Raw genomic sequence first — 53,601 nt, 5'->3', positions numbered from 1 at the left:
CCGCGAAACACTGACGACCCGAAAGATATCGAGTACAGAGTCGAAGACCGCATCGACGAACACAGCGAGGACGTTCAGCTCAAGCAGTCAGTCTTAGACGAGACGTACAACCACCGGACAGGGGTCGAACGGACCAACGATGCGGTCAAGGACTGCGGCCTCGGGCACGTCCGCGCCCGAGGCCGCGTCTACGCACGAACAGAAGTTTTCCTCGCGCTGTGTCTCCGGCTGGTCATTGCCATCACCAACTACGAGCGAGGAAACGAACCGGGCTGTGAGAAACTATGAGTACGACGTCCACACCTCGCTCACTACTTAAACGAATTTCTGGTCTACTTCTACGACCCTGAGGCCGCCGAGTACACGCTGCCCGTCACCGAGCTCATCCCGAACCTGCTGGAGTGGGTCCCAGTCCGTCCTGAAGCGGATGAAGAGGCGCTCCTCACCGCAACTGCGTTCATCGACGAATACGGGCTGACACCGACCGACGCGATCCACGCAGGGCTCGCCCACAGCCGTGACGAGCCCATCCTCTCCACCGATACCGCCTACGACGCCGCCGGCGTAGAGCGAGTCCCACTCGAGGGCATCGACGGCGCGGCAAGCAGCGAGTAGCACCAACGGCGCACTCGCCCACGCGCCTTGGAGCGGCTGCTTGCGACTACTCGCGACTGCAGCAACGGCGCGCACCCGCCCCCGGGGGGTTGTCCCACTCGTATTCGTGACGCGCGCGTACGACTGGCGACAGCATCCAGACATGTTGACCCACGACAGCGGCGATCGGCCTCGGTTGGGAGAGCCTCATGAAGGGTCACGGTGGGTGCGCTGCTCGCGAGTTCGACGTTGACGTCCATGATGTGCACCCCTCCCTGTGAACTCGACGAGCGCGCTCGACAGGCGCTGTGAGTCCACCCGAGTGGGGCACGACCCGTGCCCCAACGTCGGTCGTGAAAAACAACGCCCCAGTCCGGTGAAAAGCCGCGCAGTGACCAGCTGCAATCCGCGCCAGTCCGATTCGATCCAGCCCGATACCCCCTGTCTCGCAGTCGCCAGCCAGCCCTCCAGTCTGGCCGACATCCGAACCTCATGAACTCCTGTAGTGAACCTCTGGGAGATGGCCAGCGCGGGCCCATCGCGTCGGTGTGGTCCGGCGTCTTAAGAGCGACCGACAGGTCACAGCAGGTGTGCAGACGTTACAAGAACGCAGCGGCAGCGGCCTCGCAACGATTCCGCATGACTTCCTCGAGCGAGACGATGTGATCGACGACGGCGAGTTCCCGGACGAGCAGAACCTCGTCGTCGATCGCCTGGACCGACGTGTGTACCTCGTTCGGCTCACCGACGACGGGTCGATCCCGGACGTCGAGGAAGCCGAAGCGATCCAGCGAATCGCCGCCCAGCACCTGCTGCAGGGCGGCGCGCTCGGGCACGAGTCGACGGCGGAATCTGAGGAAGAGCCGGCAGCGCGCCGGTTGATGTAGCGCACGGTTCTCAGCTTCTTTTTCTCGCAGTGGCGCGCTCGGCACCGCACTCGTAACGAGAATCAGGCAGGGACGAAGGCGCCCTGGAACCGCGGCAAAAGCGCGGCCGCGACCGCAGTCCAAGAGCTCCGACTCTCCGACCGAGTCGGCAACGCGGCAAGTGACCAGCTCGTCGTCGCAAACGAGCACGATCTACTCCGTGGCCGTGGTGTTCGGCCCTTCGCTGCCGCCGCCCTCCGGATCGAGAGCATCGCGGCTGGACTCCCGCGGCCGTTGTGCCGGATTGCCGCCGCGCTGGATGTCGAGGAACTCGCTGCTCGAGAAGCGGTCAAGCAACTACAGGGCACAGGTGAGGTCCCGCTCGTACTCACAGATGTCGAGACGGTACTCCTGCAGCTTTGCTTCGAAGCAAATCCACCGGACGCTGTGGCGACAGAGGCGTTCGCCTGTCTCGAAGCACTCGACGATGCGGGCAAGACGATCAATCGCTCGCAAGCGGGAATCGCCGCCGCGTGTCTCGTCTACGCGTACGATCTCGTTGATCTCGCGTCATCGCCAACGCACGAGGCGATCGCCTCGATCGCGGGGACAACACTCATGACGACGTACACACGCCGCGACGAGCTGGAAGCTGTCCTCGAGGCGATGTGAGGTTGATCCGAGACAGCGTGTACTGCAGCAGTGCCTACGACTCGTCGAGAGATCCGATCGCCTGATTCATATCGGGCGCGTCGACGTCGGGCTCGGAGCGCCATTGCCAATAGGCGTACTCGTAGCCGTCTTGAGGCTCTTTGATCGAGATGTACGCTCGGTCGGGAACGCCCTCGTAGTCCGTCGGGTCAGTCGAGTACCCTGCTGCCTCGACGAGTCGCCGGAACTGTTCCTGGTGGGCACGGTCGGGGCCAGTGGTCGCTTTGTAGTCCGCGAGGTCGGCCGCCCACGCCGCGATCTCGCGGAGGCGGTTCGCCGGTTGCCGTTCGAGTGGATCAACGACGTACGCAGGGGCACCCTCGGGCGGCGCAGGTGGGGATGCATCAGTCATTGTTATCCCACAATTTGAACTGTGGGGTATAGTGAGTATCGGTCGGTCTGGTGAATCCAAACGAGGTTGTCGAATTTGCAGAAACTTGCCTCTCAGCAAATCGACAGACGTGAAGAGGATTCCAATAGAGACAACGCATAGTAATTTGACTCGACCAAGAGGCTAATCAAACCCTGCAGCATCCACATGCTGGATGAATTGGTTCACAGGAAAGTTTCCGTTGTAGTCAAAAGTGGCGAAAATAGCTTCGTAGCGTTCAGAGGGGATGATAAATGCGATAATATCCTCATAGATCAGTGTTTGGACGCCCAACTGTTGCCCTCCGACGATTGACCTAAAATTATCACCCCCAACCATCTGTCCGATAATGATTTTATACGCATTTTCAAACTCGGCTTCTGTATAGCAGTCTATCACGTCATCTCGAACATGACGTATTTCGTAGTCCAGGTTGTACAAATCAGCGACAACTCTTGGAGTAGCTTCTTCAAAATCGATGATCTTGTCAGCTGCCGTCGACACAGGTTTCTTGTATGACATTTTTCCGGGTGTAGAGTGTTATGAGGGTTCTTTCCAGTTGCTCCCATAGTCTATCAAGTACCTCAGTATGGCGTATTGAAATATGTGATGTCGCGAAAATCAATTGTTAGAAATGTACTGTTGAGACACGTATAGTTGCGTTTCAGCAGATAGATGAGAAGGTCAAAGGCGCTTTGAGAGACGCTCGATTCAGCAAGTCATTTTGATTATTCACTATGTGGTGTGTCACGAAGCGCATCTTCAGCAGCTTCTCGAAGACGCTCGATATCGTCGTCGCGATAGCTCGCGTGGGTTGTCTCGACTGACTGGTGCCGCAGCACCTCTTGGGCGAGCTCGGCGCTCGTGTCGTACAGTTCGTCACCGAGTCCACGCCGGGCACCGTGTGGTAGCAACGCCTCGCCATCTTGCGTGATCCCACTCTCGGCTGAGAGCCGCTTCAGGAGCGAGCGAGCGCCCGCTGTCGACAGCGCTGGCGGGGCCAATTCATACGCTCGCAACAGCGACCAGACAGTCTCTTTGGTCGGTTCCTCGTCGACGATGTCGGCGTCGCGAACGACATCGTACAGACTCGGTAGGTGCGCCGTCGGGAACACGGGCCACTCCTCAGTCGGTGGATCCTGTCGTCGACGATGCGCGCGGAGCCGTTCGACGCCGGGCTCGAGCAAGGGCGACTGCTGCCACTCCTGGGTCTTCCCGTAGACGCGCAGGATGCCGTCCTCGAGGTCGACGTCGCGCCACCGGAGACCGTTGCGACGGTCGTTCTGGGGATCCCGGAACAGTTCGGCACCGCGAGCGCCGGAGTACGCGAGAACGGCGACGAGCGCACGGTCCCGAGTCGCCCGATCTGCTTCGAGCCAATCGTGATCGAGCGCGTCCTCGGTGCGCCAGTCCAGCCACCGGACGATATCGTCGCGCGTCGACGGACTCCAGAACTGCCGGCGATCATCGTCGCGAACGCCGACCGAGCGGTCGGGGAGCGCGTCGCTCGCGACCGCCGACTTCGCTGGGTTCGACTCCAGGGCGTCGCGTTCGACGAGGAACGTGCAAAACGAGCGGACCAGCGCGTAGTACTGGTGGGCCGTGCGGCCGGTGATCCCGGCGGTGGGGTCGTCCTCGCGTGCCCACGCCCGCCGAGCGAGGTGGTCGCCGAACTGTTCGAGCTGGCGGACAGTGAGATCGGCGACGCTCTCGGCGCCGCGTTCCTGGACTCTGTCGACGAAGTCGCCGACCACACGCTCGACCTCCCCCCGGTGGCGTCCGGAATCACCCTTGCTTACGTTGGCGGTGAACGCCGCCAAGGCGTCAGGCAGCGATGTAGAGGGGCGAACGCGGCCCGTGAACCCCTGTTGTTCGTCTCCGGTATCCATGTGACTCACCCGAGGGCGCGAGGGTACTAGAAACCACTTGGGCTTACCAGCCTAAGCCATAGTGGGATGTATAGAATCTTTTCTTGGCGTATTGAGCCCTCTAAACCCACAAATCAGCCCATACAGCGGACATAGCCACTCTATAAACCACATATTGCGATACCTATGCTGAGTCACGCCGGAATCTGTGTGCGGTCGAATCTGGATTCAGTGGCGGCTAGAAGGACGACTCCCCCCAGTTATCCCAGATAGTTACTCCAAGTAGTTAGGCTATTTAGTTAGGCTAGTTAGTTATGTTAGTCAGACAGACTTCCTCACAACCCATCTCACCTCGCCCAATTGCCGATTCGTATTGTGGTTATGCTAGTTAGCCTAACTAGCTATCCTAACTAGACGAGATAACAATTAAGACTCATGGAATAGATCACCAAGCTGTGCTAACCTATGCGACCTACTCCGAGTCGGGAGGGATCGGGAAGACCTCCCTGTCTGCGGCGCTCGCGAGAGCGCACTCCGACAACGGGTTTGATGTCCTTATCGTGGACATGGACCCGCAGAATGGTGACGTGAGCCGGTTGCTCGGCGTCGACGAGGATCGTGAGCGAGATCGTGTCGACACGCTCTCGCACCACCTCGTAGACCGACCGCAGGGTGCGCTCGAGGACCTCGTCCGAGGAAGCGGAGAGGGGTTCGACATCCTGCCAGCCCACAATACGCTCTCACGACTTGCTGATTGGCTCGATAAGGCCGAAGCCCTGGCCGACGACATGGGAGAAGAGTTCCACCGTCACGAGCGTCTGTTCGAGGTCCTGCGGGACAGTGGCCTCGTGAGCGAGTACGACGTGTTGATCGTCGACCCGCCAGCGACAGAAGGGCCACACCTGTACAACGCGCTCGCGGCGACGCGGAATCTCGTTGTCCCGACAGAGCTGTCCGGGAAGGGCATGGCCGCCATCGAGGGACTGTCGAGTCTTGTGACCGGATTTGAGCAGGAGATTGACACCGAGATCGGTGTCATCGCGGTCGTTCCGAACGGCATCAAACACACGACCGACCAACAGCACTATCGCGAGGAGATCGAGGCGCTCGGGTACGACGTGCCGGTCATCATCGGCGAACGGTCCTCGCTGTTCGAAGGCTGTTGGCGGCAACAGTGTACGCCGTTCCACCTCGTCGAGGAGCACCGATCGCGAAAGCGCGACTACGAACAAGAGACGCTCGAGCAACTGCGTGAGCTCGCGACTTTCATCGAGAACGCATGAGTGAGGGACCTACTATGAAAGCCGGATCATCCAACGACCCATTCAGCGACGACGACCAGGACGAACAGCACGAGGACGAGCCCACCGAGGCGATCGACGACGACGTCGCGGAGGTTGCCGAACCCGTGAGTGAATCGCCCGAGACCCAAGACGACGTCGTCGACGAGCGCGACACCAGCAGCGGGTCGAGACTCGACCAGTATCCGTACAAACTGCGCCGGGACTCCGTGAAAGACGAGCGCGATATGGTCCAGCTGTATGTCCAGGACTCGACAGAGCGGCGGTCTGCAGCTCGGAAGGCCGAGTTTGAGGAGGAACACGAGGTCGATATCTATCTGACTGACTGGCGTGAGGCGGCGTTCCTCGCTGGGGTCGAGGATCGCGAGATCGTCGGTGTGCTCCGGGAGTGGGGCTACGATATCTGAGAGAGCAGAAAAGCTGGGAAACCCTATGATGACAGCTTGGAGAACATCACTGCATCCTGGATTCTACTCTTATTATGTGTTCATCGGTTCAATCGACACATCGACATTGAATCGATAGAGCGAGACCCTATCCAACGCAGTAACGGCACGCTCGATACGAGACGTGAAATCTTCCGCTACCAGAATTCCGGTGATTTGGCGATTGACTTCATCAGTTCGTGCTCCCATATACCCAAGGAGTTGTCCAAGAGCACGGTCCCCCGCTCGCCCGCGTTTGACTTCGATCACCGTCTCGGAATTGTCGTCCTCTGCGAGGATATCGATACGACCTACGTCGGTCCTGAACTCTCTACGAGCATTCTGGAGTCCCAGGGTCTGAATGTTTGCTGCAAGCCATTCCTGCATCTCAGCTTCTTGATCCGGCCCGAATCCGGGGCCAGATGGCGTTACAGTCTCTGCATTGCGAACTTCCTCGACGAGAGACACGATTCGGTCTCGATCACTGGAAAGAGTACCGAACTGGCTGAGCGTCCCTGGAGTCGGGATCTGATCTGCACCGTTCACTCGGAAGCGCTCTGAAAGATCAGGAACACGAACAGGGGTGCCAAGATCAAACCACGTGACTGGCCGCCAATAGTAATGGTCCTGAACCATCGCGTCAGCTGCTTCGGATTCCGACAGATGACGCCAAACCCTATCCTCATTATATTGAATCTCCCCAACTGTTCCAATACCGGAGATGTGACCCTTTCCTGGAGCATACGCCACAACAACATCGCCAGCGCGCATTCCATCGTCGTGATGCCCGACAAATTTCGACGCTTGGAGATCGCTGGGATCGCCGTTACGGAATTCTTCGGGAGACTGCTCTCGGTAGTCTCCTGCTGCACCACCCCAACCAGTCGTGACGATCTTTTGCTCGAGCCAATCGTCTTCAAGAACACCGCCGCGACCAGCCTTCAGCCGCCACCACATTTGCTCCTCAGCAACATCCAAATCCATAGATATAGCTACACAAGCTGACGGGTCAAATAGATATTTAATTAGCTATCAAATTAAGTTATCTTGTGATGGAATATCTCGGTGAGACTCACAATGTACACACGACAACCGCTAAGTGCGGTGGCTCACAACGTACACATCATGAGCACCGAGAAGAAGCGCGTCCAATTCCGGGCCCCCGACCGGCTCATCGACCGGACAGACGCGCTCGCGACGGTCTTAGGTGAAGATCGAACGGATATCTTGGTGACCGCGCTTCGTGAGTACCTCCAAGACGCGACCCACGATGATGCGCTTCTCCAAGAGATCGCCGATGCGTACTACGACGACGAGATCTCGTTCGAACAGCTCAAGTCTCTCGTCGGTGCCGAAAAGGCGGCGAATCTCCGCGTGTTGAAACAGCAGCTCAGCGAGGACTTCATCGACGAGGTCGCGGACGCATAGATGGCGCAAGTGGTCGCGGACACGTCTGCACTCGTGAGTCTCGGCATCGCCGCCGATCTCGACGTTGACCCACTGGCAATTGCACTCGACAAATACACGGTTCTCGTCCCAACCGTTGTCGTCGACGAACTAGAAGAAGTCGCTTCCTACGACGACGATCACGGGCGTGCTGCAGGCCGAGTGCTTGACCGAATGGAAGCGTTCTCGACGCGGTCAGTCGAGCTTGATGCTGAGTTCCCGCTCGACGACGGTGAGAATGCAGCGGTGACGCTTGCGAACGAGGAAGATGCTGACCTACTACTGTGTGACGAGTTCAACCGGCTCGGACTGATCCATGCGTCGCTCGTCGATACGCGACTAGTGACGAGCCCAACGTTGCTCTCGGTGTTCGTTCGGAACGGATGGACGTCGTCTACGGAGGCACAGACAGTGTTGGATGCAATCAGTTCTGCTCGCAGTTGGGACGCGAACAGCTACGTGCAGCGGGCGCGGTCACTGCTCGAGTGATACCTCAAAAGTAGGATTCTGGAGCTTACAGTTCCTCCTCGATCATCATCGCCTCCGGGAGTTCCAAGTACGCCCACCCGGCGAAGTGGAGAATCTCCGCAACGATCAGAGGGGTCGCTTCCCCGTGGGCGACGATTTCACTGTAGATGAGTATCCCCATCAACAGGATAGCCGAGACAGCGAGGATCGCGTGGACGTTGGGGACCAGGATGATCCGGTGGCTCCCGATCACGATATCGACCTCGAACAGCGGGGTTCGTTCCTCTTGGGTTGCTCCACACATTCTCCACTCAATGGCACACACCAATGACACATAAAGGTGTCTGCTAGCTACGTTTAATGAGTCATAACGTATATCGATAGCTGTCTCTTAACTGATCCAAGGCTATTATAGCCACAGATCACGCAAAGATGGCTAAATCGGAGAAATCAGTCGGATTTCCAGCTGCTACGGCACTACTCAGCACACATAGCGCGAAGAAGGTAGCGGGGTGTTACAACAGCTCGTCGCGCAGCCGATCGTCAAGGAACGATTTTGCATGGTCAGCGGCCCGCTCAACACGTCTATTAGCCCAACCTCCTTGTCCAGCTACATTCCGGTCGACGGGTCCGAGGTATGCTCCCCAAATGAAAAATCTCTGTAGAGTGCTTTCAACTCTGTCTGCGGAGGCCTCGATTTGCCGCTTAGCGACACCCCACAGGTGGTCAACCAACTCCACTTCGTGATCGACAGCCGAGTTCAGCATGATCTGTCGGGGCTGAGTCATTGACTCATCCCAAATGCATGTGAACTCATCTTCAAAGCTGGGTCCAGGGCGGGCGTAAATGTGCTCACAGACACTGTCTCTCCAAGAGAGATCTCGTTCTCTCGAAGTGTGGACATGTGCTTCACACTCCTCGATGTATTGTGCGATTCCGTCGTGGCCAGCCCAGAGTCGTGCGGTATTCGTGCTGAGCTTGTCTTTATCTTCGGACTTTGCTGAATCGACAAGGCACATCACTCTACTGAGGTGCTCCCCCAGAGCATTCACGACTGACGTAGGGTGAATCGACTCGAGATCATGGCCCCGTTCCTCGTGTGCGATCTTCACCGCCGCATCCCGCGTGCACGCCAATACGAGTACATCTCTCACGACGGGGGCGGGGTATTCGCTCGCATCCTGCATCCGCTGGAGCTGGTGCCCGGGAGCCATACGGTGTTAACTAATACCACGCAGCAACATTAAGCTGTCGCTAGCCTGTTATCCTGAGACAAATGTGTGTGATAAGAGAGTCTGACGCCTGTTGAAGTGACACCTTTATGTGTCTGCAAAGAACAGTGGGTGATGTGCGGGTGAGCTACTAGCCATGATCCAATTCAGCCTATTCACAGACTCTAGCCAGCGTCACTCCAGTAGTATCCAACCAGCTGCCATCCGCTGGATGTTCCCCTGCTTAACCGCTGCTAAACCAACATCGCCTATGCTTGGAGAGACGCAACTAGCTATCGAGCCACGTTTCACGACTTGGGCGAGTAGTAACTCCGTTCCTGCAGGCCTGTAGATCATGTCGGAGCAGAATTCAACGAAACAGCTCGGTCCTCGGGTCGATGCAAAGGTTGCAGACGATTTTAAGCAAATTGTCCGTTTTGAGTACGGGAAGACCAGAGGAACGCTCGGGAGTGCGATCGAGGAGGCGCTAGAGATGTACATCGCGAAAGAGGTGTACGCGGAGATCGACCGACATGGTCACCTTGACGGTTTAGTCGGGGAGATTGACGGTGACGTGGATTTCCAAAGTCGGCTGCAAGAGTACGCTGATGAGGCCGGTCCCGAGTATCTGGAGGTCTGTAACTTCCTCCGTGGAGATGCCTCACCTCAGGACGCGCGTCACAACACCCCTGTTCTCGGGAACCAGACAGACGCCGCACAGGAGTGGGAGACACTCTCTCCAACAGCCCTCGGGGAAGATACAGCTCATTCAGACTCGGATGCTAACGATGGCTACTCTGAAGAGATGATCCGGAAGGTCGTGCAAGAAGAGATCGCGCGGCTTCGTGATGAGTAGACGACAGCGGTGACACCACTGCAGTAGACTTCTCTCGTTCGTGCCAATTTGACGTAGCAGCGGGTGGAGCACCCCGCTCAAATTTACATCGGACGCACCCCCCTCCAATGGACACCGCCCTAGTTTACATTGGACGCACCCCCGTCAGACGCAGTGCAGTCTGTTACTTGTGGCGAGGACGAAGCGTTTCTTCGACGAACTCGCCAAGTCGTGAATCTGGTTCGAGGTTATCGAGGACCGTCTGGATTTTCACGTCGAGTTCGTAGCGATTCGTCTTCCCAAGCCCCTGTCCGCGGCCCCGGGTCTCTTTCGTGAGGATCCCGCTGTCGGCGAGGTCGTTGAGCTTGTCGCGGAACCGGCGCTCGGAGATCGCGTCGGCGTCGACGTCGTTGCAGAACACTTCATAGATGTCGTGGAGGTCCTTCGTCTCTGCCGCCTTCGTGCCGGTGATCGTCGCCTGTGTCACGGTGAGCAGCGCAAGTGCGCGCTGCATCGGGAGCGACCGAATCCCGCGCTCGACGGCGGCGCGCTCCAAGTACTCGTGTGCCTCTTGTACGTGCTCGGCCGTGACCGCGGCCTCGCCGGCATCGTCAGCAAACCGGCATGCCCGGAACATGAGCTTGATCGCCTCGCGAGCGTCGCCGGAGTCTTGCGCGGCGTATGCCGATGCCAGTGGGATCGCATCTTCAGCGAGGACATCGCTTTCGAGGGTTTCAAACGGATTGTCAGGGTCGGAGAACGACGTATCGCGAAGGCCGCCAGCGGCACGCCGGGCGAGGATGTTCCGGAGCTGATTCGCGTCGTAGGGAGCGAACTCGATTTCGTCCTCGCCGAGTGAGGAGCGGACGTCGGCGTTGAGATTGTCGCGGAATCGGTAGTCGTTCGTGATACCGATCAACGAGAGGCGCACGTCCTCAGGGTTCGCTCGAGAGAGTTCATACAGAACGTAGTCGTCGTTACCAATCGCGTCGATCTCGTCGAGTATGACGATCACGGTGCCGCCGATCGCCTCGAGCTCCGAGATGATCATCTCGAAGAGCGTCTTTTTCGGATGGCCGCTCGGGAGTTCTTCACCTGGTCCGTACTGCTTCTCGCGAAGCGCCTTGATCAGGTGCGTCATCACGTGGTACGACTTTTCCATCCCCTTACACCGGACGTGGACCACGCAGACATCCTTGTCGTGCTTGTCAGCGTACTGCTGGAGTTGGGTCGTCTTCAGGCCGATCCCGACGGTTTTGCCTTGCCCAGTGGGACCGTAGACGAACGCGTTGATCGGGTCGTATCCCTGAGCAGCGGGTTCGAGCGTTGAGTGGAGGTCGTTGAGTTCAGCCTCACGCTCGGGGAGCGTCTCGGGTTGGTAGGTCTGTGTGTTCGGATTTAACCGATCCATGTCGGCGAAGATGGTGTCGTCGCCGCCGAACGAGCGCATGCCTCGTGGCTCTAACGGGGACGAGTTAACCCTTCCGTCCGCGTGGTGGGTGGCCGTCCGGTAGCGGGGGGTATGTCCGATGTAAACCTCGTAGTTGAGCTTTTGGTGTGTCGAAGGGGGAGAGGGGGGTTCGTCCAATGTAAACTCACGAGAGAGGGGCCGGAGAAGCGCTGAGGCGGTTGTGTCGGTGCTGACTGTGGCCTAGTTTTATAATCCATTGGTTAGTATACGGACCGTACCAGACTAGTGCTGTGCAGTGAAGTGGTAACGTGGGAGGTTGATCTGCAGCCCCGCCCTCCTTCTTGAGGCTTACATTGGTCGCACCCCCCTCCCCGTGGGGAGTCAGTCTGTGAAAACCCTACTTGAACAACAATATCGAGTACTTACGTCGTCCGGAGATAGTCCGACTGCGGTTCGTAGATCTCTCCACGAGTACGAAGTTTGTCGAGTTCACGCTCTGCCTCATCGGAGGTAAGTCCCACCGCTGCTGCGTTTCGCACGATGACATCTCTTGGAGCACCCGGCTGGTCACTGTGGAGCTCACCAATCTCGTCGATTAGTTCTCTGATGTTGCGGACAGTCTCGGGATCGACCTCAATAGCACCGATAGCAAGCGTCGCAGCCCGTACGGACACGTTCAAATCATCGTCATCCAATTCGACCGTGGAGAGTGCGTCAGGCTTGACCTCGACAACGAAGCCATCGCCGCTGTGTTCGGCAGTGACCGTCGCCTCAAAATCGAGTTGATCCCTGATTGCCGTCTCGACATTGCGACGAGCTTCACGGCGAAGTGACTCAGCACGCTCGTCGTGATCGTCAGCAGCGTCGAGTAACTCGGAGGGAGTCTCGCTTGTATCGGACACACGATTCCTCACAATAGACTAGATAGTAGACCTGTCGGTGATACAGGCTGTTGGACCACTCCCGTCTAACGACACTTGTTAGACCTCTACTCGTTGGCCGCCTACTCTAACGTCGTCGTTAGCAGTCAACCACCCCTCTCGTTAGGACGTAGCGCTTCGTTTCTCCCGCTTCCTAACGGGAAGAAAGCGGGAAGAAAGCGGCCTCACCTCTAACGACGCGAAAAGAGAACTAAATTGCGGTGGCGGTGGTGGTGGGATTAGGGCGGTGGCGGCACCGTGCGGACCGCGTGGCCGCCTGGTCTAACCACACCCCCGTGGAAGCTGCTAACGACGACGGTAGCAGATCGGACGGCCATCATCACGTCCCCACCAACACGTCACCAGTGTCTGACTCAGCCGACTGGTACAGCGGCTTCTGTGCGTCCTTCAGTTCCTCGAGGTCGAACCGCAGTCTGAGTGACCCGTCGCGCTTCACCGTCTCGACGACGCCAGCTGCGTGGTCGTTCGCCAGCGCTTTCATCGTCCGATTCGTCGCGGTGTTCTTCGAGTCGGGCGTCATCCCAGCCAGTGGGCCGGCGCCACCGTCGACGAGCGCCGCTTTCGCCTTCGCAGACGTGACGAAGTGGTACGTGCCGCCATCGACCGCGAGTTTCGCGAGGTCGTCCCACAGCCGCATCGCGCGGTACTCACTGTTGGTCAGGTCGTCTTGCGTGATGAACGACCGGCGGTACATCTGTCGCCACTGTTCGGCCTGACACAACTCATCGGAGTCGGGCATCTCCGCACCACGATTCTTCCCGTCGCCCACGGCCTCCGGGTCGTCCAGCCGGACGTACTGTTCGTCTTCTCCGACAAACTCGACATCGAGGCCGAGATCGTCGCGAAGCGCGTCCACGTCCACTTGATCGGCCGGCAGCGTCGCCCCGGACTGTAGTTCCCGCACTTGGAGTTGGAAGACGGCGTGGTTGTTCCGTTTGGCGCGGCGGCCGACCGCCTCGTTGAGCGCGGTCATCGCTTCGACTTCCGATTCTAGCGCGGCGATCTGCTCGTCTTTCTGCTCGAGTTCGCGCGCCTGCTGTTCGATCACTGAGGCACACTCCCCGAGAAGCCCGAGAACTGTCTCACCGTCCAAGTCGCTCGAGTCCATTGATTCGATACTGCTAACGAGTTCGGTAGCAGGTTCACTCACCGCCGGCGTCCCCGGCTGAGCGTCTGGTGGATCAACTGCCTCGGTGTCAGTGTCGTACTCCGGCGACTCCGGCTTGCTTGAGACGTCCGACTGGTCGCTGGAAGCCGAAGTTGGCTCTGTCGGCGCCGCCCCTGCAGGGTAGTACCCCGTGTTGTTGGCGACAAGCTCGCCGTTGGAGACGGCGTCGGTGACGAGCGTCTCGGCGTGCGCCTCCGAACTCGCCTTCCCGAGGCCATCGAGCCACATTACCACCTGGCCGATCCCGCTGCCGTGAAGATCATGCTCGGCGAAGAACGTCGGCCAGTCAACGGCGGGGCTGACTGGATCGGGTGCCGAGCCATCGATGTCAGCGCTCATCGACCCACCTCACGTGGCCACGTGGCAGTTGCGTCGCTGGTGGGTTCCTCGAGCGCGCCGAGGACATCAGTGGCCACCGCGACTGTTGCACAAAACGTGTGGATTTGACGCGGGTACTTATAGGGCCCGTACGCCCGTGTTAATTCTACAACAGCGCCGAGAGGGCCGTCGCAGTCACACACCGTCAGTCACCTCCGTAGTGGTCCGTGCATCGGGATGGATCGGCCCGAGCGCTGTCCAGCTATCGTCCGTACGGACGAACTCGATGTCGGCCCAGTACTCGTACTCGCTGTCTCGATACGGCTGCATGGCGTCGTAGTGCTCGGCACAGCCCCACGCCGATTCGAGAACAGCGACGATCTCATCGCCGAGCTCGTCGACGAGGACGAACCCAATCTGGGGCGGCTCGTGGTCGGCGGCGATCTCGGTGACGACCGCCCACTGCCAGCCGTCGTACTCGAGGACGGTCCCGCGGGTGATGCCGTCGACGTGCGGGTGTTCGCCGATGCGACGGCGTTCCTCGCGACGACGGGCGGCCGTAGGGCTAGAGTCGTCCTCAGGCATGGAACGTCACCTCAACGCCGTTGTACGCGAGGACACGGTCGCCACAACACGGACACTCGGTTGGAACGTGCTCCGGGAAGGACACGCGGCCGTACCCGTTGACGGTCACCGTCGCGGGGTCGATCGCGACGGTCTCGATGTAGCCGTCACACAGATTCGGTTCGTATTCGGCGATCACACAGCGAATCGCCAGCGTCTCCGAGACCAGTTCGTCGGGGACGCGGTCGAACTCGTCAGTCATCAGCTGGCACCTCCTCGGGACCGTAGCTGGTGAGACTCGGGACCGTCGACGTGAGCGCCTCGTTCACGAGGGCCCGCGCGAGGTTCACGGGGACCGCGTTCCCAATCTGTGCCGTTCGCGACGCCTTCGTCTCGCCGGTGAACTCGTAGTCGTCTGGGAACCCTTGCGCCGCTGCGAGTTCACGCGGTTGGAGCATCCGGTAACGGAGTCCGAGCCCAAGCGGCGAGCAGTCCGGCACGCACAGGGCGTGCCGGTCGTTCGTTGTGACCGTCGGCAGGGGGTCGTCGACTGCCGCCGTGTCGGAGTTCCCGTAGTACTCAACGAGGAACGGCGAGACGAGGTGCCCGTCGTGGTTGCGCGCCGTCACCGTATGCAGCGGCCGGTCGGTGGCCTCGTACGTCGCGTTCGTGTACAGATCGCCACGTGGCAGGTTCCGCGGCTTGATGAACGGTTGCGCCTCGATGAAGTGCACGGCACCACGGGTCGCGACCGTCGGCACGGGCTCGCTGTCGGCGTCCAGCGCGCGGGCGTTGGACTGCTGGCCCATGATCATCCGCGTACCGGTGTCGGCCGCCGTGCTCACAGTCGTGGAGACGAGGAACGGCTCGGCACGCTCGTCGAGGGCGTCCTCGAGCTCGGCGGCGGGGACGACATCCTCCTGTAGCCGTTCGATGTCGGCGGGTTCGAGGCCGGCGACCACGTCCGCGTAAGCATCGAGTTCCTCGCCACAGTGGTCACGGAGACCCTGTGCGATCCGCTGCATCGTGTTGTTCGAGAGCGGCCGTGAGCGCGTCCAGATCGAGGAGCCGCGGTCGCTCCAGTCGATGACTTCGGCGGCCGACCGCCACGGCTCGCGGTCCTCGTCGGGCACCTCGGCGTGGGTCGGCGCGGGATGAGTCGCCCGACCATCACGACGCGCGACGACGAACAGCCGCCGCCGGGAGGTCGCATCACCGTAGTCGGCGGCGTTCAACACCTCGTGATCGACGGAGTAGCCGAGCGAGTGGATCACGTCGATCCATGCGTCGAACGTCTCGCCGTTGCGCGTCGGCTGACCATCGTCGTCGATCGGGCCCCAGCTGCGGAGTTCGGGGACGTTCTCGATGAGGACGGTATCGGGCCGCGTCTTCTGCACCCAGTCGACGACGTGCCACGGGCTCGCTCGACGCTGGTCGGACACGGGTTTCGTGCCGCGAGCGCGCGAGAAGTGGGTGCATTCGGGGCCGGCGACGAGCAGGTCGACGTCGTCGTCGCCGACGACCGCCGGGATATGCAGGTCCTCGACGTTCGCGTTGTGATGTTCGGCCCACGGGTGGTTCAGCCGGTGGGTCGCGATCGCGTCGTCGTCGTGGTTGACGGCGATCAGGCGGATGTCGTACCCGAGGTGCTCGCATTCGAGTGCGAGGCCGTGGCTGAAGCCACCCGCGCCACAGAACAGGTCGATGGCGGTGAGATGCTCGTCGGCGCTCACGAGACCATCACCTCCGGGGCGGGCGTGGGGCTGTGAGCAAGCGCCCGCGGCAGCACGGCCGTCTGGTCGATGCCGACGTCGGCGACGTCCTCGACGATGACCCGCGCGAGTTCCTCATGCGGAAGTTCACTTCGGAGGTGTGACCGCAGCGACCGCGTCACATCGCCGTCGCGATGCCGGTAGAAGCAGCGCACACCGCCGTCGTGTGCCGGGTGCTCGACGTGAATCGCGACGCGGTCGTTCGGGGCGGTCGTCTCGGTCACGTGGATGATGACGACGTGCTCGTGGAGCCGGCGGCCCGTCTTTGTCGGCGTCGCATCCGGTCGGTGGGACCGCTGCTGTGGGACGTCTGGACCGCCGTCGGTGCGGATCTCATCGGTGGTGACCCGCTGAGTCGGTGGCCGCTCGCGACAGCCGACACAGACGCCACCGTCGAGATACCGCACCTGGACGGTGTCGCCACACTTCCGACACTCGTCGCGAGCGAAGCGATCGAACGTCGCTGGTAGCTCGTCGCTCGCCCCGTCGGAACCGCGGACACGGTGGGGAAGCGACTCACCCATCGTAACTCACCAACAGTTGGCGGATGGCCGCTCGGTACAGCGCCGAGCGCGATTCGAACGCGTCCTCTTTGACGAGCTGCTCGATGCCGGCGTCCAGTTCCGGCGGGATACGGACGGTGTCGCGCCTCGCGGTGCCGCTCGCGTCGAACTGCGCTGCGAGTGCCGCCTGATCCGCCGGAACAGCATCTGGGGATGAGCGGCTCACTGCCCGGCACCTCCGGCGACTTTACCCCACGTTTGGAATTGTGGGGTACAGTTGCAGCCGGTCGCGATGGGTGCCGCTCGCCGGTTACGCATCCTTCACCTCCAGGAGGCGGTCTGTAGCGCGGTACCGTTCGGGCCGTTCGATACGCCACAGGATGCCACGTGAGCCCTCGCTATGGACGGCAAAGTCGAAACAGGGACTTACCTCGTAGCTCGCGCCGGCCTGTTCCCACCGGCCCGCAAGTCGTGAGAGCCACTCGCCAGCGAGCCAGCCGTTGATCCCGGTGTCGCGAGCGACGTGGCTCGCGCGGATGTACCGGTGTTCACCCGGCGGGATCTCGCTGGCGAGGTACTCGACGATCCGGCGGCGGGGGTCAGTGTCTTCGGGCGAGGTCGGCTGTGCCTGGGCGCTCATCGCTCACCCTCATCGAGGACGCTCGTGAGCTGGTCGCGCCGGCGCCGCAGGAGCGTGGTGCCGGCGTCGGTGAGCGCGTACTCGTTGGTTCGGTCGTCGTGGCTCGTCTTCTCGATGAGCTGTTGTTCGGCGAGCGCGTCGAGCGCGGGGTACAGCCGGCCGTGGTTGATCGTGGCGTCGTAGACGTCTTCGAGCACGTCCCGGATGGCGAGCCCGTACACGAGGCCGGGCTCATCGTCGAGTTTCGCGATGGCGTACAGGACGTTCCCCTCGAACGCGTTGAGATCGGTCCACCGTGCGTGGGTGAGCGTGCCGCCGTCGGTGGCGACGAGATCGACCTCGTACCGTTGTTCGGTGCCGCCGTAGGGGGTGAGGCTCACCTCGAAGGCGTCGAGATGGTCGTTTTCGACGTGCTCGGTGGCGTCGAGGTGCTCTCTGGAGAGTGGGTAGTCCGCGCGGTCGCCCGTACTGCCGGGCTTGTGGTCGATCGTGACGCCGCGCGCACGGATGACCAGGCCTTCGCTGAGGTCGATGTCGGCGGGGAGTTTGAGGAACGTGCCGCCATGGAGGAGGGTGTTCTGGTGGGTGCTCACGAGTCGTCACCTCCAGTGGCGGGGTTCGCGCGCGTTCTGGCACCGCGTTGGCGGCCCGGTTCGTCTTCGGGGTCGATGCGGTCCGGGATGGGCTTGCCGGCGGCGCTGCCTCTCGTGATGCGGGGCATCGAGTCGCAGGCCTGACAGCGGTGGACGCGATCGTCGTCATCGCCGAAGACGCGCGCGAACCGCTCGGAGACGTGGCCGCCGCAGTGGAGGCACTCGGGGCGGTGGGTGGTGAGGCGGTTCATCGGGTCGCCTCCGTGTTCAGTGCGTCAGGGGTGGCGTGGCGCACCTGTGTGTTGATGCTGTCGTACGCGTGGGGGTCGGGGTCGGGCGCGCACCACTGACAAATGGGGCCGTCGTGGTCGTCGGCCTCGACGGGCGTCCAGTCGGTGTCGGTGTGCTGGAGCCCGACGCGGCAGTGTGGGGTGTCCGGGTCGTTCGGATCGGGGTGGTGGGCTCGGGCGTCGCGGCGCGCGCCGACGAGGTAGTGTGCTGGTTGTTCGTCGTCGTGTCCGGCACGTTGAAGCCGGGTGGGGCGTGTTGTGCTCATGTCGCTTGCTGGAGCGGAATTGACCGCTCCGAGTAGGTTGCGACCCCACGCGGCGGTTCGGTGCTGGTACACCGGCCGCCGTTATGCGTGGGCGGGTTCGCCGCGTAGCGTCGCTTGTCTCTCGTCTATCACCGGGGTGACTTAGTAGTTTCCACGCGGAAGTTAGTTGTCGCATAGAGCATTTTTAGAGAGGTACAGTTTTCCTATACCAGAAGGATTCGGGAACATGGCCGGTCGAAAACGGCAGGTGAGCGATACTGAGATTCTCCGTCAGTTTGCTCTTTCTGCCGAGCCTGTGCTCGTTGCATCCGAGCTGGCTGAAGAATTCGATATGAGCCGGCAGGGTATTTTTGACCGACTGCAGCAGCTTGAGGAGGAAGGATACGTGGAGAGCGCGATGAAAGCGTCTGCGCGAGTGTGGTGGATCACTTCCGCAGGCAAGCGTCACCTCGTGGATTCGTCCGATTAGTCGCAAACCCACCAAACGTAACCGTTCCCGACGTCCTTCTTGTTGACACGACCTTGGCGGCAGAGGTCCTGTAGCCGCTCGTTGACGCCTGTCCTTGTCATCGAGAACTGCGTTGCGATATCGCTCGCTGAGGCTACAGGCCCGTCAGCTGCTCTAATAGCGGCGATGATCTCGGTGTCGCTGACCTTCTGGTTTCCATGCGCCGAACTCATGCTCTCAGTATTCGAATTAGTTTCCGCGTGGCAAAAGTATTATGTGGCGAGGTGTACAAGTGTGAATCAGACACAGACGGCTCTCTGAAGGGAATTCTGTCGATGAATTGCCCCGGTGTTGGAGCACCGGAGCCGGGCTGTGTCAGAACGACCTATGTCCAAGACAAGCCCGTCGCCTGCTAACGGCGACTCGACGAATAAGGATATCGACGACAACCACATCCCAGCGCCAACGAGGTGGATCGAGTGAGCGCTCGTGTCTACGGCGTCACCTGCGTGGGCTGCGGCTCCTCGATGCTCCGTGGTGAGGGCGACGCTCGCATCTGCTCGCGGTGTGAAGCCAACCTCGCGGTTCCTATAGACGGATGAGCAACTGCCGCGTTGAGCAGCGCCGCCAAGCTGACCGGCTCGCTGACACGCTCGCGATGAATCAGTCGGTCGTCGCCGTCGACGTGCTCGCTCCGGGTGTCGGCGGTCGCGACGGCTGGGTCGTCGAGGCGACGTTGGATCGGGCGTCGATCCCGACCGCTGTGTTGCGGACGTTGGCAGCTGGCGGCGCGATCGTGGTGGATGCGAGTCCGCAGGGGCCGGCGAATATGATCGTGACCGCGACGATCTGAGTCGGTCGCGTTTTTCGAGTGGGGGTTGGGGCACCAGTGGTGGCACAACTGTGGGTGCGAGTGTGACTAGGATGTATCCGGCGCGGAGGGTTCCGACAAGTTCCGGAGCCTGTGAGGCGCCTGTTCGTGTGGTGGATTGGATGGAAGGGTGTCGGAACTAAGTATGCAATTTACCTCGTGTTTGAATTGTGGGATAATCTGGGATTGGTAGAATAACTCGCCGCTGGTTCGATTCTGCTAATTTCGGCTACGAATGTGTGATCTAGGAATTAGGTAGACGTTCAAGAAATTACTGATGAGCGGGTGCTTAACGCCTCATGGGTGCGTCTTGAACTGGTCGCCGCCGTCGCCATTGCTCAGATGCTCGGTGCTTCAATCACTCAGATGTGCATCTGGAACTCTTCGATCACGGCGAGCCCGTCGTCCGTCGCGACGCTTCAACCCCTCATAGGTACGTCTGGAACCGCGGCCGCGTCCCTCGGGCAGCCGAGACCATGGACGCTTCAACCCCTCATAGGTACGTCTGGAACGAGGTAGCGTCGGGCGTTCATGAGAAGAACACCACGCTTCAACCCCTCATAGGTACGTCTGGAACCGCGGCCGCGTCCCTCGGGCAGCCGAGACCATGGACGCTTCAACCCCTCATAGGTACGTCTGGAACGCAGCGACGAGCCGAGCGGCTCGAGTTCGGCGGGCAGCTTCAACCCCTCATAGGTACGTCTGGAACGTTGGCTTTGAGCACACGCTTTGCACTCTCGGAGCGCTTCAACCCCTCATAGGTACGTCTGGAACCGTCACGCCGATGAAACCCCCCACATCTCCCGTGCTTCAACCTCTCATAGGTACGTCTGGAACCGACACCCCCGACACTGACGCGTGGGAGGTCGCGCTGCTTCAACCCCTCATAGGTACGTCTGGAACCTCCGAGAACTCCTGGAGCGCCCGGTGACTGACGTTGCTTCAACCCCTCATAGGTACGTCTGGAACTCTGGTCTGTCTCAATATTCGTCCCCGATCCGCTTGCTTCAACCCCTCATAGGTACGTCTGGAACACGGCACGCTTTCGGTCGCGTGGGTCACTCATTGAGCTTCAACCCCTCATAGGTACGTCTGGAACACTTTTCTCTTGGGGCCAGGGCGTGTCACAGTCCTGCTTCAACCCCTCATAGGTACGTCTGGAACGTTGATCGGAACGCTTTGCGAGAGGCTATTCACACCGCTTCAACCCCTCATAGGTACGTCTGGAACCCCTTCTTCGTCCACCGCGATGTTCTCGGACTCGCTTCAACCCCTCATAGGTACGTCTGGAACTTCGTCTTCAATGCGAACGTCGCCGTCGTCTGTCACGCTTCAACCCCTCATAGGTACGTCTGGAACGAATCTGCTATCACTCACGTAGTGATCGCACAGTGCTTCAACCCCTCATAGGTACGTCTGGAACGCGCGACGCGGATGTGCTCGGCTGGCGTCAGTCGAGTGCTTCAACCCCTCATAGGTACGTCTGGAACGAAAGCGAGAGTGCAGGCGTCTGTGTTGCAGTATCTGCTTCAACCCCTCATAGGTACGTCTGGAACAACGTCGGCTGGACATTCTGGCGTGCATAGGCAACGCTTCAACCCCTCATAGGTACGTCTGGAACAACTCCGGGCTCTCGCCGGAGGCCGCCCGCAAGGACTGCTTCAACCCCTCATAGGTACGTCTGGAACCATGCGGTATTACACCGACACAGGCCCGCTACTGGTGCGATTCAGACAAGTGTTTTGGTCGACCCCCAATTCCCGGCTATCCCCCGGGGGGTCGACGAACTCTCACGTAAATCGGTTCACGACATCGGTTTTGGTGACAAAGAACCCGCCGCCAGCCAGATCATATGACCCGTTGCCGTGGCCGACGGGATGACCGAAGACATCGACACCAGACGACGACTGTCGCCCAGAGCCATCGACTCGCGAGTGCATTTGAAGCTCCTCAATCGTCCGTACAGAGACTGAAACACGCATCCAACTGAGTTCACGGAGCCGCTCGTACCCGCGTCCCTCGTACTCCGCGAACAGCTCCCGGAGCTGGTTGATCCGGGCAGTGTCCGCATCCGTTGCCGCGATAAGCACATCGACCGTCTCGTACTCGTCGCCGAGGAGTGACTCGTGACCGAGCTGGTCCGCTTCGCACTCGTCGATCCACAGCTTCAGATCGTCGTTGAGGAAGCTACGGTCCTCAACGAACTCGAAATACGCCGGCACGACGTCCCGTTCGAATGTGGACGCGGGAATTAACTCCTCATCGGCTTCCATGGCAGCATCCCAGAGGAGTGTCGCAATCTGATTTAGATGCTCGCTCTCGGGGTAGATATATTCTGCCGGCAGCGTTGAGTCCTCGCCGTCGGCTGCATCAAGACACCACACAGTCGCCGTCCCGCCGTCAACGCCCCACTCGAACGACCGGTTACAGCGGCCTGCTGTTTGGACGACGCTGTCGAGCGGAGCAATATCCCGGAACACGTTTGTGAAACTGATATCCACACCGGCTTCGATCGCTTGGGTCGAAACGAACACAAACGGAATCCCTGTCGTTGAGATGATGTCGGCGATTCGAATGAGTGCCCGACGATCGAGTGGACGATAGCGAGCATTGAATGTCCCGACGAGCAGTCGATCTCCCCAATCGTCTGTGCACTCCCACTCTCCGTCTTTGTTCTCGGTGAACCCGAGTCGAGACAGTGTTGCGTGAGCTACCGCCTCTGCGTCCGGTGGAGACTCTGGCGTAGAGTTGTTCCCGGCAGTATCGAGTTCCGAGAGCGCCGCCTCGTACTCAGAACCGATATGGGTCGTGTCAACGCCAAAGAGCGGAGCCTGCTCAGTAACGCGGTCAGTGAGCGTCCGTGAACTCGCGACTGTTGAACAGACCGATAATACTGATGCTGGGTCATCCATCTGCTCCGACGGGAGTGCGGCTTCGATCAGACGGCCGGCCGCCTCTGTATGGCTTACTGGGTTATCCGTATTGGAGTCAGTCAGCGTCGCGATCGAATCATCTACTCGATACTGGACGCGAGAAACAGAGTCGTAGGCCCGGCGTTCGAACGCATCGTCCTCGGATGAGGAGAGCAGCGACATGGTGTCAATGTCACTGGCGGTGAACAGCGTCGGCTGTGTCGCGGTCATCGACACGATCCGCGCGTCGAATTCATCGATGAGTGTCCGTGACAGACGCCGCACAGCGTCCCACCACGGCTTCGGAAGTGCCTGAGGTTCGTCGAGAATAATGACTGCGTCATGCAACGCTGGCAATTTGAGCCCTGCCGCGTTTGACGGGCCCGCCAGGCTCTCGATTAGCTGGACGAACGTCGTCAATACGACACCTGAACGCCAACTTTCGCCGAGCAGCTTCGCCCGCGATTCGTCTTGATCCTTGTTGGCGCTTCCCTCATCACCCCGTTCGTCGTCAGTGTACGTGACGGTCTCGGTCAAGTAGTGATGCGTCGTGAATGCCCGTCCGGTCGGGTCGGTGTCAAATACCTCCGTTTCAAACACTTCTCTGGTCTGCTCGATGATTGACGTATACGGAAGCGCGTACACGACGAGTGGCGGCGTCTCAAGATCACGTTGAAATTGAACTTCGTCCCGAAGGGTGAACGCCCCGGTCAATCCGCTAAATGTCTTTCCCAGGCCAGTCGGGAGGGTGAGGAGACCGACCTCATGATCGAGCAATTCTGGAGCCGCATCCTTGACCCTTCTGCGAGCGGATTCACGTAGCGCGTTGAGCGACGTTTCATCGTCCGGCTGAGCAATGCCTGATGACGCCTGTTGGATTTGCTCTTCACCGACGTCCGAGTCGGATAGCGCGTCATCGATGTACGACTCTAGCGGGCTCAGCGACAGCGATTCCGGTGTGAGGTGTTCTCGTTCGACGCTTCCGGACGCGACGGTCTTGTCGGCGAGAGTGAGCGAACTCCACAGACGGAGCGCGCGGTCATAGGTTTGGGCAGGAATCTCTGCCTCTGTCGCCCACTCTTTTCGAGGACAGCGGGCCGGGAGTCCGAGTGCCGAGAGAAGCGCTTTATGAACGGACTCACTGGCAATTGCCTCCCGGAAGGCATCCCATCCGGTTGTTCCGTCGGATGCATCTCGAAGGAAGCTATCAAACACGGATCGGGACCGATCGACCTCATCGATCGCTTCTATTTGGGTGGTGACCCATGCGTTGTTCTGTTCGCGCCATTCAGCCCTGATGACCCTGATCGTCTCCTCGACAAGATCTGGTAGTGCCCCATGGTGCCGGAGAACAGCTGCCCACCCGGCGAGGATGTCTTTGTCTGCAGCGCCTGTCTGAGCAAGGGTGTGTGCGACTGCGAAGGCTCCGAGTCGAGCGTGGTAAGTATGCTTCTGTTGGCCCGCGTACGGCTCACCTCTGATATACGCCTGAAATGCCGGAACCGCTTTCCCAACGTCATGAAGCCTCGCGACGGTATCGAAGACTACCGATTCCTGTGTATTGACTGAGTCATCGAGGCCGGCGAGCCAGCATGCTCGGGTTGCAACATGCTGTCCATGGGCAGTCAGCGTCTCAGTCGGGATGCTGTTTTCGTCGACTCGGGCGACGATCGCATCCGGGTCGATCTCAGCGCTCATCAGTAGAACGCGATCGTTCGCCCATCGAGGCGTCCGAGAGCGACGTCCTTGAGTCCAGCAGCCCTGACTTCGAGTTCCTCGCCCGTCGTGAACGCATAATCGGCGAATCCGGTCGTTCGTCGATACCCGCCGTCAGCTTCCATGAACGCTGGCAGTCGTTCTACGTGATGTGACGTACCCGGCTTAGGGACGACACTGTCGACCGCGACTGGCAATGCTGAATCGATCACAGCTGTTGAACCGAGTTCGGCTGGGTTGACCGGCTCGACAGTAGTCTCACCTCCAGTGGTCCACTCGGGAACCGAGACAGTCGCGAGTAACTCGGAGAGGCCGAGTGTCGGCGTGTAGTGGCTGGTGCCTCGTTCGAGGTGTGTTCGGAGGTCCCGATAAAATTCTTCGTCCTCTGTAGCGATGTAGACCCGGTACGTCGGATCCACGACGTACTCGTAGCTGTGGATCTGACGATTATCGGTGCTGTCCGGAAATTCAACTTGGACCGTTGTCTGGCCAGTCCCCCCTGCCCGGTCGTACGTCTCGCTTGGGTTGGTCCCTAGCCCTAGGGTCGGCTGAGTCGTCGTTCGCAGATCCCCGATCGGTTCGATCCCGATCGCTGACTGGTCTGAATTAAACGTCTCGTAGTACTCGTCGCGACCGACGCCAACGATCGCTGCGAGTAAACCGGCGATAGTCGTTCGCGGGGGAAGTCGATAGGTCTGTTTCGTCACCGTGCGGTCGACCCGCCTGAAATGACCCCAGTCGCCGCTAATCGTACAGACGAGGCAGCGATCAGGGAGCCCGTCCGTGATCGTCGGCACGGATTCGCCTGCCGTATACCCGCTCTCGGCTGTCTGTTCAGCGGCCATGAGTCAGTGCTGGGCGTCCGTCTCCGGCGGAAGCGTCGTTTTGAATTCGTCGTAGACGTCGATTTCGTGGACCGGAACATTATGTTCCTCAAGCAACTCGCCGAACGCTGCAGCTGAGTGTGTGTCTCCGTCGTATGTGATATCCAGGAACTCATCACCGATGACGTGGACCGTCTCAATGTGGTCGGCGACAGAGGCGAGCCGATCAACGAGTGCGGTTACGTCTACGGCGACATCCGTGACATTGCGGAGTTCCCGGTCGGGCTTTGAATTGTCCGTATCCAGCTGGATACCGTTGTGGAGATCACCTACGTGGTAGCCGTCCGTCTGGAACTCTGCACGAAGGTACAGGCGAGGTTCCTGTCCGACCTTACTTCTCGAAATGGTCTGATTCTTCATGGCACGCCAGCATAGCGTGTCCAGTCGCTTCACGTCGGCCGCGGACAGGTGCGTATCGTGTGCACCGTGTTCGTTGACGACACCGTGGAACGGGAACAGGCCGTACTTGATTCGGTGATCATCGAGCCCGAAGCCACCGACTTCCTGCTCCGTACCGGTCGCGATGACGCTCGTGAGTGTATTCGATTCCTCGTTCAGTTGGACGGCGTTTAACGACCGAGCGGGTGAGAACTGGACAGGACCGGTGTAGTTCCCTTCTCCGAACGCCGATCGTACCGCTTCCTCGAGCCCTTCCTCATCTGCATTGAAACTCAGGGTTGCGCCGAAATAGCGCACGTCGACAGCGCTGTCAAGGAACTCATCACGGACATTTTCGATCGCCTCCACTTCTTCTGGATCGTCGATATCGCCGAGTGCGTTCAGTGCTAGCTGCGCGCGGGAGGTACTCTTACCTTCCTCTGTCTTGCGCACGAACACCGAGTGGCCATCGTCGACCAGTTGGTCACGGAGGTAACGCTTCAGCCGGACGTCGGTTACGATCCCTTGGCCTGTTTCTTGATCGACGCGGGGGCGATTTTCTCCCAGCGGGTTGCCGTTCGGGTTGCAGTCCTGAGCGTCGGTCAGGAACACGATTTCGGAGCGATTCTCGACTGTGGTGGTGGATTCAGACATGGTGTGGTGGTGTTGTGGATGGTAATTATGCGGGCTCTTCCTCAGGCGCGTCGTTGGTTTCGATATCGAGCTGTTGGGCAAGCTCATACGCCTGGTATCCGGCGCTCTCCCCGAACTCGACGCCGAGTGCGTAGAAGAACCGGAGGTCATGGACAGGAAGCTCCCAGTCGTCTGGCTTCGCGTCCGCTAGCGTATCCCGAAGCAGGTTTCTCGTCTCCGGGAACAGTGGTCCGGTTCCTCTGTCGCGGCCGTACACCCGTGGAAGTCGTTCGAGATCTCCGGTATACAATCTCTCAATCCGATCAGCGGTCAACTGTTCGGGTGGGTGGCGATCACGGATGGTTCGATTCATACCCCGCCCCCCGTTCGACTCTGCCGTTGACTGATGGTCACTCAGCTGTCCGACGAGCACGCCGATTAGGAACGCCCCACGCCGCTCGGGGTTATTTTGGAGTGTTGCCCGATCGCGGAGGAAGTTCTTGAGGCGGAATTTTCGGATCTGTGTTGCTGACGGGTCACCGTCGGGAGCGATATCGGTTGGTTCGACCGACTCTGGCGTCAACACGCCACCGTCGGCTGCTGTTTCCTCGGTCGTCGTCTCGTGATTTGTCATAGGTACTGTTGCATGGTCGAACTCTGGTCGGTCAGCCGGTGCCTCGAGGAGACCCGCACGGGAGAGCGCCTCGAACTGTGCATACTGTGTTTTAACATGACGGCCGATCGGCTGCTCATCCCGACGTTCCTGCACAAGCCGGTCGACGAACGCAGCAAGGAGCCGATCAACATCTACCGGTGTCCCGGTGAGAAGCGACTGCGTCAGCCACTCGCGTGGATCATCTGTCGTAGGGGAATCGGTCCCCGGATCGGGCATGGTCCCGAAGGCGTACAGGCCGTCAGTGATCGATTCAACGTACTGGTTCTGGTCTGCACTCGGCGAGAGCCCGTACCAGTTCTCGTCCGGAGCGAGCCCAGCAACCAGAGAGAACGTTGTTGAACGCTTGACGTCAAGGACTGCCCCGTGAGCCTTTGCAACGACTGTCGGCCAGTAGATATCGGCGTTCGGAACCTCGAATAAGACGTTGATATCGCCGCTGTCATCACGAACGCCAATGACGTAAAATCGGAGTTCTTCAGAGACGAACTCACCTACGTCTCCCTCGGTGATATCCTCATACACCTGGCTCATTGAAACCGAGTCTCCCCTGACTGCCTCATAGAGGAGCTCGGCCCGTTGGGTGTTCATCTCCCGAAAGTATGGGATTGTGTACACGCGAAGCCCGTTTCGCGTGTCACTACACCCCTCAAGCAGGGAAGCTCCAGACTGCATCAGGAGCGCCGCCTCCGAGGAGACTGGATGTGTGCGCCAGGAATTGGACTTAGATAGTCTGGGAAATTTCTCCGCGTGTTGGACGGTGAAGAACGCGAGCGGATCCTCCGTTGTTCCGAACACGCGAGTTTTCTCTCCAGTAACCATACAGGCGGCATCTCCCCGAGAGGGATCTGCGCTATCTGGGAGGTTCTTCCGTGCGAGCTTCTCCTCTTTACGCGCGCGCATCCCAGCGTTGAGCACGTGCAGCTGCCCGGGGTAGTAGTAGCCCTCTGCATCCGGGTCACCATCGGGTGGGTGGTCTAGACGTTCCTCTGGGAGACGAACTGCGACCGTCGCGACGACACGCGGCGAGTCAGTAGGGAATTTCGGGTCGATGAGCTCGCCGAGTCGCTCATCGGTGTCTTCCTGGAGCCCGAGTTCTCGGAGTCCATCGATCACCCAGCCATCGGGGTGCTCATCGGCGAGGGCACCCACAGCCGGCTCCTTCTCTGTCCCATTGGTCCAGCGTTGGAGACATTCGAGACAGTATCGTTGCGCAGTCCCGGCATCGGAGCCACCTTTGGCACCGCGGCGGGTGATGCTGTTATCGATTCCTCGACCCCATGGGTATCGCGAGAACCCGAGTTTGGGGACGTAGTCCTCACGAAGCGGCTCGATGTCCACGTTCTCAAGGACGGGCGAGTCTTCTGTGAGGTCGACCCGGACAGTCACGAGTACGCGATCTTCCTCTCCCGAGGAGACGAACTCGTCGAGTTCACTTGGGGTGAGATACAGTCCGAACTTACCTGGCTCGCCACCGCGGTCCGAGGCCTCCCGGGCTTCGGCGAGCGCTCCATAGAGCGCCTCGATCCGCCGTAGTGACGAGATCGCTCCGTCAGGGAGGTATGACTGAAGGGTCGATTCGTCGAGGAACATTATCGCCCCTCCACAGATCCAGCGGTCACGCCGGGCCGTTCTTTCGACCCATTCACGATGTTCACGAACCCGAGTCCAAGCGCGTTCCGTTCACCGAGGCCAGCGTCGAGTGCGAGATTGAGGTGACGCCGATGGTGCTCATCGCGCACGCGATAGCCGAAGCGCCACTTCGACAGGACCATCGTTCGCTCAACCCCCTGTGTCACCTCAACTGGGATGGAAAACGTCTTGATCAACTCAAGATCCTCAAAGAGATCGCCCTCCCGTTCGCTTGGACTAGGGAGGTGGTCTGGACAGAGCAGACCATGTTTCTTATCGAGGTTGTTCTCTAATTGGGTCTTAAGCGGCTTCATCGAGTGCTCCGGGCGCCAGAAAACGGACTCATTCCCATCGTGGTCGATGCCGTACTCGTCAGTCTTCCACGGAGGGATTCGCACGAGTAGCCCTGTGCCGGATTCGATCGTTCCCCGAGTGCCAGGCTCGCCAACGTCAGGTGTGACTGTGGTGACCTCTGTCACCCAGAACGGCATCTCACCGACATTAAATTCCCGATCGTTGACTATCCCCTCAGCAACGGCCCCTAAGAGGTCACGGTCAGTTGCCGACACGAGGACTGTGCGCTCGTCGCCTTCCTCGATCGGACCCCACGGAAAGACGTTCGAGAAACACAAGCCGATCGGATGGTCTGCGTCGTGTAAGCCATCGAACTCTGTTCCATCGAGTCCTCGCCAAATCCGCCCACGAAGCTTGTGGTGGTACGCTGACTGATAGGCGGCGTCCGCCTGTGCCTCCAGTCGGATTAACAGGCGCATGATGTGACCCGAGTTGGTGGTTTTTTGAGGATCACTTCAATATCGAACCAGTTCTGGCCACTACATGAATGTTTGCTGTAGAGTGAAATTAGAAATCTGCTAAGATATCGGGTTGCGTTTTGAACTCGATTGTACGGTGCGTAATTATTTCTAGCCGGGAACAAATGGTTACCCGAATCATGTCATCTATACCAGAATATATCGCGGACGAACGCGATCCACATCGAGAACCGGAGAATCGGATTACTGGGCTGATGGTTCAGTATTATCACGTCTGCCGACGCGAGCTCTGGTTCATGTCTCGCGGCGTCGATATCGACCGAGAGGCGACGAATATCCAGCGAGGAACACACGTTGATGAGACGAGCTACGAGGGGCGCCGCCGCTCCTACCAAATTAACGATCGGCTCCAACTCGATTTACTTGACTCGGGTGACGTGATGGAGGTCAAGGTCTCATCTGCACTCGAGAAACCGGCGCGAATGCAACTGCTCTACTACCTGTGGTATCTTGAGGAAGTACTCGATATCGAACGTGACGGAGTCCTCGCGTACCCACGAGAGCGAAAGCGCGAACAAGTCGAGCTCGACGCAGAGGGCCGTGAGGAAGTTGAGGCCACAATTCTGGGAATCATCGAGACCGTCGAGCAGGATTCCCCGCCGGCACTAGAAAAGAAACCGTACTGCGACGCCTGTCTGTACCAGGATCTCTGCTGGGTGTGAGACGATGACGAAACCGAACCACCACATCTTCGCGGACGGCCGATTAGAGCGGCACGAGGATACGCTCCGAATTGATTTGCTGGATGGAGGCAAGAAGCACCTCCCAGTTGAGAGCATCGATACGCTATATCTGCACGGCCAAATCGAATTCAATACGCGTGCATTAGGATTGCTCAACGACCACGGTGTTCCTATCCATGTATTCGGATGGAACGACTATTATAACGGGTCCTACCTTCCCAAGCGCTCGCAAACCTCGGGTAACACTGTCGTCGAACAAGTATTGGCATACGATGATCATGCCCGACGGATGCCGATTGCTCGAGATATCATCTCGGCGAGTATCCACAATATGCGGGTCAACGTTCGGTACTACGACGGTCGACAAGGATCGTTCGGGGGAGCTGTCGATCGACTCGCAGATCTGAAAGAGCAGGTCGCTGAAATCGACGACATTCAGGAACTCCGTGGGACGGAAGCCACAGCCCGGAAAGTATACTACCGGTGTTTCGATGAAATCCTTCGCGATCCGTTCGAACTGACGCGACGGGAGTACAACCCGCCGACAAACGAGGCGAACGCGCTTATTTCGTTCTTGAACGGGATGGTGTATGCCACATGCGTGTCTGCGATCAGAAAGACTGCGCTCGATCCGACTATTGGCTACGTTCACGAACCCGGTGAGCGCCGCTACACACTTTCCCTCGATATCGCGGACATTTTCAAACCGATCCTCGCCGACCGCGTTGCATTCCGTGTAATCAACCGACAGCAGCTGGGCGTTGATGAGTTCGAATCCGAGCTTGATGGGTGTCTCCTCACGGAATCTGGACGCAAGACAGTGCTTGAGGAGTTTGAGCAAACGCTCGATGAAACGGTCGAGCATCCACGGTTGAAACGGAAAGTGAGCTACAAGACGTTAGTCCAGACGGACGTGTACAGTCTCAAAAAGCACGTGTTAACTGGGGAGCCGTACCGGCCGACCGAGCGGTGGTGGTGATGTTCGTCATCGTTATTTACGACGTCCCAGCTGAGCGGACTCGGATCTACCGGAAGTTGCTCCGACGGCAGCTTGAGCATCTCCAGTATTCTGTGTTCGTCGGTGAACTGACCAAGGGACAGTTGACTGGCTTGAAAAATGAGATCGAGACGGAGCTGGAACCCGACGACTCTGTTGTTGTATTTGAAGCGGAGCAGGCGGCAGCTGTCGAGTACACTACGTTCGGTAATGCAGACGAACCAGGGAGTCGGTTCACGTGAAGTTCCGTCGACCCCCCGGGGGATAGCGGGGAATTACGGGTCGACGGAAACACTTGTGTGAGATGGGGCTATAGGAGGGCTGTGTCCGTGAGATACCGGATGGTTCCAGATGTACCTATGAGGGGTTGAAGCAGCGCACTCGTCGACGCCACGGGTGAGAACGCGAAGTTCCAGATGTACCTATGAGGGGTTGAAGCCCCATCGAGATGCCCTACCGTTTCGTGGATAACGAGTTCCAGATGTACCTATGAGGGGTTGAAGCTCATTTCATGTTTGTATGCCGGGGAAAACTGGGCGCGTTCCAGATGTACCTATGAGGGGTTGAAGCACCCCGTCCGTGTTGCCCCGCTTGGCCTGCACGACCGTTCCAGATGTACCTATGAGGGGTTGAAGCGTAGTCAAACGCCGGGATCGACGCCTCCATGATGGGTTCCAGATGTACCTATGAGGGGTTGAAGCATTCGTAGGAGTGTCTCCAGACCTCCGGTCCAGTGGTGTTCCAGATGTACCTATGAGGGGTTGAAGCACGGTCTTGTCGGCTGCGGCTCCGCCGGGCTTGTACGTTCCAGATGTACCTATGAGGGGTTGAAGCTAATAACCCATCCACACCATGCGCGCGCTACACGCGTTCCAGATGTACCTATGAGGGGTTGAAGCCGTCCTGATGAAGAAGCGAGCGCGCTATCCCCACGAGTTCCAGATGTACCTATGAGGGGTTGAAGCACGGTCTTGTCGGCTGCGGCTCCGCCGGGCTTGTACGTTCCAGATGTACCTATGAGGGGTTGAAGCTAATAACCCATCCACACCATGCGCGCGCTACACGCGTTCCAGATGTACCTATGAGGGGTTGAAGCCGTCCTGATGAAGAAGCGAGCGCGCTATCCCCACGAGTTCCAGATGTACCTATGAGGGGTTGAAGCAGATTGCCGGCGATGTGATAGCTGTCGTCGACGCTGTTCCAGATGTACCTATGAGGGGTTGAAGCTCTCCTGCGTGCGCTCTTCGAGCAGCGCACGCACGGTTCCAGATGTACCTATGAGGGGTTGAAGCGAACGGGCGACGGTAGAGGCACAGAATAACGGCGGGGTTCCAGATGTACCTATGAGGGGTTGAAGCACCCCGTCCGTGTTGCCCCGCTTGGCCTGCACGACGTTCCAGATGTACCTATGAGGGGTTGAAGCAACCGGCTGACGATCCAGGAGCAGCAGAACGAGGAGTGTTCCAAATGTACCTATGAGGGGTTGAAGCCCGTCCACCGTCGTCGTGGTCCCCTCGCCGTCGGTGTTCCAGATGTACCTATGAGGGGTTGAAGCGACCGGATCGTGATCGTGCTCGGGGGCGAAGGCGAGTTCCAGATGTACCTATGAGGGGTTGAAGCGAGCCATCGCCAGTCGCCCAAGGCGAATTTGGGTTGGTTCCAGATGTACCTATGAGGGGTTGAAGCGGGACTCGACATCGGCGTGCGACCGCGAACGCGGTTCCAGATGTACCTATGAGGGGTTGAAGCGCCGGGTGCGGCGGTTCGTTCGGTCCACGACGCTGTTCCAGATGTACCTATGAGGGGTTGAAGCACGGGATCGGCGGCGATACGGTAACTGTTGAGGAAAGTTCCAGATGTACCTATGAGGGGTTGAAGCGTCTCCGCGTGCTGCAACGCCTCTTGCAACAGCGCGTTCCAGATGTACCTATGAGGGGTTGAAGCTGGACCTATGAGGACATCCAGATAACGCAAGACGTGTTCCAGATGTACCTATGAGGGGTTGAAGCGACTCACTATTACGCGAGGACCGCATCCCGCCGGTGTTCCAGATGTACCTATGAGGGGTTGAAGCACACCGTTTTACCCAGAACAGTCAATTGAGTGCCTAGTTCCAGATGTACCTATGAGGGGTTGAAGCAACTCCTCGGAGGCACTCCAGAACGGGATCAACTCGGTTCCAGATGTACCTATGAGGGGTTGAAGCTGTTGGTCGTGGCGTTGGCCTCGGCGCTCTCAAGCGAGTTCCAGATGTACCTATGAGGGGTTGAAGCATCACCACCATCAACAGCAATTCCGATGTGCGAGTTGTTCCAGATGTACCTATGAGGGGTTGAAGCTCCTCGTCGGTAGCCATGTCGTCGGGGTCGGTGTCGTTCCAGATGTACCTATGAGGGGTTGAAGCCCATCGAGGTCGACCGTCACCCGGCCGGCGTAGTGCGTGTTCCAGATGTACCTATGAGGGGTTGAAGCCTCACGAACTCGTTATCCGACACGCCTGATTCGGTTCCAGATGTACCTATGAGGGGTTGAAGCGACTCGCCGTGCCTGCATATCTCAGGCGGGAAGGAGTTCCAGATGTACCTATGAGGGGTTGAAGCTTATAGGAGACGAACGTGACCTACTGTACCTCGTCAGGTTCGAACAACAGCCGGCCGTTCTACCCCTCGCTGTCCGGGAGGGTGGTCTACGAGAGGGATCCGAACCCGAGGACGTCCAGCACTTCGTCGATCCACGAGTCGAGCAGCTCGTCCTCTTTGTAGGAGGCGACGAGTTCGCCTTCCAGTTCCCACAGATGTTGGAGTTCCTCGAGGGCGGCTTGGGCTTCCTGGTCGCAGTCCCAGGCGTCGAGATCGTCGACGCGCTCGTCGAGATAGTATCCCGAGAAGAGGTCCGAATTGCGGTAGGGCGTGGCCCCGAGCGTGGCCTGGCTCATTCGATACCGCCTAGCCGCAACCGAATCGTCAAGAAGGCAGGGGGTCTGCGAAACGAAATTGTCACAGGACTGCTGAGTAGGAGAACACCTCTAACAGCCCCCTCCTGAACTACACTCCTACGTCCCCCGATATAAGACGTTTAAATACTAACTAAAATTAGATAATTGTATGTCCTTTGAGTTTGGTAGACATGTTATGCCCGAACCCTTACCCGAAAAAGTCTCTCTTGAATCACTTGAGCAGATTGTCTTCGCATGGTATTCAGCCGGAGCTGCCGACGAAGCATGCTCAAACGGTGATGCTGCTAGAAAACTGGGTATCGACTCCTCTATCGTTTCCCGGAATAACAAGTTCCTCTTGGCAGTCGATGTGCTGACCGAAGATGGGCAGTCAAAACAATTGACAGACCAAGGCATCGCTTACGCGGAAGCGATTAGAAGCGACCAATCGAACCCTGCGAAAGCGATCGTCAACGGATTATTCGACTTCTCTGTCACGCAGGACATAGTAGATTTTGCAGCGATCAAGAACCCTTCTGAGGAAGAACTTATTGAGCAAGTAGAAACGCTGACAGAGACTGAAAATAAGAGTGCCTCGTCTACCCACGCATTTGTTGATCTCCTAATTGACGCACAGATCCTGTACAAAAACGGCGAAGCATTCTCTGCTAGAAGTGAGGACGAAATCGAGGACCACACAGACACCTCTCATCAGAATTCTAGCATAGACCAAGGTACAAATGGGAAATCAGATCAACCTGATGAGACTGAACAACCCAGTCCAGAAGTAGATCAGCTCAATAAGCCTCAAGCCAGTCCATCTCGGGGTATTGAGCGTTCTATCGACTATTCAGTAAACATCAACGTGGAGATCGCTACAGGCGATTCTGAAGAAGCTATTGAACAGACAATGAGGGCAGTCTCTGATAGCCTAAGTGAAACAGATCCAAAACGCGATTCGGAATCTGAGGAAGACGAAGGGCAGATCGGGCTTGACGACTTCGATTAGAGAATCTGCTTGAGCTCCGTAGTGTAGCGATACTGGCTCCGGATGTAGTGAGTTGCCGCCAGAACATACTCGAGTGCGACTTCTGAAGAGACATCCCAGCGCTCCAATGTCTCTGTGTCCTTACCGTGTCCACCGCTGGGATTGCGCATCCCGCCGAGGTAGTTACCACCATGGAGGTGACGTTTCATCATTAGATCATCACCGTTCAGGTGCATCGTCAGTTGTCCAATCCCAGAGGCAGACTGGTAATCTCGGTCCTCACTTCCGTAGTCCGCAGCCAAGTCACGTTGAAAATCCTCAACGGCCCGTCCAGCAGCTGCGATTGCACTCCGTGGTTCATCCTCGAAGAGGCGTAGTGCGGCGATAAGTTCCTCGAACGATCCATGGTCGAGGTACCTCACAAGGTCCTCACCAAGCCGGTCTTCTAAGAATAGACGCGCGCTCATTTCTGACTGAAGCGCTGTCAGTAGGTCCTCAACGTATTTCTCGCTCAGCGGGTCTTCGCCAATGCCCGTAACGCGCGGCTCATCGCCAACTGAGATGATCTCGGCATACTCCCCAAGGTTGAGTAACTGTGATTTCAGCTTGGAGTCTGCAATGTTCATCTGATAGAGCGAATTTACCTTCCGCGCAGCTGCCTCGGCAGAGTAGCCCTTGTTGATAAATGATGAGAAGGTGGTGAACGGCTCGTACCGCTGGACATAGCGATTGAGAATGACAAAGCGTTGATCCGGAGACGCTCTTTTGATCTCGTCCTCAATCTCAGGATCGACAACAAGCCCAGCAGGGGCTTCACGAGCCATGTTGAGTTCCTTCGCGAGGTGGATGACTGCATCTGTATATCGCTCTTCGCGGTCGATGAACTCCTGGAGGCTATCAGGATCCATCGGTGCCGGTGACTCAGCAATCCCGAAAACAGCCTCTAAAACTAAATCTGGTTTTACAACTCGCGCGTAGAGCGAGTATTCATCCTCATCAGTCATCACTCAAATCCAACTCAATCGCGCGGCGAGCTGCCGTGATAGTCTCCTCGATGTCCTGAGGATCATCATCGGCAGAGAACTCAAAGCTGATGTTAAACTGGTCAGATCCGTTCGATTGGAATTGAGATTGCTCTTGTGCACTACTATCCTTCTTGGTGTCTTGATCACCCTGTCGAGGATTACTAGGTGTCTGACCTGACTCGTGATCTGGATCTGATGCAGTCACTGGGTCATTTGCAGTAATGTAATCCCCAGAGTCGTTTTTCTCAAGGATATCTGACCAAACGAGTAGATCGACAAGTGCGCTTATTCCTCTAGCGTCGTCAGAAGACGCGTTCGATTTGATGTACTGGGTGAGTGCCTCATCAGTGGGTTCGTCACCCATCTCCACAAATCCGGTTATCTTCTCGGTGAACTCCCAATCGTTGAGGAGGGTTCGGAACTTCTCTCGGGCTAAATCCTCATTGTTGCCCATAAGGGCCTCGCCGATATCGCTCCCAGAATCGGTTAGCATTCGCTGTCGTCCATCCTTTCCAACGATTCCTATCTCCTCGAGGAACGAAGTCTGCCTCCCAGTAACATCGGACGTACCAATAATGTCGTCGACCTCCGTGCTTGAAACCGGATTGTTGTGTCCCCCGGTACTATAGTATCCTTGAACAACCTTGAGAAGTTGCTCATCGGTAGTCCGCTTCGGAATCGGGTAATCTGGCATATATTTGGATAGTTATTGGAATGCACATAAGCTCTTCTCAGACTGTCGTCAGTCCTGTACTATGGAACAGAATCGCTATTCCCTGTCTTCTGCACACTAACACCCTTCTCAGCGAGATACTGCGTCGACTCGCGGCCCCACTCTTCTTCTCCAGTTCCTTTCGTCAACAAGAGGTACACAGCCGCATCGCCGAATGGGCGCATCGTTCGACCAGCTCGCTGACCAGTCTGTGACCGTGACGATCCCATCGTCGACGCAAGTATCGCTACCTCTGCATCTGGTAGATCGATTCCCTCGTCGCCGACCCGAGAGACGATGAGTGCCTCTATGTCTCCATCTCGGAATTGCTGGTATATCGACTCCCGTCTCTCGTGGCTCGTTTCCCCGTAGATGAACGGCAAGTTCAGCGCGTTGGAGAGGTCTTTCCCTTGTTCAATCCAGTCTGCGAAAATAAGGGCCTTCTCGCCACTGTGGCGCTCCAGCAGGTCAGAGATCGCGCTCTGCTTCGCTGGGTTACGGGCTGCCTCGATGAGTTTCTGGGTCCCATCGGCCTGTTTGTACTGGTCTCGAGCGCTTTCGGATTCCCAGCCTACCAACCGCATCTCGACTTCTGGCTGCGATACCCAGCCCGCCTCGAACAGTTCCCGCCAGTCTGAACCGATTGGTGGTCCAATTAGAGTGTAGATCTCTTTCGCGTCGCCACTCTCCCGAACGGGTGTCGCACTCAGCCCGAGTCGAGCTGTCGATTGAATCTCACGGAAACGCTTCCATGTGCTGGCGACAGCATGGTGGCATTCATCCGCGATCACGAGCCCCCAGTCTCGCTCGTTGAATAACTCTCGGTGACGCTTCATCGCGGCAATATCGTATGTCGCGATCGTCACCGGGCGAACTTCCTTCTGGCCCCCGTGGTACTGCCCGATCTGCGACTGATCAAGGTTCGTCTTCTCAGTTAGCTCTGTAACCCACTGCTGGGCGAGCTCTCGCGATGGGACGATAATGAGTGTCTCCCCACCAATTGCCTCCATCGCTCCGATCGCTGCGACGGTTTTGCCCGAGCCAGATGGGCCAACGAACACACCCGCACGTCGCTCGGCGAACTGATCGACCCATCGTTGCTGATACTCACGGAGATCAAATTCGTCGCCCAGCTGGACCTCAAGTGAAGCACCGTCCTTGAGTCGGCGCTCATCAAGGACCGGATATCCCTCCTCGTAAAGGACTTCTTTGACGCTCGCCTCTGCACCGTTCTTGATCCGCATCGCCGTCTCAGAGAGAAATTCCGTGTAATGTGTGTTGTAGTCGAGATTTGCCTTCGCAACGCTCTCGAAGAGGTCCTGATCATCGGCTTCCAGTACGCTGTACTGGTTGGAGTCTGCAACTCGCGTCCGCAAACGGAACTGATGTGCACGGTCCCAATCGTCTCGAATTCGACTCTCAAAACTCGCTGTCCACTCATCGCCGACGACAGCTTGGAGATCAGAACGGAGAGTGTCGAAAGTGTCGTATGCCGCTGTCCAGATGTCTTCTTGGTCAATTTTGTAGAGGAAGCCACTACCAGTTGAGTCAACTAGATGTGCGACTCGTGACAGTATGTCGCGTGTCTCGTCTTGAGGTGAGTCAACCACAATCTCTCGGCGACTGGGGAAAAAGAGTGTACGCTCAGACATTTGCTCCGGAGCAGATCCTTCTGCGGCTGTCTTCTGAAGTATTTGCTCCGGAGCAATATTAGCGTCAGAAAACCAGACACGGGCACTAGCACCAATCTGACGTGTTTTCAAAGTATCTTGCTCAACCAACTTGTTGAGCTTGAGTCGAGCGGTTTCTGAGTCCATTCCATGGGCTTTAGCGACACCACCCGTCGTCACGAACGGCTGTTCAGAGAGAAGTTCAAAGACAGATTCTCGGACATCTTCTAATGGATACTGTGTGTTCTTTGGCATCGTGATATCGGGGCTCCGTTTGTTGAATTTGCTACGGAGCAAAAGCATATACATCTTGTGTAGCTGAAGAGAAACTCACGAGAGTACTGCGACCGTGCGATGGTTCACGACTTGGAATTCGGTCCTAATGGTGGAGCCTGTCCCACTACCCAAACTCCCCCAGCGACGGCTCCACAACACCCGACACTGTCCGCTGAATCCGCTCGCGATCCCATCCCAACGGCGACACCACACTCTCGGCAGCCCGGATCGCCTCACGCCGGTACCACTCGACATCGTACCGCCCTAACGACTCATGCCCCAGTCGTACCCGCCCCAACCCCGTCGCATCATCATCTACCACCAAGTACTCGACGCGCTGGCCGGGCTCGAGCGCACAGTCCTTCCACTTCGAGCGCTTCAACGCCGCCACGGTCACCGTCTCATACCGGTACTGCTCAGCGCGCTTCGACACCCGCTGCGTCACCAGCAACTCCACCGGGTCAACCTCACCCTCTTCTAACCGAGTGAGCCACCGTCGCAGCTCCCCGACGACAGCCTCCACATCATGCGTCCGGTCCAGCGTCCGGATCAACGCCGCCTGCAACCGCGAAATCCACGCCGGCGTATCATCTTGCCGGCACTCTATCCCTCGCGTCTTCACCGCCTCACCCACACCCTCCTCCGGGTACGACTCGCCACGACGCCGCCCGAAGTATCGCGTGAGCGCCCCGCCATCGCCACCGCGACGTGGGCAGAAGGCGACCCACTCGAAGGCTCCCTCATATTCCAACTCGATGCCCACCTCCGCGCTCACTTCCCGAGCAATCACATCCAACTCCTGCCGCTCTTCTTCGTCCACATCAGACGCGGGCGTCACCCAGATCGAATCGACGATCCCGTGCAACACGCGCCACCCGCCGGCCTCGAGCGCTTCCTTCGCATCCAGTAGAATCTCCCGGGCAAACGCGTTGATTGCTTCGTGGCACTCGATGCGGCCGTACTTCGCGTTCGAGAACCCCTGATAGCCGAAACACGACACCAGAATCCACTTGATCGCGGCCGAGCGCGACTCCAACGCCGCGATCTCCGCCGAATCTTCGGACTCACGAATCCGCTGTTTGATCGCATCCCGCCCGTCGATCAACGGGCCAAGCACAGCGGGAAGGTACCCGTCGCGCTCACAGATACTATACCCCACATTTGGAACCTGTGGGGTATCACAGCAGCCACACCGCACCGTCTCGGGTGAGATGTTGTACTCGCGGATGATGTTCGGATACAACGACGAAAAATCGAGCTCGTGGACGTCCTCGTGGACGCCGACCTCCGGCGCGAGCGTCGTCCCGCCGCGGTCGGCGGTATCGAGCGTCGCCGCCGAGCGGAAGAACTCCGGGCGCCACGCCTGCCACGGCACCAACACGCCCCGCGAACGCGCCTCGCGAATCTGCATCGCCGTCAGCACCCGCCCGATCGACGCCCACCCGAGCTCCTGCAACGGCAGTCCAGCGCGCTCAACGAGATCGAGACAGCCCTCGAGGCCTGCCTCGTGGACAAAGAACGAGTTCGAGCGGTCGAGCAGCACTCTCCCCGGCACCGAGTACCGCGCCGGCGAGTGGCCGATGTTCCCGTAGCTCGTGTACGTCGAGGCCGACGCCAGCTGTGTATACCCCGGTTCACGCCCAAGCTCGAACGGTCGAAGCCCGTACTCCCCCGCCGCCTCGAACAGCAGGGGGACGACTTCGGCGGTATCGACGATCAGCACGTCCGGGTCGACGCTCGCGACGCGCTCGCCAACCGCCTCTACCACCTCCCTCGGCGTCGATCCCACTGACTCACCGTCGACGGTGAGCTTCGGCAGCGCCTCCACCCCGGACTCGTGGGCCGGAAACCCCAGTTCAAGCGTGCGAAGCTCGCGAACATCCGTGTCGGGCGCCGGATCGGTCTCGGTTTCGAGCGTGTACCGTAGCTGGCGCGTCACATCGACGTTGTAGCAGGTGTAGGCGTCCGCCGCGCCGAACTGCTGGACACGCCGCGCGACCGAGCGGACGTCGTCGATCTCGCGACACTCGATCTTGAGGACGGGCCGGGCGTCAGCGCGGAACGTCTGGCGCCACACGCCCACTGAGAGCGACTCGACGGCCGCCTGCCCCGCAAGGAACGTCCGGAGGTCTTGAAGCGCCTCAGTGAGCGCTCCTCGCGCCGGTAGCTGCACTCGCGGTGACTGCCCGCCGTGTTCGCCGTACAACTCCGAGACAGGTGCTCCCACGTACATCGTGGGTCGGTAGTCGTCGACGCGGGTGCGTTCGACACCGTCGGCCATGAGCCGCCACTCGACGACCGTGGTGCCGTCGTAGTCGATCGCGAGCACCATCGCTATCGCTCATACTCGACTGGCATCTCGGCGGTCGTAGCGGTCCTCCCGAGCCAGCCGCCCCGTGGTTCGGACCTCGGCGACGATTCACCCCGCGGTCCCGTATCGGTGATCACAGATAGTGAAAGACTGCACGAGGGGATATGCCTCAGCCATCCAGAGTGAAAGTGATCCACGGCCGAAGCGCAGGCAGCAAGTCAGAGAAGGCGGTGTCTATGCGCTTTATCTGAGTCTGCACGCTATCCACTGGGTAGGTCTCTCATCCCTGAAGCAGCTGAGAAGACGCTTACTCGTTCTCGAGGGCTGCGTAGATCTCCGCGTGGCGGCGTCCATCCAGTTCCCCCATTTCAAGAGCGATTTCACGTCGTTCGGCCTCGGTTTCGGCTGCTTGGTACCGCTCGTACAACTGCCGAACCTCCTCATCGCTGGTCGTCGAAGAATCGGTACTGGACGCCATTGCGTAGTCAGAGATTCTCGGTGTATCCATTTATCAATTCCGGCGGGCACACGCCCGGAAATAGATGACTGCAGTATCGATGTCGACGGCGGCTTCATCGGTAGCGAACCGGCGTAACAACGCTCGAACCTCATTTCCATAGTCGAACACGTACCCGTTCAGCATGTAGAAGACAACGACCGTTCGCAGTGCCGTCCGCTTGTTCCCGTCAACAAACGCGTGTTCGGCAACAAGCAACCGCATCAGATGGACCGCTTTCTCGTGAATCGTTGCAGGAACCTCGCCGAAGAACCCTTCAGAGATGTACTGTAGTGCAGATGCGATCGCGTCCTCGGATCGAATTCCTGGCTCTGTGTTGTCGCCTTCTGCTACAATCTGCTCGTGGAGATCAACAATGAGGTCGACAGAAGGATATGCGATATCGTCAGCCACACGCTTGAGTTGCCCACGTTCTTCTTATCGGTTTCTCACTCACACTGTCTCTTCCATGTCGTCAGTCTGGAGCTCCGCAAGTTGCTCCTCACCGTACTGCTCGGCTGCAGCCTCATGGTGCTGGTGCAACCGATAGGCGGCTTGGAGTCGCTCCTCATCGTCTGTGATCGCCCAGTACGGACGCTTGTGTCGGACGAGCCCGCGCTCTTTGAGTCGTGAGAGTATCGCACTGACGGCGTCGGTATCCAGTTCAAGTTCCGCTGCGATCGTCGCCGCCTTCCACGCCCGGTCGTCGTGCTCGTCGAGGAACTGAACGATCCGTTCCGTGTCGGTCCGCTCCTCGAACTTGTCGGGGTCGGCGTTCTCGAACCCGTCGATATCGATCGTGCCGCTCGACATAGGCCTGTGTTGGTGCTGTTTGAAAATAGCTGTTTGAGATATTGATGTTGGATAATAACGTCACAGAGCGGTTCGCTCCACATCGGAGCCGTCTTCATTGCGGTCGGACGTGTCTTCGAGGCGGTCCTCCAACTCCGCAACGCGCTCCTCGAGTTCGTCGATTCGATCCTCTTGCTCGAGGTCGATACTCACCAGGACGGGCGCGAGCCGGTCGGGATGGTTCAGATGACTCGCGGCGTCGGCGTGCTCGCGAGCGTAGGTGAACAGCCGGTCGAGCAGCGGCTGGTGGCGCCGCCGCAGCGCTCGCCGGAAGTCACTCCACTCGTCTTCCATCCGCCCGAGTACATCGCGGAACGTCGGGTTGGTCCGCCCCACGTTCACCACCCCTCGGGGGTGACCGGCGACGTCGTCGACGTCGACGAAGCCGTGGGTGACTCACCAGCGGTGTCGACCGGCGCGTCGACGGCGCGAGCGCGGTGCTGGAGGATCTCCCGCCAGAACGCGAGCGTCGTCTGGAGCCACCCGTCGCCGGTGTGATAGACGAGCGTCTCTGCGTCAGATTCGGTGTCGTCGCTGGTGAACCGTGGTCCAAAGGGCGTCGCCTGACAGGTGAGCGTCTCCCCAGCGGCGGCCTCGATCGGCGCCGACAGCTCGTCGTCGCGAGCGCGGGTGACGATGACCGGAAGGTCTCGCTCGCGAGCGATCCCGGCGAGCGTCGCGAGCCGCTGGACGAGCAACTCCTGTGCCTGCTCACGGGGGATATCGTCCTCACGGTAGAGCAGATCCATCGCGGGAACGACCACGAGCGCCGGGTCGGTGTGCTCGAGGGCTGCGTTCGAAACCACCCGCGGGAGGCGATCGAGCAGCGAGGCGTGTTGGTAGGCCGTAAAGCCGCGAGCGACGGAGATCCGTTCGAGGTACTGGGGGTGCGGGGCAAGCGTCGCGAGCGTCGATGTCTGGACATTCCCACCGGCGTCGACCCAGAACGCATGGTCACCCGAAGACAGGAGCTGGTCGAGGACGAGCGCGCACAACGGCTCGGCGCCGAGCTCGGCGTCGATCTCCAAGAGCGTCACGCCCGCCTCGAGCGTGGGCAGTTCGACACCATCGTGCGGCTGGTCGCGATGCATACCAGAACGCACGGAGTGCGTCCATAAGGGGCTCAGCCATGCGTGTGGAGTGGAAGTGAACGTGAACGGACCAGCGCGTCCGAACGGTGCCCGTAAGGCCTGTTCGCGACCGTATACACCGGTTGGGCATGTGAGGGCGTTTATCCCTGGTGCCGTCGGTAGCGACCGGAAGTGAACGGCATCGAGGCGACTGTACCCAACCGGACGCGAGGAACAGGCCAACAGCGATGCGGTGAGTCCGCCAGTCCACGACCCTCCTGAGAGGCGTCCGGCAACCGACTCATTCGCGACGGCCCCGGCCTACTTGCTCCCGCCCCTCACTTGCCGGTGATCTAGTCAGAACTCCCTCCCCCCTACCATACCCTCGTCTCCTGAAACGCGCGTGTACCTGATACCGGCTCACTGTCACCTCAGCCACGCACTGGCCACTATATGGACATCACCCGGCCGGCGGCGCGACGGCGGGACCTCAAGGCCCGTCGACGAGAAGACCGTATCCAACTGGACCACGATTAGAACACATATCAGAAACCAGACTACGCGCTCCAGCCGATTTCTTGTTGGTTGGTCATTGCGCTACGGAGGCTCACGAACAGCAGCCGTTCCCCTCAGCGGCCATCTTAGCAGACCCACTCATCGACGGCTCCATGCGTTCGACACTGGCGGCTTACGGCCGCTCCTCACGTGGGGGGTGGTAGGATCCGACTCTGAATGCGCGCGCGTAACTGGTGTCGGGATTCCAATCAGTGTGGAGCTGACGGTGACCCCGATCGCCCCCGCCCTGCCGCACGTAATCAAGCCACCGCGAGCACGAATATCGAGTAGAACCTCACCTGAGCATCCGGTATGACACACAGAACGACAAATACACGCTACGCCTGCCCACGAGACACTGGCTCTGCCGACGGCTCCTCGAGGTCGCGGAACTCGTAGAGCGCTCGGAGCGCGCCAAGCAGGACGCCGAGTGAGATGAACGGCGGCGGAGCGTCGACTGGTCCAGCAAGCGGGTTGAGGTTGATCCCACGCATGGCCAGAACGAGCCCGAACCCAAGCCCTGCGAAGGACATGAGTCCCATCATGAGTACGGTTTTTCGTGGCGTCAGCTGTTCTGTTCGGGAATCGTATTCGAGAGCAGCCTGCTCACGGCACGCGCGCCCATACACGAGGAGAGAGGCCATCACCGTCACGGCCACGCCAGGGAGCAGCCCGTTGATGTACTCGTCAAGCGCGGACTGTTGCCCCCTCACTAACGAGTACTGCGTGTCCCCGTTTCCTGCATCTGTCTCATTTTCCTCGGCGCCAGCACTTGTGACGGCGAGATCGCCATTGAATGCGCGGCCGAAACGCTCTCCTGAATGCTGGAGGAAGTGTTTTCGACTTTTCTTCGCGGTCAAGTAGTGTTTGGAGACGATACTGGCTACTGAGCTACCCTGTGCATTGGCTGCGAGGTCTGTGATATTGAGGAACTCAGAGGCCGCACTTGCGAACTCGTTGTACCAGAAGTTTCGGAAATCTCCAAGAACGGCTCTGTTGAAATCCTTCAGAGTTGACATTGAGAAGAGCTACTCTCCCCACCGGTTTTCGTCGGTACGGTTGGAAACTAGTCTCTCAACAAATCGCAAGACGTGAAGAGGATTTCAACAGAGCCCCAAGAACCGGACTGTCCCCACTTGGCGGGGTGACATCAGCGGCTTCGCAGAGCTCGACTATGCGTTTTTTGAACCACCCTGGAGATCGAGACCCACTGTCTGCCTCATCGTTCGGGAAGAGTTTCCCGTTCCAATCTGGGTCTCGTTTAAGTTTCTTGATATGGTACTTGAGCAGATCTGTACCGACGAGTGCGCTTACTGTTCCGGGGCCGTTTTTGCGCTCCTCGAATTCAATGACTGGGTCGTCGCGATCCAGATGGACCCCATTGCGTGCATCGAATTTTTCGACGTCACTGTACCGGAGGCCGTACCCAGCAAACATCAAGACGATCATCCGTCGGGTGTGAGCCTCGTCGCCGCTCCACTTGCGATCGGTTGCGATCCAACAGTCACAGATCTGATCGACAGAAAACACAACCTCTGGTCCCTGTCGGTTGTAGCTCCAGTCTTTCCGCTCCAGAACCTTCTTTGCAGGATTATGGTCTGCATGCCCGAGATCGTCGAGGTGATTATACAACTGTACGAGGGCGAGTGCATAATTGATACGTGACCCCTCAGATTCCAGTTCTTCATCTAGGCCACCATACAAATCCATGATCTGATGGAATCCCTCAGCCTTCGAGACTCGTACCGGGCGGAGGAGATTGCTCGTACCCAGATACTGCATAGAGATTTCTATGAGCCGTCGGAACCGGGAGCGAAGACTGGCGATTGTTGAGTCAGCCAACCTGTTGAAATCCTCAGCTTCCATCTTGAGATACGCACGAATGAGTCGCTTTGTCTCAGGGTGGCTGCCTGGAAGTGGCTTCGGTGGCTTCGGGTCGAATTCACAGACGTCGAGCAGCACGTCGTCGACAGTGTAGTCTTCGCCGTCGACGTATCCCTGGATTCCCGAGAAACCGTTGTCAACCAACCACTGGTGTGTTGGCTTCAGATTCTCAGGCTGTCCTTGCTCGCGACGGAGGGCGCGGACTTCGTCAGGGAACCGCTCCGTGACGTATTCATTGGTCCAACGTGTTCGCACGATACTCGGGGTAACCGAAGTCGGTACTAAATCGATACTGGTGGCGCAATTTGTTATGAGAATTTGAATCCGGAATTCGCCTCCCACTTACCCCGGCTATTGAGATGTTGGTGGCGTGAGTTGTGGACGATAATTGAATTTGATCCCCACGCCGTCTTGCGGTTGGTGGTGGCGTGATAGAGAGCGGAATATCCTACCCCTAGCAAAACCGCATGACTGCAACGAGGTATGGACCGACGATAGACGTACGTCTATCGTCAGCACGCCCTCATCTGGGATTTCGCCGGTTGCGTCCCAGATGCGGTCGGCTGTCCATCGTGCGATGTTCCAGATTTTGGAGGCTGAGTCTCCGAGCGAGTCAAGGCCATCACGCACCTGTTGGTGGTTCTGGATGGAACCAACGTAGGTACGCGTGACCTCAATCGCCATACATAGCCTATGTAGACAAACCTACTTAATGGTACGGATTAACGGTGAATATCCGGGCTTGCTATCGACGGTGGTCGGTGTAGGAGTTGTCGGATTCACTCCCGCCGTAAACGGCGGGATTCTCTCCTCGAAGAAAGATAGTCTGCGGCCATCCCACCGACCCGCGCTCCCAACAGTAGGTCGAGGTTCCCCTTCTGGGGCGCTTCCCCACACCCCGGCGCGGCACACTCTCCGTCGATCGCGAGTTCGAACCCAGCCGGTCTCCCCGTCGTAGTTGTTTGCGAGACGGTCACGACTCGTTCGGTTCTCCGCTGACTCTCTGAGGTCTTCGAAGCCATCTCGCCCGTCGACTGAAGACAAATGGTCGGGCTGGTTCCCCGTCGAAATCTCCCCCCGCTTGCCCCGGTGTTCTGACTCGTCTCAGACTGGGTCTGGTGGCTGTCGTCGATTGGTGTCTTGGGGTGGTTCATATCAGGTTTTCCGAATTGTTTGTCGATATCTGCACTACGGTTCTGATCCGTTGGCATGGTCCCCTGCAAGCAAAGGCGGGCCAAACGAGTGCGGTGGCGGTCGCGGAGCTGGTGCGGCGCCGTCGCGGTCGCGGTTCGAAGCCGGGAGAGGTGCGGTCGATCCCGCCCCGCCGACGCAAGCACAGAAGGCGAACTTCGTGAGCCGAGGCGCGCAGCGAGGCGCGGCGGGTCGACCATGCCGACTCCCGGCTCAGGCTGGGGCACCACGATCGAGTCGGCGGTCGCTGTCGCGGTCGTGGTCCTGTATCAAGTATGTGGTAGGTCGGTGTTCGATGTAGGTGCTGTTCCACCGGTGCGATCTCTGTCTGTCCCCATGGGGCTCCTGCCGACTGGACCCCCACTGGTCACTCCCCACTGTCCGTCCGTCCCCATGGGCCTCCCACGGACACTCGTCGATCACACGGGCGGACTGCTCCCGTGTAGTCCCCCGTCTACTGGGATGGTCGATAGCCGCGCGGATCGCCTCGGCTTGCGCTGGGGTGACGACCTCGTCGACGGGGCGTGTCGCGGCGCCGCCAGTGCGGAACGATCGCCACGGGTAGTCCCCCCGGCTCGAGTCGTCGCGGTCGACGTCGTCGATGGTGACTCCTGGGCCGACTGCCCACGGGATGTCTGCCTGCCCCTCGGCTTGAGAGTCGGGGATGTATCGAGATTCTGATAAAGCTTCCAGCGCCTGCGGACCTCCCTGACCGGCGGTCGGTCAAGAGCCGGATGGCTCGTCTGTCCATCTCCTTCCACCCAGCGCCGACTGCCTCGAGGTCACCGCTCGGTTCGGGCCAACCCCCCACCACTTCCAGTATCCTCCACCCTCCATCTTCAGTCGCAATCGGCGACTGCCGATCCGCTGTGGCGGGGCCACTCCTCTGCTGGTCGATCGGCCAGTCGTCCATCCTCGGCTGTCGTCATGGCCAACCCCCCACCCTCTCACTCCTATATCAGCTCCCAGAGAGATCCAAGGCCCCACTGGCCGCTTGGCGGTGTCTTCGATTTTGCTTGGCCTGTCGGCCTTGGAGACAGGAGCTGTGCTCCGTAACGTCATATAGGGGGTTTTTCAATACGGGCTTTATGTACCCCGCCCTTCGACGCAAACCCTGAAATAAACACCCCCTGCAAGTTGATCCTCTGAGCCGAGATATTGCGAACCACAGCAGTTCTCACGGTAGTATATCGGGTATATTAATGGAAATCACTCTACGGCGGCATCTGGCACTGTTTCACCCCCTGCAACCCCCTGCAACCACCCCCTGCAACACCCCCATGCAAGATAGTGCCCGTATGGCGATTTTGCACGAAATAGCACCCCTCGAGTGCTTCAGTTAATAATTACTCTCCAATATGAGTCGCTTGCAGGGGGGCAAATTCAATGGGATCCCGACGCCGTCTGGTTATTTTCAGGATATCGGCGATATCCGACCCCTGCAACCACCCCTGCAACCACCCCTGCAACCCCGGTAATCCCCACCCCCTGCAAGACATACGAAGTATGATAGTAGCATCCTTCTCCCGGGACGGCCATTCTCTCGCTTGGTCGACGAAGTTGCTGCACAGCGAATTTAGAAACGTGGGTTAACCCGCTATCTCCGAACGAGAATTCACAGAGTGTTCTCTGGAACTGGTTGTTGAGATCGCGCTCAGTACCTACGGGTCAAGGAGATTCATTTGGGACTGGTCTTGACCATTCCTGACCCATCACGGCCCCTGATAACGAACTGAGTTGGGACCGATGTGTTGGCCCAGAATAGTTCTATCGTAATGTGAGTGTTACAATATATCAGTTCCAATAGATTCATCTGATAGTCCGCTTCCGAGACTGAATGTCAACTGGCATCGCTACAACTACATCCTAATGTGGTTCACTTGGGCTGTTAGATACAGGGCCAATATATTCTGATGAACCATACTATGACGCTGAAATCAATAGCCTATTTACAGGCGATGACAGGTGGAACGTAATCTGGGATGGCCCACTATAGTGGCCAAGGATCGAGCTGGCCCCAACGGAACCTTCCGGGGAGATCATACTCACTTCCACCCGGACAGGCGAGATAAGAAAGCGTGTGAATTGGCCATGGCTCTACCGATAGGGCACGAGCAGATCAGCGATAGCAGAAACAAGATCCATCCGGGGGAGGATGGTAATGGGGCCGTGTCTTGACCGTTCGGACTCTATATCAGAAACGAGATAATTAGGACGACCAAGTTGCTTGTTCAGACCTTTGGTTGCTCCTCTGAGTCCGGGTGCATGTCTGCTAACTCCTCTCCGGTCTGGGTCAGTGTTACTCCAAGTAGTCGGGTAGCCTGAACACCGTCGACCTGGGAACGTTTCTTCTCACAGCCGAGGTAACCGACCATGTCTTTCATCGCCTGCATATGCTTCGGCTCTACCCCGTTCTTCTCACAGAACATTTCGTAGGCATGGTACGCAGTCCTCGATGGGACTTGCAGGTAGTCGATCTCCAGTTCGGGATCAACCTCCGCACTATCAGTAATGTGATAGTCCGCGAACCGCTCCATCGACTCCTCCTGAGTGAGGCCATCGACGACGAAATCCTCCTTGCTGATCTTCTTACTTCTGCCGGGGTCGACACCGTACTCCTCGCGGAAGGCGTCGATGGTCGCGTTGAACTTCTGCTCGTCGACGATCATGTCGACGGTGACAGTCTTGTCTCCTGTAGGCACTTCTCTCTCTTGGATGTCCTCCGGTTCGAGCGTTCCCAGTTCGAGGCCAGCCTCGTTCAGCAACTTCCAGGGGATCTTGGCATCGTCGCTGAGGATGGATGTCCGATCCTTGATCCGGACCCACGTGTGGAGCTCTTCTTCGTCGGTGAACTCTCCTCCGGGGTTGTCGACCCGGCGGACCTTGACCATGCAGGCCATGTACGATAACGGGGTGTAGGTGACCTGCCGCTTGTGGTCGTATGCGATATCTCGATTGAGCGGGAGGAAGTAGTTCTCCGAGTCCCCGATGTGGGCCAGTGGGTTCGGACCACGCTCACCCACGTCGTGTCCGGTGAGTGCGGTGATCGTCTGCTCGTAGAACTCGTTCCGGTTGCTGTTGGATCCGCTCTTCAGGTCGGGCCGTTCGGAGTCGGACTGGTTGTCGTCCAGTTGCTCCACCGCACGGTGCTTTGAGAACTCGTCGTAGGCGTCGTGGTCCGTCGGATGGGTAATCGTGTGGCCCTCGAACAGCGGCTCCACGAGCAGGCTGTCAGGCCCGTTCTCGTCGTCGCTGTCGGACTCCACCGTCCCGAAGGACGTGAAGTCGCGGTGGATGCTCGTCTCTGTACGCGCCGTCACGTGCCGGCCGAGCGTGAGGTACGCGCCAAGCCCGCTCTTCGCGAGCGACGACGGCCGGAACTCCTCGCCGGCGTCTTCGCTGAAGATGTCCTCCGGCCCGCCGCCCGCGGCGGTGACAACGACATCTTCCCAGCCGGCACCGTCGGCAGTGACGATCGCCGTCTTTGCCTCCGCGAAGTCGATGTACTCGTCGATGGGCACCCGCGGGATGCCGTACTCGGTGTCCCACTCGAGAATCTCCATGAGCTCGGCTTCATCCAGCCCAGCGCCCGCGTAGTCCATGTGGGGGAACTCCTCGAACCGCTGTGGGATCTGGTCGGCTGTGGGATCGTCGTCCTCGGCGGCCGAGAGCCCGCGGACGGTGATGTCCTCGTCTTCTTCGTCCAGACCGACCCCGTGGTGTTCCTCGAGATACGCGTTGATCTGTTGGCCCACCTCGTTCGTGAACGCCCGCCGAAGCGTGATGGTATCCAGTAGGTCGATTTCTGTGGACGACAACCCGTCCGTGTACGTGCTTGCTCGCGGCGAGACGCGTGGGACCTCCGCGGACCCAACTGTCTCTCGCAGCGTCGCCTCGACGTCCTCGCGGCGCCACATCTCCAACAGCGCCGACAGGTGCGGCAGTGGCGGGGCGACCTCGTAGAGTTCGTCGGTGAGGTAGTCGTCGAGGTCGACCTTCCGACCGGCAATCCGGGGGATCTCGATGAGGATCGCGCCGATGCCGTTGTCGTCCAGCATCTTCGCGGTCTTGAGTGCCCCGCGCTCGCCGGGACCGATCCCGTCGAACTCAATCCACTGGTTTAGCAAGCACAATTGATACCACCAATTACACACGACAAGCGGCGGTAGGCGGGGCAGTTCCTAATGCCGAGCGCAAACAGAGAGAACGACGATAGCGTCAGCCGGCGTTACGCGTCACCGAGCAGGTCTACACAGGGGGTTGTGGGCGATATCCACCTCGACGGTATCGGCAGAGGTCAGATTAGTGAAACATAGCCAGCCGAACGCTTTTGCGGATGTGGATGGGAGAGCTACGTATGAGCACCGACACCGCCGGGAATGGCGACCCGCCGTTGCCGAAGCGAATTTCGCTCACGCCGGCCGAAGACGGTGACGGCTGGGTCGCCCGCGACGAGGATACGGGTGTTGCCTCACAAGGGCCGACCCGAGCAGTTGCGCTTGAGAACCTCGATGAGGCAGTCGCTGGGTTCTACGGCGAAGGGAGTGAGCCAACGCCGGAAGATCTCGCTGAACTTGGCATCGACCCCGACGCGAATACGAGCGGTTCGCTCAGCGACTCAGATATCTTCGAGTGACACGCCGGCTGTTCTCCGGGCGCGAGGTCGTGAAGGTGATGGTCAATAGCGGCATCTACGAGTGGGTTCGAACAAACGGCGACCACGCGATACTCCGCTGGGAGCCGCCAGCCGACCACGATGCCGACGCCCGGACTGTCCCCGTCCCACTACACGATGAACTCGACACTGGGACACTCCGCGCGATCGCTGAGCAAGCAGGCGCGCGGGATTTCGCCGAGTTTTGTGACTGGATCGACCGGAACTCGTAATCCTACAGAGTCGGGAACCCAGACGACGATCGGCGACCACACGCGGTGGTGCCCGGCTGGTTAACAGTAGTTGAAAACACGCCTATTCTATTCAGTAGTGCTTCCAAGCTCTAGTCGGTATCAGAAGGGCTCAGAGCAAGAGAAATGCCGCCACCCAAACACATAATAATACAATCAATTTGGTCTTCAGACACAGCTATTGGGCTCTGTTGAAGCTCTCTGGAACTGATAGAACCGGTGTGCGAAATACAGAGGATCGGCTTTGTTTAGACGCGGTGCAAATCGTCCTCTATGGCCTTTGGCCAAACAACGAACTCGGAGCGGGAGTCACTCCCAGACCGATTCTGCTCATTCGATATGCCACTAACCGACGGCTTCAGGAGCGGCTAAACAAGGCTCAGAGGATCTATTCAGCAGCGAACTCAATTCCCGTTATTTCGAAGCGTGCGCCGCCTTCGGACCCATCGGTTACCTGAATCTCCCAACCGTGAGCTTCAGCCACATGTTTGACGATACTCAAACCGAATCCAGCCCCATCCTCAGCGGTAGAGTAACCGGCGTCGAACACATCTTCTCGTTTGTTCTCGGGAATACCAGGGCCATCATCTTCAATGTAAAAGCCATCATCTAATACCCCCACGAGCGTGTCATAGAAAGCCTCCCAAGGGAGGCCGCAGGATATGGAAACTGTGTCCAGCAGTACCAACGCCCTGCAAGACGTAGCTTCGGTAGACGACTTCTTGAATGCGGCGGCTACCGAGACAGTACCGCTGTTCGACCATCTTGAGTTCGAGTTTCTGCTGGAGTACGACGTGTTCGCCCCCTCGAAGCGGGGGCGAACACGAGTTCATCAGCCACCAGACCTCTTTCGCGGCTTTCTGCACTGTTACTACGAGGATGTCTACGGGACGCGTCCGGTGACACGAGAACTTCAGAACGGCCTTGTCTGGTACTACTGCGGACTCGACAAACCGCCATCCAGAGACACGGTTGATCGCTTTCTCACCGACCTTGAACACGTTATTGACGATGTCTTCGACAGACTCGTCGAGCAGGCCGCCGTCCGCGGCCTGCTCGACTCCACATACTCCATCGATTCGACGCACATCGAGGCGATTCAGTACAACGACGCGGCGTCATGGAACTACGACCCAACGGCCGAAGAGTACTACTACGGTTTCGGCTGTACGATCGTCTCGACCGGCGCAAAGATCCCGATCGCAGCGGAGTTCACACAAGCCAAACAAGCGAATCAGGAGACGGCGATGCGCGTCACGCGTGACGCGCTCGCCGTCGACACACCCATCTGGATGCTTGGAGACAGCGCCTACGACATCCTCGATTGGCACGACCACCTGCTGGCCGCAGGGGTCGTGCCAATCGCTCCATACAATCCGCGAAACACTGACGACCCGAAAGATATCGAGTACAGAGTCGAAGACCGCATCGACGAACACAGCGAGGACGTTCAGCTCAAGCAGTCAGTCTTAGACGAGACGTACAACCACCGGACAGGGGTCGAACGGAC

Annotated in this window: 52 protein-coding genes, 3 pseudogenes and 2 CRISPR repeat arrays; of the genes and pseudogenes, 17 read left to right on the top strand and 38 right to left on the bottom strand. The window is 58.8% G+C overall.

From position 1 onward, the window contains the following. Positions 1–288 (top strand): transposase (locus BUE16_RS15290; RefSeq protein WP_143165471.1); only part of this gene is annotated, 288 nt, incomplete at its 5' end. Positions 289–315: 27 nt separating this feature from the next. Here BUE16_RS15290 and BUE16_RS17285 read toward each other — a convergent pair. Then, complete coding sequence (locus BUE16_RS17285; RefSeq protein ID WP_234972422.1) at positions 316–621, bottom strand: hypothetical protein; 306 nt, start codon at positions 619–621, stop codon at positions 316–318. A gap of 563 nt (positions 622–1,184) precedes the next feature. Between BUE16_RS17285 and BUE16_RS15280 the strand changes: the two genes are divergently transcribed. Both BUE16_RS15280 and BUE16_RS16505 read left to right on the top strand, forming a co-directional pair. After that, on the top strand, positions 1,185–1,481 hold the full coding sequence (locus BUE16_RS15280) for a hypothetical protein (protein WP_073311289.1): 297 nt from the start codon (positions 1,185–1,187) through the stop codon (positions 1,479–1,481). A 273-nt stretch (positions 1,482–1,754) separates the two neighbouring features. Continuing rightward, positions 1,755–2,132, top strand: coding sequence for a transcription initiation factor IIB family protein (locus BUE16_RS16505; RefSeq protein ID WP_143165470.1), 378 nt, complete (start codon positions 1,755–1,757; stop codon positions 2,130–2,132). A 34-nt stretch (positions 2,133–2,166) separates the two neighbouring features. On the opposite strand, the gene BUE16_RS15270 is transcribed toward BUE16_RS16505, so the two are convergent. The 3 genes from BUE16_RS15270 to BUE16_RS15260 form a co-directional block, all read right to left on the bottom strand. Further along, positions 2,167–2,523 carry a hypothetical protein gene (locus BUE16_RS15270; RefSeq protein ID WP_073311285.1) on the bottom strand — a complete coding sequence of 119 codons (357 nt, stop codon included), beginning with the start codon at positions 2,521–2,523 and terminating at the stop codon, positions 2,167–2,169. Between the two features lie 162 nt (positions 2,524–2,685). Beyond that, a complete protein-coding gene (locus BUE16_RS16500; RefSeq protein ID WP_143165469.1) occupies positions 2,686–3,063 on the bottom strand; it encodes a hypothetical protein in 378 nt (125 codons plus the stop codon). Positions 3,064–3,269: 206 nt separating this feature from the next. Then, entirely contained in the window at positions 3,270–4,430 is a 1,161-nt protein-coding gene (locus BUE16_RS15260) for a tyrosine-type recombinase/integrase (RefSeq protein ID WP_079991689.1), read from the bottom strand. A gap of 434 nt (positions 4,431–4,864) precedes the next feature. On the opposite strand from BUE16_RS15260, the gene BUE16_RS15255 reads away from it, so the two are divergent. Beyond that, entirely contained in the window at positions 4,865–5,692 is an 828-nt protein-coding gene (locus BUE16_RS15255; RefSeq protein WP_073311281.1) for a ParA family protein, read from the top strand. A 14-nt stretch (positions 5,693–5,706) separates the two neighbouring features. Further along, entirely contained in the window at positions 5,707–6,117 is a 411-nt protein-coding gene (locus BUE16_RS15250; RefSeq protein WP_073311279.1) for a hypothetical protein, read from the top strand. 72 nt (positions 6,118–6,189) lie between these two features. Here BUE16_RS15250 and BUE16_RS16105 read toward each other — a convergent pair whose 3' ends face one another. Beyond that, a complete protein-coding gene (locus BUE16_RS16105; protein WP_079991688.1) occupies positions 6,190–7,119 on the bottom strand; it encodes an endonuclease NucS domain-containing protein in 930 nt (309 codons plus the stop codon). A 141-nt stretch (positions 7,120–7,260) separates the two neighbouring features. On the opposite strand from BUE16_RS16105, the gene BUE16_RS15235 reads away from it, so the two are divergent. Then, a complete protein-coding gene (locus BUE16_RS15235) occupies positions 7,261–7,563 on the top strand; it encodes a hypothetical protein (protein ID WP_073311273.1) in 303 nt (100 codons plus the stop codon). Then, positions 7,564–8,070 (top strand): PIN domain-containing protein, encoded by a 507-nt coding sequence (locus BUE16_RS15230; RefSeq protein ID WP_073311271.1) that lies wholly within the window; start codon positions 7,564–7,566, stop codon positions 8,068–8,070. It abuts the gene before it with no gap. Positions 8,071–8,095: 25 nt separating this feature from the next. Here BUE16_RS15230 and BUE16_RS15225 read toward each other — a convergent pair whose 3' ends face one another. Further along, positions 8,096–8,353 (bottom strand): hypothetical protein, encoded by a 258-nt coding sequence (locus BUE16_RS15225; protein WP_073311269.1) that lies wholly within the window; start codon positions 8,351–8,353, stop codon positions 8,096–8,098. A gap of 1,262 nt (positions 8,354–9,615) precedes the next feature. Here BUE16_RS15225 and BUE16_RS15220 point away from each other — a divergent pair. Beyond that, positions 9,616–10,116, top strand: coding sequence for a hypothetical protein (locus BUE16_RS15220; protein WP_073311266.1), 501 nt, complete (start codon positions 9,616–9,618; stop codon positions 10,114–10,116). A gap of 163 nt (positions 10,117–10,279) precedes the next feature. Here the strand turns inward: BUE16_RS15220 and BUE16_RS15215 are convergent, their stop codons facing one another. The 12 genes from BUE16_RS15215 to BUE16_RS15160 all read right to left on the bottom strand — a co-directional run bounded on the left by BUE16_RS15215 (position 10,280) and on the right by BUE16_RS15160 (position 18,561). Next, entirely contained in the window at positions 10,280–11,545 is a 1,266-nt protein-coding gene (locus BUE16_RS15215) for a Cdc6/Cdc18 family protein (RefSeq protein ID WP_073311264.1), read from the bottom strand. 383 nt (positions 11,546–11,928) lie between these two features. After that, the gene (locus BUE16_RS15210; RefSeq protein WP_073311261.1) at positions 11,929–12,408 is read right to left on the bottom strand and encodes a hypothetical protein; all 480 of its coding nucleotides are present in this window, start codon (positions 12,406–12,408) and stop codon (positions 11,929–11,931) included. Between the two features lie 358 nt (positions 12,409–12,766). Then, positions 12,767–13,954, bottom strand: coding sequence for a hypothetical protein (locus BUE16_RS15205; RefSeq protein WP_143165468.1), 1,188 nt, complete (start codon positions 13,952–13,954; stop codon positions 12,767–12,769). A gap of 174 nt (positions 13,955–14,128) precedes the next feature. Further along, positions 14,129–14,518 (bottom strand): hypothetical protein, encoded by a 390-nt coding sequence (locus BUE16_RS15200; protein ID WP_073311257.1) that lies wholly within the window; start codon positions 14,516–14,518, stop codon positions 14,129–14,131. Then, positions 14,511–14,759, bottom strand: coding sequence for a hypothetical protein (locus BUE16_RS15195; RefSeq protein ID WP_073311255.1), 249 nt, complete (start codon positions 14,757–14,759; stop codon positions 14,511–14,513). The genes BUE16_RS15200 and BUE16_RS15195 overlap by 8 nt, the downstream gene beginning before the upstream one ends. After that, positions 14,752–16,230 (bottom strand): DNA cytosine methyltransferase, encoded by a 1,479-nt coding sequence (locus tag BUE16_RS15190; RefSeq protein WP_073311253.1) that lies wholly within the window; start codon positions 16,228–16,230, stop codon positions 14,752–14,754. The genes BUE16_RS15195 and BUE16_RS15190 overlap by 8 nt, the downstream gene beginning before the upstream one ends. After that, entirely contained in the window at positions 16,227–16,793 is a 567-nt protein-coding gene (locus BUE16_RS15185; protein ID WP_073311251.1) for a hypothetical protein, read from the bottom strand. Before BUE16_RS15185 ends, BUE16_RS15190 begins: the two co-directional genes overlap by 4 nt. After that, positions 16,786–16,998 carry a ribbon-helix-helix domain-containing protein gene (locus tag BUE16_RS15180; protein WP_073311249.1) on the bottom strand — a complete coding sequence of 71 codons (213 nt, stop codon included), beginning with the start codon at positions 16,996–16,998 and terminating at the stop codon, positions 16,786–16,788. Before BUE16_RS15180 ends, BUE16_RS15185 begins: the two co-directional genes overlap by 8 nt. An 84-nt stretch (positions 16,999–17,082) precedes the next feature. Beyond that, positions 17,083–17,412, bottom strand: coding sequence for a hypothetical protein (locus BUE16_RS15175; RefSeq protein WP_073311248.1), 330 nt, complete (start codon positions 17,410–17,412; stop codon positions 17,083–17,085). After that, the gene (locus BUE16_RS17280) at positions 17,409–18,005 is read right to left on the bottom strand and encodes a PadR family transcriptional regulator (protein ID WP_234972420.1); all 597 of its coding nucleotides are present in this window, start codon (positions 18,003–18,005) and stop codon (positions 17,409–17,411) included. Before BUE16_RS17280 ends, BUE16_RS15175 begins: the two co-directional genes overlap by 4 nt. Next, positions 18,002–18,256: a DUF7563 family protein gene (locus BUE16_RS15165; RefSeq protein WP_073311246.1), complete on the bottom strand. Its 255-nt coding sequence runs from the start codon at positions 18,254–18,256 to the stop codon at positions 18,002–18,004. The genes BUE16_RS17280 and BUE16_RS15165 overlap by 4 nt, the downstream gene beginning before the upstream one ends. Next, positions 18,253–18,561, bottom strand: coding sequence for a hypothetical protein (locus BUE16_RS15160; RefSeq protein WP_073311244.1), 309 nt, complete (start codon positions 18,559–18,561; stop codon positions 18,253–18,255). Before BUE16_RS15160 ends, BUE16_RS15165 begins: the two co-directional genes overlap by 4 nt. Before the next feature lie 226 nt (positions 18,562–18,787). Between BUE16_RS15160 and BUE16_RS15155 the strand changes: the two genes are divergently transcribed. Both BUE16_RS15155 and BUE16_RS15150 read left to right on the top strand, forming a co-directional pair. Further along, positions 18,788–19,030 carry a winged helix-turn-helix domain-containing protein gene (locus BUE16_RS15155; RefSeq protein WP_073311242.1) on the top strand — a complete coding sequence of 81 codons (243 nt, stop codon included), beginning with the start codon at positions 18,788–18,790 and terminating at the stop codon, positions 19,028–19,030. Between the two features lie 577 nt (positions 19,031–19,607). Further along, positions 19,608–19,862: a hypothetical protein gene (locus BUE16_RS15150; protein WP_073311240.1), complete on the top strand. Its 255-nt coding sequence runs from the start codon at positions 19,608–19,610 to the stop codon at positions 19,860–19,862. Between the two features lie 369 nt (positions 19,863–20,231). After that, positions 20,232–21,568: a CRISPR direct-repeat array (repeat unit 30 nt; unit sequence GCTTCAACCCCTCATAGGTACGTCTGGAAC). A 102-nt stretch (positions 21,569–21,670) separates the two neighbouring features. On the opposite strand, the gene BUE16_RS15145 is transcribed toward BUE16_RS15150, so the two are convergent. From BUE16_RS15145 to cas6, 5 genes are read right to left on the bottom strand one after another with little or no spacing between them, the layout of a single operon-like run. After that, positions 21,671–24,490 (bottom strand): CRISPR-associated endonuclease Cas3'', encoded by a 2,820-nt coding sequence (locus BUE16_RS15145; protein WP_073311237.1) that lies wholly within the window; start codon positions 24,488–24,490, stop codon positions 21,671–21,673. Beyond that, positions 24,490–25,353 (bottom strand): type I-B CRISPR-associated protein Cas5b, encoded by an 864-nt coding sequence (cas5b, locus tag BUE16_RS15140; RefSeq protein ID WP_079991687.1) that lies wholly within the window; start codon positions 25,351–25,353, stop codon positions 24,490–24,492. The genes BUE16_RS15145 and cas5b overlap by 1 nt, the downstream gene beginning before the upstream one ends. Before the next feature lie 3 nt (positions 25,354–25,356). Then, positions 25,357–26,424, bottom strand: coding sequence for a type I-B CRISPR-associated protein Cas7/Csh2 (gene cas7b, locus BUE16_RS15135; protein WP_073311235.1), 1,068 nt, complete (start codon positions 26,422–26,424; stop codon positions 25,357–25,359). Between the two features lie 25 nt (positions 26,425–26,449). Further along, the gene (gene cas8b / locus BUE16_RS15130) at positions 26,450–28,669 is read right to left on the bottom strand and encodes a type I-B CRISPR-associated protein Cas8b/Csh1 (protein WP_079991686.1); all 2,220 of its coding nucleotides are present in this window, start codon (positions 28,667–28,669) and stop codon (positions 26,450–26,452) included. Further along, the gene (gene cas6 / locus BUE16_RS15120; protein ID WP_073311229.1) at positions 28,669–29,481 is read right to left on the bottom strand and encodes a CRISPR-associated endoribonuclease Cas6; all 813 of its coding nucleotides are present in this window, start codon (positions 29,479–29,481) and stop codon (positions 28,669–28,671) included. The genes cas8b and cas6 overlap by 1 nt, the downstream gene beginning before the upstream one ends. A gap of 254 nt (positions 29,482–29,735) precedes the next feature. Here cas6 and cas4 point away from each other — a divergent pair, with 254 nt between their 5' ends. From cas4 to cas2, 3 genes are read left to right on the top strand one after another with little or no spacing between them, the layout of a single operon-like run. Beyond that, on the top strand, positions 29,736–30,203 hold the full coding sequence (cas4, locus tag BUE16_RS15115; protein WP_143165472.1) for a CRISPR-associated protein Cas4: 468 nt from the start codon (positions 29,736–29,738) through the stop codon (positions 30,201–30,203). A 4-nt stretch (positions 30,204–30,207) separates the two neighbouring features. Next, entirely contained in the window at positions 30,208–31,203 is a 996-nt protein-coding gene (cas1b, locus tag BUE16_RS15110) for a type I-B CRISPR-associated endonuclease Cas1b (RefSeq protein ID WP_073311227.1), read from the top strand. Next, complete coding sequence (cas2, locus tag BUE16_RS15105; RefSeq protein ID WP_073311298.1) at positions 31,203–31,463, top strand: CRISPR-associated endonuclease Cas2; 261 nt, start codon at positions 31,203–31,205, stop codon at positions 31,461–31,463. The genes cas1b and cas2 overlap by 1 nt, the downstream gene beginning before the upstream one ends. A gap of 102 nt (positions 31,464–31,565) precedes the next feature. Next, positions 31,566–33,821: direct repeats of the CRISPR family, unit length 30 nt; unit sequence GTTCCAGATGTACCTATGAGGGGTTGAAGC. An 89-nt stretch (positions 33,822–33,910) separates the two neighbouring features. On the opposite strand, the pseudogene BUE16_RS15100 reads toward cas2, so the two are convergent. Then, positions 33,911–34,156 (bottom strand): annotated as a pseudogene (locus BUE16_RS15100) (hypothetical protein); the annotation flags it as partial. A 169-nt stretch (positions 34,157–34,325) separates the two neighbouring features. Here BUE16_RS15100 and BUE16_RS16490 point away from each other — a divergent pair. Continuing rightward, a complete protein-coding gene (locus BUE16_RS16490; protein WP_143165466.1) occupies positions 34,326–35,165 on the top strand; it encodes a hypothetical protein in 840 nt (279 codons plus the stop codon). Here BUE16_RS16490 and BUE16_RS15095 read toward each other — a convergent pair. From BUE16_RS15095 to BUE16_RS15040, 13 genes and pseudogenes are all read right to left on the bottom strand, one after another. Further along, positions 35,162–36,148, bottom strand: a complete 987-nt coding sequence (locus tag BUE16_RS15095; RefSeq protein ID WP_143165465.1) for a hypothetical protein — start codon at positions 36,146–36,148, stop codon at positions 35,162–35,164. The genes BUE16_RS16490 and BUE16_RS15095 overlap by 4 nt on opposite strands. Next, positions 36,141–36,863, bottom strand: a complete 723-nt coding sequence (locus BUE16_RS16485) for a hypothetical protein (protein ID WP_143165464.1) — start codon at positions 36,861–36,863, stop codon at positions 36,141–36,143. The genes BUE16_RS15095 and BUE16_RS16485 overlap by 8 nt, the downstream gene beginning before the upstream one ends. A 59-nt stretch (positions 36,864–36,922) precedes the next feature. Further along, positions 36,923–38,860, bottom strand: a complete 1,938-nt coding sequence (locus tag BUE16_RS15090) for a DEAD/DEAH box helicase (RefSeq protein ID WP_200778457.1) — start codon at positions 38,858–38,860, stop codon at positions 36,923–36,925. Between the two features lie 91 nt (positions 38,861–38,951). Beyond that, the gene (locus BUE16_RS15085) at positions 38,952–41,159 is read right to left on the bottom strand and encodes a type B DNA-directed DNA polymerase (RefSeq protein WP_073311223.1); all 2,208 of its coding nucleotides are present in this window, start codon (positions 41,157–41,159) and stop codon (positions 38,952–38,954) included. Between the two features lie 286 nt (positions 41,160–41,445). Next, on the bottom strand, positions 41,446–41,616 hold the full coding sequence (locus BUE16_RS17065) for a hypothetical protein (protein ID WP_200778456.1): 171 nt from the start codon (positions 41,614–41,616) through the stop codon (positions 41,446–41,448). A gap of 33 nt (positions 41,617–41,649) precedes the next feature. Beyond that, complete coding sequence (locus BUE16_RS16100) at positions 41,650–42,048, bottom strand: type II toxin-antitoxin system death-on-curing family toxin (RefSeq protein WP_073311220.1); 399 nt, start codon at positions 42,046–42,048, stop codon at positions 41,650–41,652. 39 nt (positions 42,049–42,087) lie between these two features. Beyond that, positions 42,088–42,447 (bottom strand): MarR family transcriptional regulator, encoded by a 360-nt coding sequence (locus BUE16_RS15070; RefSeq protein WP_073311218.1) that lies wholly within the window; start codon positions 42,445–42,447, stop codon positions 42,088–42,090. A 60-nt stretch (positions 42,448–42,507) separates the two neighbouring features. Further along, positions 42,508–42,822 (bottom strand): hypothetical protein, encoded by a 315-nt coding sequence (locus BUE16_RS15065; RefSeq protein ID WP_073311293.1) that lies wholly within the window; start codon positions 42,820–42,822, stop codon positions 42,508–42,510. Positions 42,823–42,824: 2 nt separating this feature from the next. Further along, positions 42,825–43,577 carry a P-loop NTPase family protein gene (locus tag BUE16_RS15060; protein ID WP_073311216.1) on the bottom strand — a complete coding sequence of 251 codons (753 nt, stop codon included), beginning with the start codon at positions 43,575–43,577 and terminating at the stop codon, positions 42,825–42,827. A gap of 872 nt (positions 43,578–44,449) precedes the next feature. After that, on the bottom strand, positions 44,450–45,130 hold the full coding sequence (locus tag BUE16_RS16480; protein WP_143165463.1) for a hypothetical protein: 681 nt from the start codon (positions 45,128–45,130) through the stop codon (positions 44,450–44,452). 55 nt (positions 45,131–45,185) lie between these two features. Then, positions 45,186–46,250 carry a hypothetical protein gene (locus BUE16_RS16475; protein ID WP_143165462.1) on the bottom strand — a complete coding sequence of 355 codons (1,065 nt, stop codon included), beginning with the start codon at positions 46,248–46,250 and terminating at the stop codon, positions 45,186–45,188. A 258-nt stretch (positions 46,251–46,508) separates the two neighbouring features. Next, positions 46,509–46,679 (bottom strand): annotated as a pseudogene (locus BUE16_RS17275) (RNA-guided endonuclease TnpB family protein); the annotation flags it as partial. A gap of 2,738 nt (positions 46,680–49,417) precedes the next feature. Continuing rightward, positions 49,418–51,313 carry a hypothetical protein gene (locus BUE16_RS15040; RefSeq protein ID WP_073311210.1) on the bottom strand — a complete coding sequence of 632 codons (1,896 nt, stop codon included), beginning with the start codon at positions 51,311–51,313 and terminating at the stop codon, positions 49,418–49,420. Between the two features lie 230 nt (positions 51,314–51,543). On the opposite strand from BUE16_RS15040, the gene BUE16_RS15035 reads away from it, so the two are divergent. Then, positions 51,544–51,822, top strand: coding sequence for a type II toxin-antitoxin system HicB family antitoxin (locus BUE16_RS15035; protein ID WP_073311208.1), 279 nt, complete (start codon positions 51,544–51,546; stop codon positions 51,820–51,822). Further along, positions 51,819–52,073: a type II toxin-antitoxin system HicA family toxin gene (locus BUE16_RS15030; protein ID WP_073311206.1), complete on the top strand. Its 255-nt coding sequence runs from the start codon at positions 51,819–51,821 to the stop codon at positions 52,071–52,073. The genes BUE16_RS15035 and BUE16_RS15030 overlap by 4 nt, the downstream gene beginning before the upstream one ends. 406 nt (positions 52,074–52,479) lie before the next feature. Here the strand turns inward: BUE16_RS15030 and BUE16_RS15025 are convergent. Continuing rightward, positions 52,480–52,713: pseudogene (locus BUE16_RS15025) on the bottom strand (ATP-binding protein); the annotation flags it as partial. Positions 52,714–52,762: 49 nt separating this feature from the next. On the opposite strand from BUE16_RS15025, the gene BUE16_RS15020 reads away from it, so the two are divergent. Next, on the top strand, positions 52,763–53,601 hold an 839-nt coding region (locus tag BUE16_RS15020; RefSeq protein ID WP_073311291.1), incomplete at its 3' end, for a transposase.

Origin of the sequence: Halobaculum gomorrense (assembly GCF_900129775.1) — an archaeon.
Lineage (GTDB): Archaea > Halobacteriota > Halobacteria > Halobacteriales > Haloferacaceae > Halobaculum > Halobaculum gomorrense.
This window is presented reverse-complemented; position numbering and strand designations above follow the sequence as displayed.

Bases quoted from the DNA above. Each gene is read 5' to 3' on its own strand.
- BUE16_RS15270 (WP_073311285.1), bottom strand. From the start codon at position 2,523: ATGACTGATGCATCCCCACCTGCGCCGCCCGAGGGTGCCCCTGCGTAC.
- BUE16_RS16500 (WP_143165469.1), bottom strand. From the start codon at position 3,063: ATGTCATACAAGAAACCTGTGTCGACGGCAGCTGACAAGATCATCGAT.
- BUE16_RS15260 (WP_079991689.1), bottom strand. From the start codon at position 4,430: ATGGATACCGGAGACGAACAACAGGGGTTCACGGGCCGCGTTCGCCCC.
- BUE16_RS15250 (WP_073311279.1), top strand. From the start codon at position 5,707: ATGAAAGCCGGATCATCCAACGACCCATTCAGCGACGACGACCAGGAC.
- BUE16_RS16105 (WP_079991688.1), bottom strand. From the start codon at position 7,119: ATGGATTTGGATGTTGCTGAGGAGCAAATGTGGTGGCGGCTGAAGGCT.
- BUE16_RS15235 (WP_073311273.1), top strand. From the start codon at position 7,261: ATGAGCACCGAGAAGAAGCGCGTCCAATTCCGGGCCCCCGACCGGCTC.
- BUE16_RS15230 (WP_073311271.1), top strand. From the start codon at position 7,564: ATGGCGCAAGTGGTCGCGGACACGTCTGCACTCGTGAGTCTCGGCATC.
- BUE16_RS15225 (WP_073311269.1), bottom strand. From the start codon at position 8,353: ATGTGTGGAGCAACCCAAGAGGAACGAACCCCGCTGTTCGAGGTCGAT.
- BUE16_RS15220 (WP_073311266.1), top strand. From the start codon at position 9,616: ATGTCGGAGCAGAATTCAACGAAACAGCTCGGTCCTCGGGTCGATGCA.
- BUE16_RS15215 (WP_073311264.1), bottom strand. From the start codon at position 11,545: ATGCGCTCGTTCGGCGGCGACGACACCATCTTCGCCGACATGGATCGG.
- BUE16_RS15205 (WP_143165468.1), bottom strand. From the start codon at position 13,954: ATGAGCGCTGACATCGATGGCTCGGCACCCGATCCAGTCAGCCCCGCC.
- BUE16_RS15200 (WP_073311257.1), bottom strand. From the start codon at position 14,518: ATGCCTGAGGACGACTCTAGCCCTACGGCCGCCCGTCGTCGCGAGGAA.
- BUE16_RS15195 (WP_073311255.1), bottom strand. From the start codon at position 14,759: ATGACTGACGAGTTCGACCGCGTCCCCGACGAACTGGTCTCGGAGACG.
- BUE16_RS15185 (WP_073311251.1), bottom strand. From the start codon at position 16,793: ATGGGTGAGTCGCTTCCCCACCGTGTCCGCGGTTCCGACGGGGCGAGC.
- BUE16_RS15175 (WP_073311248.1), bottom strand. From the start codon at position 17,412: ATGAGCGCCCAGGCACAGCCGACCTCGCCCGAAGACACTGACCCCCGC.
- BUE16_RS15165 (WP_073311246.1), bottom strand. From the start codon at position 18,256: ATGAACCGCCTCACCACCCACCGCCCCGAGTGCCTCCACTGCGGCGGC.
- BUE16_RS15160 (WP_073311244.1), bottom strand. From the start codon at position 18,561: ATGAGCACAACACGCCCCACCCGGCTTCAACGTGCCGGACACGACGAC.
- BUE16_RS15155 (WP_073311242.1), top strand. From the start codon at position 18,788: ATGGCCGGTCGAAAACGGCAGGTGAGCGATACTGAGATTCTCCGTCAG.
- BUE16_RS15150 (WP_073311240.1), top strand. From the start codon at position 19,608: ATGAGCAACTGCCGCGTTGAGCAGCGCCGCCAAGCTGACCGGCTCGCT.
- BUE16_RS15145 (WP_073311237.1), bottom strand. From the start codon at position 24,490: ATGAGCGCTGAGATCGACCCGGATGCGATCGTCGCCCGAGTCGACGAA.
- cas5b (WP_079991687.1), bottom strand. From the start codon at position 25,353: ATGGCCGCTGAACAGACAGCCGAGAGCGGGTATACGGCAGGCGAATCC.
- cas7b (WP_073311235.1), bottom strand. From the start codon at position 26,424: ATGTCTGAATCCACCACCACAGTCGAGAATCGCTCCGAAATCGTGTTC.
- cas8b (WP_079991686.1), bottom strand. From the start codon at position 28,669: ATGTTCCTCGACGAATCGACCCTTCAGTCATACCTCCCTGACGGAGCG.
- cas6 (WP_073311229.1), bottom strand. From the start codon at position 29,481: ATGCGCCTGTTAATCCGACTGGAGGCACAGGCGGACGCCGCCTATCAG.
- cas4 (WP_143165472.1), top strand. From the start codon at position 29,736: ATGGTTCAGTATTATCACGTCTGCCGACGCGAGCTCTGGTTCATGTCT.
- cas1b (WP_073311227.1), top strand. From the start codon at position 30,208: ATGACGAAACCGAACCACCACATCTTCGCGGACGGCCGATTAGAGCGG.
- cas2 (WP_073311298.1), top strand. From the start codon at position 31,203: ATGTTCGTCATCGTTATTTACGACGTCCCAGCTGAGCGGACTCGGATC.
- BUE16_RS16490 (WP_143165466.1), top strand. From the start codon at position 34,326: ATGTCCTTTGAGTTTGGTAGACATGTTATGCCCGAACCCTTACCCGAA.
- BUE16_RS15095 (WP_143165465.1), bottom strand. From the start codon at position 36,148: ATGACTGATGAGGATGAATACTCGCTCTACGCGCGAGTTGTAAAACCA.
- BUE16_RS16485 (WP_143165464.1), bottom strand. From the start codon at position 36,863: ATGCCAGATTACCCGATTCCGAAGCGGACTACCGATGAGCAACTTCTC.
- BUE16_RS15090 (WP_200778457.1), bottom strand. From the start codon at position 38,860: ATGTATATGCTTTTGCTCCGTAGCAAATTCAACAAACGGAGCCCCGAT.
- BUE16_RS15085 (WP_073311223.1), bottom strand. From the start codon at position 41,159: ATGGTGCTCGCGATCGACTACGACGGCACCACGGTCGTCGAGTGGCGG.
- BUE16_RS17065 (WP_200778456.1), bottom strand. From the start codon at position 41,616: ATGGCGTCCAGTACCGATTCTTCGACGACCAGCGATGAGGAGGTTCGG.
- BUE16_RS15070 (WP_073311218.1), bottom strand. From the start codon at position 42,447: ATGTCGAGCGGCACGATCGATATCGACGGGTTCGAGAACGCCGACCCC.
- BUE16_RS15060 (WP_073311216.1), bottom strand. From the start codon at position 43,577: ATGCATCGCGACCAGCCGCACGATGGTGTCGAACTGCCCACGCTCGAG.
- BUE16_RS16480 (WP_143165463.1), bottom strand. From the start codon at position 45,130: ATGTCAACTCTGAAGGATTTCAACAGAGCCGTTCTTGGAGATTTCCGA.
- BUE16_RS15035 (WP_073311208.1), top strand. From the start codon at position 51,544: ATGAGCACCGACACCGCCGGGAATGGCGACCCGCCGTTGCCGAAGCGA.